The organism is Leuconostoc carnosum (genome assembly GCF_014207505.1).
GTDB lineage: Bacteria > Bacillota > Bacilli > Lactobacillales > Lactobacillaceae > Leuconostoc > Leuconostoc carnosum.
Genome location: NZ_JACHGL010000003.1, coordinates 115,343 through 173,013, shown reverse-complemented (window position 1 = coordinate 173,013; position 57,671 = coordinate 115,343). Strand labels below are relative to the sequence as shown.

Below are 57,671 nucleotides of genomic sequence, written 5' to 3'. Positions count from 1 at the left end.
GCAGATATCATTGTTAAGCACATGTTTGGTGCTACAATAGCACTACCAAAATATCGCGAAAGTTGGATTGTCTCATTAGTAGATGATTTTGCGGCGGTAAATGAGTATATGATACCAAAGGCTTATTTAACTTATTTTGCATGGCATACTAAATGGGTGAAAAAGGTCGCTGAAGTATTTGCGTAAATGCCAAAAATTAGATATAATAGTAAAGCAGGCAAGCGTCGGCTCCCGAACTGGGTCAGGACAGGAATGTAGCAGCCCTAAGGTTGTTCGAAGTTGTGCTTGTGTACATATTTGACCGCTTTGCGGTCTTTTTTTGTAAAGATTAGTGGTTAAAACAAGTTAGGATAAACTACAAAATCTGTATATGACATATTAATATTTTTTTGTTAGTTGGAGGTGATAACATTGGCATATCAAGCATTATACCGGGTTTATCGACCACGCACATTTGATGATATGGTTGGTCAAGAGGTTATTACACAAACACTTAAAAATGCCATTGAAACACATCAAACAGGGCATGCATATTTATTTTCTGGACCACGCGGGACGGGTAAAACATCTGCTGCTAAAATTTTTGCGCGTGAAGTTAATGGTATTGATGCGGCTACTGATGATTCACAAATTCCTGATATCATTGAATTTGATGCGGCATCCAATAGTCGAGTAGAAGATATACGCGATATTTTAACAAATGTCGATTACGCACCACTTGAAGCAGCATTTAAAATTTATATTATTGATGAAGTGCATATGTTATCTAACAGTGCATTTAATGCTTTGTTGAAAACACTAGAAGAACCACCAGTTAATGTGAAATTTATTTTAGCCACGACGGAGCCACAAAAAGTACCAGTGACAATTTTGTCGCGTACACAACGGTTTGAATTTAAGCGTATTGGTAGTTCAACTATTCAAAAACGTTTAGCAGAAATATTGACAAAGCAGAATGTTAAGTATGAAGAAGGCGCATTGCGTATTATTGCAAATGTTGCTGAAGGTGGCATGCGTGATGCATTATCAATTTTAGATCAAGTCATTGCTTTTGGTGCAGATATTGTGACGATTGATAATGCTTTGCAGGTAACTGGTTCAACAACTACGAAACGCTTGTTAACTTATTTGCAGCAAGTTAGTGGCTTTGATACACAAGCCAGTCTGAAAACATTACATGATATCTTACTAGAAGGCAAAGATGCACAACGGTTTGTTGCTGATGTGCTTGGTTTATTGCGTGATGTCATGTTAGCTGACGTGGCACCAGAATTAATTAAATCAACGATTGCGTTAACAGAACTTCAAGCTTTAACACAGCAATTAGGTACATCACGGATTCAAAAAATGATGATGACGTTAGATGATATTCAAAAGCAGTTAATGCAAACAATGCAGAGTGACATTTATTTGGAATTATTAACTGTAAAATTAAGTATGAATCCAACACAAAGTAGTACAATAGATAATGAACCTATACCATCAAGCCATCAAGCTGTCAAAGAAGTACAACAGGTAGATCGCAAACCTGAACAACAAGTTGAGAAAGTATCTACAACAAGTTCGGCAGATAAGCGTACTGTAAGCGAAGAAAAAATATCTGAACCGGTACCTATTAACGATAATAGTAACGGCAACGTACAAACACAAACATCTTCTCAAAAATTAATTGCTAGAACAGGTCAACAAGCTGTATTTGCCGTTTTAAAGTCAGCTAAGCGAGAATCATTAACGCGTATTAAAGAGAATTGGGCAACGTTAATTGGCCAATTTGATGTCACACAGCAAGCAATGTTGACCATTGCGGAACCGGTAGCTGCGAGTGATGAAGCTGTTGTATTGGCTTTTGATTATCCAGCGCTATTGGTCCAAGCTTTGCAAGATACAACTTTGCAGAGTCAGTTAAATAGCGCTTTACGTGATCAATCATTACCCGCTGAAATGGTACTGATTTCGCAGGATGATTGGCATCAAGAACGTGCTGCGTATGTTAAACAGCTGAAAGCTGGCACAGTTCCGGATGTTAAATTGGCAGATGTCGCGCGAGTTAGCGGTCCTTTGCAAAAAGAAGCGACATTGTCAGATGTAAAATTATCAGATAAAATTACGAGTGAACCAACAATTGTAGCAGAAGCAAAAAAATTATTTGGTGATGATATCGTGACTGTAGTAGATTAATGAAAGGATTGGCCATCATAGCCGTTTTAAATTTATGGATTATCCAGAACCTATTGCAAAATTAATCGATAATTATACCAAATTACCAGGCATTGGTGTGAAAACAGCTACACGCTTAGCCTTTTATACCTTAGGTATGGATGAAACCGATGTTTTTGATTTTTCAAAGGCCCTCACGAGTGCTAAACAAGATCTGACATTTTGTGAAATCTGTGGCAATATTACAGAAAAAAATGTTAACCCATGTGTGATTTGCCAGGATGATTCGCGTGACCAATCCACGATTTTTGTGGTTGAAAACTCACGCGATGTCATGGCCATGGAAAATACTCGTGACTATCATGGTTTGTACCATGTCTTGAATGGTATTATTTCACCAAGTGCAGGAACAGGCCCAGAAGACATTAATTTACCTAGTCTTATCCGACGTTTATCAGAGCATCAAGAAATTAATGAAGTGATTGTTGGGACCAATGTCAATGCTGAAGGTGAGGCGACTGCCATGTATTTAGCACGCCTGCTGAAGCCTGCTGGGTTAAAAGTGACAAGGTTAGCACATGGACTAGCTGTTGGTTCTGATATTGACTACGCTGATCAATTAACGTTAATTAAGGCTGTGCAAGGACGAACAGAATTATGATATTTGGTAAAAAGAAATATAATTTACGTCGAGAATATGACCAATCCCTAGTCTTTCAAATCGATAAAGCAAAAATTGACTGGGATACAGCACAAAATTCAGAAGAAGCTTTGCTAGATGGACAAGTCAATGTGCGTTTGATTCAGGCACAAACAGCACTAGCAAAAGCTAAATTCAATTATTTATATCGGGAGGCACGGCGCCGAAAAACAGTTGGGCATATGCAGACGCATGTGTTGAAAAGTGACCGTCTTTAATATAGTTATAACAACAAATAGGACAGAACATGAAAAAACCACTATTTATTACATTTGAAGGGCCTGAGGGTGCTGGTAAAACAAGTGTTTTACAAGCATTGATTGAAGAGTTGAAACCGATATTAGGTGATGATTTGGTAACGACGCGGGAACCAGGTGGTAATCCGATATCGGAAGCCATTCGCGATATTTTGCAGCCGACTGAAGATAATGGTATGGATGGCCGTACAGAGGCACTATTATATACTGCTGCGCGGCGCCAACATCTTGTTGAAGTTATATTACCAGCCTTGGAAAAAAATAAAGTTGTTATTTCAGACCGCTATGTTGATAGTTCATTGGCTTATCAAGGTGGTGGCCGTGGGTTAGGTGTAGAAAATATTTGGCAGATTAACCAATTTGCCATTGATGGGTTATTACCAGATTTGACTATTTATCTTGATGTACCTTCTGAACTTGGTTTAGCACGTGTGAAAGCAAATAGGCAGTCTAAAATAGACCGTTTGGATAAAGAAGCGTTGTCTTTTCATCAAACGGTTCGCCAAACATATTTAAAACTACAACGAGAATTTTCTGATAGAATTAAAATAATTGATGCGACACAATCTTTAGAAAAGGTAATTGATGATACGCATGCGTTGATATTCAATGCATTAGATATACCTAAGGAGTAAATGATGAAACTTATTACAGCTATTGTTCAAGATAAAGATACATCAAAATTAAGCAATGCTTTCGTGAAAGCAAACGTTCGTGCGACACGCTTATCAACTTCCGGTGGCTTTCTGCGTTCGGGAAATACGACATTTTTAATTGCGATTGAAGATGACCGTATGCAAGATGTATTAGATATAATTCAAAAAGTATCACAAAAACGTAAACAGTTTATGGTACCACCAGTCAGTCTGGATGCTGGTGCTGATCATGTCGGGGCTTACCCAATAGAAGTTGAAGTCGGTGGTGCTACTGTATTCACACAAAATATTGAATCATTTCATCAATTCTAATGGCACCAGATTTTTTTAAAACATCACAAACCACTTATCCAACTCAAGTGGCACATTTTGATGAGCTTATAGCTAACAATCAATTAAGCCATTTATATTTATTTGTGGGACCGAGCCAGCCGAAAAAACTGGCTTTTTCACGTTATTTAGCTTGGCAAATTGTTGGGGATAGCGGCCTTAATGCTATCAGAATTGAAAAAAATGAGCATCCTGATGTTAAAATAACACAACCTAGTTTACCGAAAAGTGGACATGGGACAAGACGTGTTTGGAAAGTTGAACAAATTCGTAATTTAACGCCAGACTTTGTGACAACAACACAGGAAAGTCAACGTAAAGTCTTCGTGTTTGATGCTGTTGAAACACTTAGTGGCGCATCGGGCAATGCTTTGTTGAAGTTTATTGAAGAACCAGCTGGTCCACAATTGATCGTGATGCTTGCAGAAAACGTTAACGATGTTTTGAAAACAATTCAATCACGAGCACAAATTGTTCATCTACTACCGGAAATACCAATTGATGATAGTGATGATATAGTCGATAATGATTGGCGAAAAAAAACACAGTTACTATTGTTTAAGTGGTTTGAGTTAATGATGCAGCGACGTATTGAGTCTTTTGCATATGTTCAGTTACAATTGATTGATCAGTTGAAAGAAGAAAAACAACAAGAATTATTTTTGGAATGGTTACATCAACTGTCCCGTGATACTGTTGTTTTTGGACAAGTACCAGATGAGCAGCTCATGTTTCCAAAACTAGTGGGTCTATATAAAACATTGCTTCAACATTATACCAATCAACAGCTCGTTCAAGCCAGTGATGCGATTTTTTCAGATGATCATTTACGGAAAATTAATGTGTCGTTACAGACACGATTAGAGAAGATAGTATTGGATACAACACTTGCGTTAGGAGAATGATGTGCAACAACAAAAAAGTTTTCAACAACGTGAAACAGGGACGTTGTTTTTAGTACCAACACCTATTGGTAATTTACAAGATATGTCGCCACGAGCAGTGGAAACGTTGCGTACTGTTGATTTGATTGCAGCTGAAGATACACGTCATACACAACAGTTACTCAATTATTTTGGTATTAATACGAAACAGACTAGTTTTCATGAACATAATTGGCAGGCTAAAATTCCTGGATTAATTGCTGACCTGCAAAATGGTAAAAGTCTTGCGCAAGTCAGTGATGCTGGCATGCCCTCTATTTCTGACCCAGGCAAAGAATTGGTAGCAGCAGCGGTTGAAAATGAGTTAACAGTTGTGCCGATTCCTGGAGCAACTGCTGGTGTCACAGCTCTAATTGCTAGTGGGCTGGTACCACAACCATTTTATTTCTACGGCTTTTTACAACGTAAAAACAGTGAACAACTCGTAGAATTACAACAGTTATCCACAATGCGTGATACCGTTATTTTTTATGAAGCACCACATCGATTAAAGAAAACCTTGGAAAATATTCAAAAAGTCATGGGGAATGATCGTCAGGTTGTGTTAGCTCGTGAATTAACAAAGCGATATGAAGAGTTTTTGCGTGGTAGTGTTGAAGAACTTGCTGTATGGGCCAAAAATAATGAAATTCGTGGTGAATTCGTTGTTATGATTGCAGGTACTACTGAAGAAATATTACCTGAAGCGCCAGAGGATGAAATATTTTTGTCTGTACAAGAAGCAGTAGAGGAATTGATCGCTAAGGGATTAAAACCAAATGCTGCAATTAAGCAAATCGCTAAAACACGTGGCTTAGCGCGACAAGCCGTTTATGCTGATTATCATGGTTTAAGTTAAGCTGTTACAAAGCTTATTTGGGGATGCTTGGAAAGGGATAACATGCAGACATACGAAATTCAACGACAAGTAGAGTATTATGAAGCGGATACAACTGGCAAACTATCATTACCTATGATTCTAAATTGGGCAGTTTTAGCTTCAAAGAATCAGAGTGACGATCTTGGCGTTGGACAAGACTTCCATTTGGAACGCGGGTTAGGTTGGGTTATCTTACAATACGAAGTCAATATTTTACGTCGTCCAAAAATTAATGAGAACATTAAAATACAAACTTGTGCTGCTAAATACAATCCGTTTTTTGTACGACGACCATTTTTGTTTTTGGATAAAAATGATCAAGAAATTATACGTGTCGATTCTATTTGGGCAATGATAGATATTGAGAATCGTAAGATGGCTCGTTTACCGCAAGATATTATCGAGAAATATCAAGCTGAAAAAGTAAAAAAAATTCCACGTATTCCAAATCCAGCACAAATTGGGCATGATGAGCCTTTTGAAGAAAATGATTATCATGTGCGGTTTCTTGATATTGATGCCAATAAGCATGTTAATAATTCTAAGTATTTTGAGTGGATGCAAGATGTAATCGCACCTGACTATCTATTAACGCACGAAATGACCTATATCAATTTGAAATTTGAAAATGAGGTTCGTTTAGGACATAATATTAAATCTCAAGTAAATCTTGGTGATAATTATAGTAAACATCGTATCATGGTTGGCGATGTTGTTAGTGCTGAAGCTGAATTTGAGTGGCGTGATAATACAGCTACTTGAATAAGTTACGTTAAACATAGTTAATTTTTGATATAATAGTGGTTAGAGGAAAGAATGATGTCAGTATTAGTATTAGGTGGCGCCGGTTATATCGGGTCACACATGGTCAAAACGTTAGTTGAAGCTGGACGTGATGTGGTTGTGGTTGATGCACTTTTCACTGGACATCGTGCAGCGGTTAATCCTAAGGCAAAATTTTATCAAGTTGATATTCGTGATAAAGATGCTTTATCAGCGGTTTTTGATCAGGAAAATATCGAACAGGTTGTTCATTTTGCAGCATTTTCTATTGTGCCTGAATCAGTTGCTAATCCATTAAAATATTTTGATAATAATACGAGTGGTATGATAACATTGCTTGAAGTTATGAATGATCATAATGTCAAGCAAATTGTCTTCTCTTCTACTGCAGCAACTTATGGTAATCCAGTTAATATTCCGATTAAGGAAACAGACCCACAAAATCCCATTAACCCTTATGGTGAATCAAAGTTAATGATGGAAAAAATTATGGCTTGGTCTGATTTAGCTGATGGCATTAAATGGGTAGCTTTGCGTTACTTTAACGTTGCTGGTGCAGCTGAAGATGCATCAATTGGTGAGGATCACACACCAGAGACGCATTTGGTACCTATTATTTTGCAAGCAGCGTTGGGTCAACGTGACTATATTGAAATGTTTGGCGATGACTATAATACACCTGACGGCTTCAATGTGCGTGATTACGTTCATGTGCTTGACTTGGCTGATGCACATTTGCGGGCCTTAAAATACTTAGCTGATGGTAACGATTCTAATCAATTCAATTTAGGTTCTGCCACAGGATTTTCTGTTAAAGAAATGGTTGAATCAGCGCGTACTGCCACAGGTGTAGCCATTCCATCTAGGATTGGTCCACGTCGTGCTGGTGATCCAGATATATTGATTGCTAATTCAGATAAGGCACGTGATATTCTTGGGTGGGCACCGAAGTATGATAATGTTCAAGATATTATCAAAACAGCTTGGAATTGGCATCAAAGTCATCCTAAAGGATATGACGATAAGAACTAATCAACTTTATTGAGGGTTTGCGTATAAAGTATTGTATATCTTATTAATCTATGGTATGATATTTTTTGTTGTGAAAGCAGCAAAATGGACAGCTAGCTCAGTTGGTAGAGCAACGGACTCTTAATCCGTGGGTCCAGGGTTCGAGCCCCTGGCTGTCCATCACAAGCGATATAATATTATATCGCTTTTTTTATTGATTAAATTATAATATTGTTGATAGTAGTTACTGACGTTAACTGCTAGCATTTTTTATTTAGTGACTAATTCGTGATAGAATAAAGAAAATAGCAGGGGGAATAGAAATGATGCGTAAGGGTTGGGTTATTTTTTTGGGTTTATTAATAGTTGCTGTTGGGGTAATGTATGGTTTGAATCAATCATCAAAAAATCGTTCAGACCGTAGTGTAACACAAAATAATATACCAAAAAAACAAATAGCAGCGCAAAAACAATTACCAAAAGGTGCTAAAGTTAACGATTGGCAATTAAAATTAGTTAACAAGCAACACCCCATCACAACTGAAATGACTTTTAGTAAGGTTACGGTTGATGATAAACAAATGGATATTCGCATTGAGAAACCACTAGCAGCATTTCGTGAAGCTGCTAAGCAAGCAGGCTATGCAACGACACTCGTGTCAGCATACCGGTCAATTGATTACCAAACAAAAGTTTATCAAAATTCAATTACTCAAAATGAAGCTAACGGCATGGATAAATCAGCCGCAACCAAGTTAACGCAGTCTGTCATTCAGACACCAGGGTCTTCTGAACATCATACTGGTTTAGCAGTAGATTTAGCTGGTAACGATGCTATAGCTAAATACCCTGGGCTGATGGCACAGATGGATGAATTCAAATCACAGCAGTGGCTCATTAAGCATGCACCAGAGTTTGGTTTTGTACTTCGCTATCCTAAAGACATGCAATCAATTAAGCAAACCGGCATTGATTATGAGTCTTGGCATTTTCGATATGTAGGTAGAACAAATGCTAAATATATGACAGATCATCATTTGACATTGGAAGCTTATGTGAAGCAATTACAGACAGTTCGCAAGTAGTTTGTTTTCGATATGTGAGACGATTAATTTCTGAAAACCAGACTAATTTTTGATATACTAGGTAAGTACTTAATCCAAAGAAATCAGGAGAGATGAATGATTGTATTATCGGGCACGATTGGTGCCGGCAAAACAAGTTTAACTAAAATGTTAGCAGATCACCTCGGTTCAAAGGCGTTTTATGAGAGTGTAAGCGACAATCCTATCTTGCCATTATTCTACGAAAACCCCAAAAAATATGGTTTTTTATTACAAATTTATTTTTTGAATAAGCGCTTGTCACAAATTAAAACAGCACAAAAAACTGGTAAAAACAATATTTTAGATCGCTCAATTTATGAAGATGCGTTATTATTTCAATTAACAGCAGATCTTAATCGTGCGACGCAAACAGAAGTTGATATTTATAAGTCACTTGTGGATAATATGATGTCAGAAATGGATGGGGTAGCTGATATTAAAAACCCAGACCTGTTAATTCATGTGCGGGTTAGTTTTGAAACGATGTTATCACGTATTAAAATAAGAGGGCGTTCATTTGAACAAATCGATGAGAACCCTGAACTATTCGACTATTATCAAGAGTTGAATCGCCGTTATGATGCTTGGTTTGACGCTTATGATCGTTCACCAAAGATTCAAATTGATGGTGATCGCTTTGATTTTGTTGAAGATGAGCTGTCACGTGATAAAGTTTTGGATATGATTGATACGAAACTAGCAGGAATTTAATCCAAACCAACTAAGCAGGTATTATGATGACATCTTGCTTTCTGCTAACAAGGAGATTAGTTTATGACAAAATATGGTTTTATCGGAACAGGTAATATGGCAAAAGCTATGATTCAAGGCTTATTGAAAAGTGGGGTTCAAGCAACTGATATTTTAGTTTCTTCACCGCGTTCGGCAAGTAAGCTTGCTGATACATGGGGCGTGTTAGCGTTGTCACCACAAGCCCTTATTGACGAGAGTAACGTGGTTGTTTTAGCATTTTTACCTAACCAACTAACCCGCATTACCAACGAGTTGCATTTTGATCAACAATTAATTATTTCTGTCTTAGCAGGTATTTCTCTATCAGAATTGCAAGAAGCCACGCATTCAACTGAAATTGTCCGTACACTACCTAATGTCAATGTCGCAATTAATCAAGGACTGATAGCATTTGCATCTGGGCAATTAATGGCGCCCAATGCACAACTTTTTGGACAGTTTACTGAGAAGTTGGGAGAAAGTACAGATTTATCTGAAGATCAGTTTACTATTTTCTCTGCTATAGCGGGTTCTGGACCAGCTTTTGTATTTAAATATATTAAAGCATTGTCACAAGCCGGAATAAACAACGGGTTATCAGAAGAGGTAGCCACTAATATTGCAACGAAAACAGTGTTGGGTTCTGCTATGATGTTAGCATCATCGGATGCTACAGCACAAGAATTGGAAGATAAAGTGGCTTCACCAGGTGGCTCGACACGCGCTGGTTTAGATGATCTAGATGCTGAAAATTTTGATGATGCTGTTAAGCATGCTATTAAGGCAACGATGCAACACAAGCATTTATAATTTTCTGACTAATCGACAATTAAATCTGGCAGTGATTTGTTAATTAAAATGACCTGAATCTCATTATATGTTGAGATCCAGGTCATTTTAATTATATATTAAGCCCAATCGCCAGAACGGAATACAGGGATAATATCACCATCTTGAGTGATACCATCAATTGACATGTCAGCAGAGCCAATCATGAAATCAACGTGAACATCTGAAATATTCCAGCCGCGAGACGCGAGATCTTTGGGATTGGTTGTTTTACCATCAATAATATTTGAGGCATAGGCGGCACCAATAGCTAGGTGATCTGAAGCATTTTCATCAAATAATGTGTTATAAAATAAAACATGACCTTGTGAAATTGGGGAAGGATCTGGGACCAATGATACTTCGCCAAGTGATTTAGCACCGTCGTCGGTGTTAATAATTTGGTTTAACACATCTAATCCTTTAGTTGCAGATGCATTGACGATTTTACCATCTTTGAAATCTAATGTGATATTCTCAATGAGATTACCTTGATAAGAGAGCGGTAAAGTAGCTGCAACATGACCATTAATGTTGCGATTATCAGGTGCAGTAAAAACTTCTTCAGTTGGCATATTTGGTATAAAAGTGTTGCCTGCTTTATCGGACGAGATAGCAGCCTCCCAAATATGTCCAGTGGCTAAACCAATTGTGAAATCTGATTGACTATTTTTATAGTGTAATGCTTTAAAGTTTTGCGAAGTTAGCCAGTCTGCTTTTTCTTGCAAAGTTGTAATATGAGCTTGCCAATTTTCAAGTGCATCTGAATTATCATCAATACGCACATCTTTTAATATTTCTTCCCATAACCGTTGAACAGCAGCTTCGCCATGCAAATCTGGAAACACTTTTTCAGCCCAAGCGCGTCCAGCAGCAGCGACAACTAGCCATGAAATGTCGTCTTTCATAGTTGCCTCACGAACACGACTTAGCGCTTTTTGTTTCGTTTTTAAGTAAGTAGATAGTCGTTTGGAATCAACAGTGGCTAATCCATCTGGATCTTGTGAGAGTAAAGAAATGCGTGAGGCAAAATTATCCATGAGTGTATTAGCTTTGTCTATCTCATATTTAGGGACATATTCTAATCGTTCAATGGGCGCGTGAGATAAGAAGTCTTTGTCAATTTGCTGATCTGACCACTCAACAACGACCTCCCTTGCGCCGGCTGCATAAGCTGCGTTAACGACTTTACGTGCGAAATAAGCTTCATCAACAGCGGCATATAAAATAATTGTTTGCCCAGGTTGGACGTTAACGCCACGTTTAATAATGAGTTGGGCGTACTGATTTAATTTGGTTTCAAGTGACATGATTATAATGTATGGTAGTTACAAGGTCAAATAACTAACCAATTTAGCCTCCATAATATTTGTTGTGTTTCATTATTATCTCATTTAAAATTACTATCTTCAATAGAAACTTATTGTTTTTTCATTATTTGTGATATAAGTTTAATATAAATTCCAGGACATTATAGCGCTAATTTCCTATAATTTTTGTATAATAGAAGTATGACAAACAACGCACACACGCCATCAAAAAAAATTAAATCTAAAAAATCTTTAACATGGTTTAGTTCTTTTCTTATCATAGTAGGAATTATAAGTTCTTTTTCTGTCTGGATCTTTACTAAGCCAGCTGTTGTGAATTCTGACGCGACACCTGCTGGATTTTCAATGCAGGGAGTGGCTATTAATCAGCCATCAAGCTATGTTGATTATTCTAATTTAGCTAATAACGGGATTAATTTTGCTTATATAGCTGCCACGACTGGTGATTCATTTACCGAAGATAATTATCAAACTAGTTATAAACGTGCGGAAGCAGCTAGTTTAAAAGTGGGTACGCTGCAAACATATGATTCAACGACAGATGCGTCCACACAAGCGCAATATTTGATTAATCATGTGGGCAATCAAGTAGGACAGCTACCAATTGCTATTTCTGTGGCTTCAAGGCAAGTATCGACGCGATCAGACAAGGAGCGTTTAGCTGAATTGATTACAATTCTTAATGACCATTACAATAAATCAGCGATTATTTACACAACGCCGGACGTGCAAAAAAGATTGAGCACCGTTATTTCGAAGACGAAGTACTGGCTTGTTGAAGATAATCTCAAGAATACAGCAAAGGAGAATCAATTTATTCAATATAGTGAAGATCACACCATTGGTACAGGGTTGAAAGCCATTAAAATGCCAACAAGCGTGTTTAACGGCACGAGAAAGCAATTTGAGGACATAAAATGATTAAATTAGGTGTTATTGGTACAAGCTGGATTACAAAAATGTTCATTGAGGCGGCACAAAAAACAACAGCATATGAATTATCAAAAATTTATTCTCGTACAATTGAACGTGGGGAAAATTTTTTAAGTACGTTATCTACTAATGACGTCTCAATTGTGACCACGTTAAGTGACTTATACACTAACATTGACGCTGTCTATATTGCTTCTCCAAATGCTTTACATTTTGAACAGGCTAAGGCAGCTATTGAAGCAGGGATAAATGTTATTGTAGAAAAACCGGCTTTCAGTAATCCAACAGAGTTTGCAATTATTGAAGAGCTACTGGCGTCACATCCCGATGTCCGTTTCTTTGAAGCGGCGCGACATGTGCACCAATCTAACTTTAAAATTATTGAACAAACAATGGGTGAACTCACCCAATTGCAAGGAGCAACATTTGTTTACCAAAAGTATTCTTCGCGTTATGATGCTTATTTAGCCGGTGACGAGCCAAATGTTCTAACACGCGAATTTAGTGGTGGTGCGTTGTATGATTTGGGCGTTTATCCATTGTATGCGGCTATCTCTTTGTTTGGCACACCGCGAGCTGTACAATATTTACCAACTTTACTTAGAAACGGTGCTGATGGTAAGGGAACAGCTAACTTGTTTTTCGATGATTATAACGTGACACTTCTTTTTGGTAAAAGTGCTAATTCTTATTTACCCAGTGAAATTTATGGTTTGAAAGAAACCATTGTGATATCAAATATTGCAGAACTTGAAGAAGTTAAGTATTATGATGGTGAGGGGAATGCTGACACTATTAGTGAAAAAGTGGCTGATAATCCAATGATTAAAGAAGCACAGGATTTTGCTGATATAATTAATGATCCAGTAGCACAGCATGAACATTATAATCAATGGTTCCAGTTAGCAAAACAGGTCAATCAAACACTTTTTGACTTGCGTCAGTCAGCTGGTATCGTTTTCCCAGCTGATGAACTGCAAAATTAGCAACGACATATTTTAATGGCATCGCCATTTCAGAAAGAATTTTAATGACAATTAAACCAGAACTACTAGAAAAATTTAACGCACAATTCGATGAACCAACACCTATTCAAAATGCGGTTTGGAATCGTTTAGCCAAAGGTGACAGTATTTTTGGCTTGGCACCAACGGGAACCGGCAAGACGCTAGCTTTTATTTTACCAATTCTGTCGCGTATAGATGCGACAAGTAAGCGTACACAGGTTTTAATTTTAGCGCCCAGTCAAGAATTAGCCATGCAAACGACAGCAGTAGCTCGTGAGTGGGGTGCTTATGTTGGTGTCTCTGTTACTAGCTTAATCGGTGGTGCTAATGGGCGCCGTCAGGCTGATAAGTTAAAAAAAGATAAGCCACATATTGTTGTCGGTACATTAGGTCGCGTGTTAACAATGATTGATGGTCATGTCTTGAAACTAAATGACCTTAAAACAGTTATTTTCGACGAAGCTGATGCCATGATGAATGATGAACGCCATGAAAGTTTAGAACAATTGGCTGCTCAACTACCACAGCCGATACAATTAGGCTTGTTTTCAGCAACCTCGGGTGCTGATTTGAAATATGTAGCAGAAACATTTTCGCAAACTGTTCATCCAATTTCGGTTGGCACTGACGCACCGACTGCAATTACGCATGAATTTCAGTATGTTGATCAAAAAGCAAAAGCTGCTGTATTGGTACAGCTAGCACGTCAACATCAACAAGCACTTGTATTTTTCAATACGATTAGTGGGTTAGTTAACATGCAGGCTACATTACGCCATGCGCATGTGAGTGTGATGAGTATTGGTAGTAACGACAAGCGTCAAGTTCAGCGCGCGGATGCCCTACGTTTGTTCAAACAAGGAGAGGTTGACCTTTTGTTAGTGACCGACGTAGCTGCTCGTGGATTAGATATTGAAGATTTGCCATTGGTTGTCAATGCACAATTACCAGAACGTAAAAAAACATATGTCCATCGTACAGGTCGTACTGGTCGTATGGGTAAAGCTGGGCGGGTGTTGAACTTGGGAAATGATCATGATATTCGTGATTTAAAGCGTGAATTAGGTGATGATTTCCATTTGGTTAAAGCAGCCAATCAGTATTTGGATCAAAAGCAAACTAAAGTTAAAGATGAATCAATATCTCAAACGCCAAAAAAAGAACCTCGGCTAGCGCACAAAGTAGTTGAGGTAGCGCCATCAGCAAGCAAAATTCAAGCTACAAGTACACAGCATGTGACTAAAAATCAGAAACCATCACTTAAAGCAGCAATTGATGCTGTGCCTGAAAAGCCAAAGAAGAAAAAGCGTTTGAAAGATTCAAAAAATAAAGGTAAACCTAAATGGGCAAAAAAGCATGACGAAAAATGATGTGTAAGCATCATTTTTTTATTTGATGTAGAAAATAATTTAACACCGCGGCCAAAAAGTAATATACTGGAAATATATTAAATGACAGGGATGTATAATGAAAAAAGCTTATATTTATGTATTCATTTCAACTTTTTTGTTTAGTTCAATGGAGATTGCGCTAAAATTAGCGGGCAGTGAATTTAATGGTACGCAAATTAATTTTTTGCGTTTTGGCATAGGTGGCTTGGTCTTGTTACCCTTGGCCATACATCGGATGCAACAACGACATATTCGTATCATAGGACGTGATTTGCGAATGTTTTTACTGACCGGCTTAGTTGGTGTTGTTATTAGTATGAGTTTATACCAAATTGCTGTTGAAATTGATAAGGCATCAACGGTTGCGGTATTATTTAGTTCTAATCCTATTTTTGCGCTATTGTTCAGCTACGTCATTTTACATGAAACGCTGAGTCGAACAAACTTGTTAGCAGTTATTATTTCTATGATAGGTTTAGTGATTATTGTTAATCCAATACATTTGACTAATCCTCTAGGTATTGCATTATCGTTAGGTAGTGCTTTGACGTTTGGCTTGTATGCTATTATTACACGACGATATTCAATGCAACGTGGCTATGATGGATTGGCAATGACTTGCTTTTCATTTATTGCTGGTGCATTAGAATTACTTGTTATTATTGGTATATCACATATTCATGTAGTTGCTCAGGTCATGAGCGGTTCAGTGGCGTTACGTAATTTCTCTAATGTGCCCATTATTCAAGGCATAAACGCAGACGATATTTGGATGTTGCTTTATATTGCGGTCGGTATTACGGCAGCGGGTTATGTATTGTACGCATTAGCGATGGAAGCAGGGGATGTTTCTACGGCTTCGTTAATTTTCTTCATCAAGCCAGCTTTAGCACCAATACTAGCTTTAATTATTTTACAAGAACAGATACTGTTGAATACTATCATTGGTGTTGTAGTTATTGTTACCGGGTCAACAGTAATGTTTATTGGCAATCGATTTGCTGACAAACAAAACACAAGACCTTACCAAACTGCCAAAGAGTGAGTTTTGGCGTAATTATTATTTAAAAAAAGCAGACAATTTATAAATTGTCTGCTTTTTTAAATTAGTTTTCTGGGGAAATTGTATAAGCTGGTGATGTTTTGGGCTTTTTTTCTGAATGCTTTTTCCATAAAGAAGCTAATACAGATCCTGAGACATTGTGCCATACTGAGAATATGACCGCAGCAATAGCTGAAGCAGGTTCAAAAAATGAAATAGCTAATGTCGAAGCTAAGGCAGAATCTTGCATACCGACTTCAAAGGTAATGGCTTTTTGTTGTGGTATATCCATTTTCATCAATTTTGAGAACAAAAATCCTAATGAATAACCTAATAAATTGTGTAAAATAACAACGGGAATCAAAATTAATGTTGAAACTGCCAAAATAGTATGTGAATTAGCAGAAAGAACGGCTAAAATAATGACTAAAATAGCAATTTGAGAAATCAAAGGCATGACCTCAATAATCTTTTGAACATGCTGCTTAAAAATAGTATGAACAATGACACCTAATACAATTGGGATGATCACAATTTCAAATGCCGAAAAGAACATTGACGAAAATGGTACTTTAACCCATCTGCCAGCTAATAATTTTAACAGTGTTGGAATCATCACGGGTGCTAGTAGCGTTGATAATAGTCCAATAGAAACATCTAGGGCCACATCACCACCAGACAAAAACGACATCACATTGGAAGACGTACCAGATGGTGCTGATCCAACAAGAATGACACCAACAGCTGCAGCACCAGTTAAGCCAAACAAATGTACAAGCATAAATGCGATCAATGGCATGATCACGTAATGCGCAACCGTTCCTAGAATAACTTGCAGTGGATTTTTTGCAACACGTTTAAAATCAGTCGGTGCTAGTGTGATACCCATGCCGAATAAAACAATCATTAATAAAATAGAAACTGCTGACAAGTGACCAATTTTTGTGGTAGCTAATAATGTGCCTGGGTTTGGCATGAAAATAGCTAGTAAAGTAACTAAAATCACGAACAAAGTAAAGTAGTTTGTTAGAAAATTTGAAACGCGTTTCAATTTAATCATATTTTTCTCCTAATAATAGTATATTTAATGGTACTGAGTTGTTATGCATGTATGCCAAGCGCCATTTTTGCATAGCGACTCATGTTGTTGACAGACCAAGCTGGTTCCCATACTAATTCCACACACACTTGGTTAATTTCCTCCAAAGGCATTAGTGCATTAATAATCATTTTTTCCAGGACAGCAGTTAACGGACAGCCCATAGTGGTTAGGGTAAGTTTCACAGTGAGATTGCCATCGGAAGCCATGGTTAAGCCATATACTAAACCTAAATTAACAATATCACAGCGCAATTCGGGATCAATGACTTGTGATAGAGCTGATAATATACGATCTTCCAGATTTTCTGTTGTATTCTCCATAGTGTGATCCTCATCAGTTAATTGTTATAGTTTAGGAAACAGCTCATCGGCACCTTTCAGAACAGCGCCTGTATTAGCTGAAGTCACCAAAGCTTGGTAACGTGCTAGCCAGCCATTACGAATTTTTGGCATGAATGGTGTCAGGGATTGGCGACGTACATCTAATTCTTGTTCATCAACATGTAAATCGATTGTGCGATTGACTAAATCAATGGTAATTTTGTCACCATCGTGAACAAGTGCAATTGGCCCACCTTCAGCGGCTTCTGGGCTAATGTGGCCCACCGAAATACCACGTGAAGCACCAGAAAAACGGCCATCAGTTACTAGTGCAACTTCTTTACCAAGTCCCATACCAGTGATAGCAGATGTTGGTCCTAACATTTCAGGCATACCTGGTCCACCTTTTGGTCCTTCATAACGGATGACCAAAACCTGACCAGCATGAATTTTTCCAGAATCAATTGCTTCTACGGCTTCTTGTTCTGAATTAAAGACGATGGCTTCACCAGTGAAAGTTTTGATACTGGGGTCAACACCACCGGCTTTGATAACGGAACCTTTGGGCGCAATATTACCGTATAAAATTGATAAACCACCTTCTTTTGAGTAGGGGTTAACATCAAATTTACGAATAATTTCATCATTGAGTATTGGGTGATTGGCTACGTTTTCACGCAATGTTTTACCAGTAACAGTCATGCGATCCGGATGTAAAATGTTACCCATACGAATTAATTCGTTAACGATGGCGGGCACACCGCCAGCATTATGAACATCTTCCATTGCCCATTTTGAAGATGGGGCAATTTTTGATAAGTAAGGGACCTTTTCGGCTATTTTGTTGATATCTGACTGATCATATGGAATACCAGCTTCATGAGCGATTGATAAAATATGTAGTACAGTATTGGTTGATCCACCCATTGCCATATCCAGTGCCATCGCATCATCCAAAGATTCTTTTGAGATAAGATCGCGAGGTCGGACATTATCACGTACCATACGCATGAGGTTTTTAGCCCCTTCACGCACTAACTCGCGTCGTTCATCAGATATTGCCAAAGCTGTACCGTTAAAGGGTTGGGCAATACCCATGACTTCCATTAAGGTATTCATTGAATTCGCAGTAAACATGCCTGCACATGAACCGCAAGTGGGGCAAGCGTTTTGTTCTAGCTGTAAAAATTCTTCTTGAGACATCAGGCCAGATTTAAAAGTGCCCACTGCTTCAAACATAGAAGACAATGTTGTTGCTTTGCCATGAGCATCTAAACCAGCCTTCATTGGGCCACCAGAAACAAAAACTGAAGGGACATTACAACGTAATGAAGCCATAATCATACCTGGTGTTATTTTGTCACAGTTTGGCATGAAGAAAACACCATCAAACCAGTGAGCAGTAATAACAGTTTCAGCTGAATCAGCAATTAGTTCACGCGATGGTAAAGAGTAGCGCATACCTAGATGCCCCATGGCGATACCGTCGTCCACACCAATTGTGTTAAATTCAAACGGAATGCCACCAGCATCGCGAATGGCTTGTTTTGCTACCTCTGCTAATTCACGTAGGTGAACGTGACCCGGGACAATTTCTATATAAGAATTGCAAATTGCAATAAAGGGTTTCTTCATATCTTCGGGATCTTTAACCTGCCCAGTAGCATAAAGTAGTGAACGTGCCGGTGCTTGATGTATACCCATTTTGATATGATCTGATCTTTTTTTGATATCATCTGAGTTGACGTTAAAAGAAAAAGTGTCTGCCATGTGTATATTCTCCTTATTTTCTAATTTTTAATAGATGGTTTAATTATATAGACCTTCGTAAGACAGTCAATGAGATATTCCAATATTATATTGATTTAATTTTTGTTTGCTATTTAAGTCGGTTAATTTATGATAAAATTCTTGACAACTTTTAATATTAGAACTATAATTACTTCATGTTTATTTTTATTTGATTTTTAACGAGGCCATTATGAAAAATGTAAAAAACAACCAAATCATTCTCAGTCTACTTATTATTTGTTAATAGGTAGGCATATTTGGAGTGAATGTCTACTATATATTTAGTAGACAGTTGGGAAATAATCAAAAATCACCCTAGCTGTAGTGACAGCTAGGGTGATTTTTTTTTATAGATAGAAGGGGAAATAATGATTGATGTTGAAAAATTTATTGGGACAAGGAAAAAACTGAAAATTTCTCAAGTGGCCTTATCAAAGGGGGTTTGTACACAAGCAACATTATCGAAGTTTGAAAATCATCAACAGATTCCGGCAATTGACATCATGGTCACGCTATGTGAAAGACTTGGTTTAACATTAAATGATATTTTTCCAGTTCAAATTAAGCAACAGAAAAGTAAAGATGTCTTATCTAATGTTATCATAGCTATGGGCTATCAAAATATTGAACGGTTTAGGCAGGACACTCAGGAGATTGTACCGAGCAAATTAGGTAAGGCAGAAAGCAATAGTTATCAACTAACACAGTATTTTGCAGCTGTGATGTGGCAGCAGGATACTGATCAGGCACAAAAAATCATTACTAAAATAGATATTCCAGCGCTACCATCAACGCAAAAATATGCTTTTTATGCTATTACACTACATTATTACTTAATGATAAATGAACGTGGCGATGCACAAAAGATGTTTGAAGATTTGGCAAAACATCGTGAAGTGATTATATCGGGGCAGTATTCTATTTTTCAATTAATGACATTTTATTTATTAGCTCAGTATCAAATGGCTGTTAAAAAGCATACGGAAGCTATGGCTTGGGCTGCAATTGGTATTGATATAGCAAGTAAGAATGACCGTACTTACTTCCTAGAAAATCTATTCTGGTTACTAGTTGAAGCAGGAGATATCTGGCATAATCAAAGTTTTATCGTTAATGAAATGATTGAAAATGCGCGTGTGATTGCTAAAATGCATGGTAATCAAGAGATTTTAGACAAAGTTAGTCAACGTAAAAAGGGGAAAAAATGACAACGTTAAAAATAGTTAATTTACATGTTTCAGTAGAAGGTAAGGAAATTTTAAAGGGATTGAATTTAACAGTTAGGACAGGTGAATTTCATGCTATTATGGGTCCAAACGGTACTGGAAAATCAACCTTATCACAAACAATTATGGGACATCCGGCTTATGAAGTGACATCAGGACATATTTATATGGATGATCAAGACTTAGCTGAATTAAGTGTTGATGCACGTGCACGCGCTGGTTTGTTTCTGGCCATGCAATATCCTTCTGAAATTCAAGGCGTGACAAATGCTGAATTTATGCGAGCGGCTATCAATGCACGTCGTCCTGAAGATGATCCAATTAATGTGATGGATTTTATTAATAAGCTAGATGAAAAACGTGAGTTTCTTTCGATGTCTGAAGAAATGGCTGAACGTTATCTCAACGAGGGCTTTTCTGGTGGTGAAAAAAAGCGTAATGAAGTCTTACAAATGATGATGATTGAACCTAAAATTGCGATTTTAGATGAAATTGATTCAGGATTAGATATTGATGCATTGAAAGTTGTGTCTCGAGGGGTTAATGAGATGCGTTCAGATGATTTTGGTACATTGATGATTACACATTATCAACGATTATTGACTTATATTGTGCCGGATTTTGTTCATGTGATGATGGATGGTCGTATTGTGAAAACAGGTGGTGCAGAGTTAGCACAAAAATTAGAGTCAGAAGGATATGCTGGTCTCCGTAATGAATTAGGTATAGATGCGCATTTGACGGATGAAGATGCTAACTCATATTTTGTGGAGGGTTAATATGAATAAGACGGTAGAATTAGATATGCCGATTTTTCCTAAGGTACGTTATTCGGGTTGGCATTTAGATGAAATTGAACCATCTTTAGCTGAAGTAAAGGAACGCCACTATATTAATGATCAGGCATTTGGTATCGAAGTGAACGGTCAAGCAACAGCTTACCAACACGTACCAGATGCTTTAACAGCACAAGGTGTGCGTGTTATGAGTATGTTAAAAGCGCAAGCACTTTGCCCAGAATTATTATCGCAATATGTTGGTCAAGTGATTCCAGCGACAACTGATCGTTTAGTAGCACAAAATTTTCATTATTTTAATACCGGAATTTTTGTTTATATTCCAGATGATACACAAGTAGATGATGTTTTGCAGCTAGCTCTTAATCATGTGGCAACTCAAGGTCAAGACATGATGGCTCGTATTGTAATATATGTCGGTCGCCGTGTGAAATTATCAATTTTTCAACAAATGCATACGCTGGGTGAAGTAAAATCCAAAGCTTCGGTGGTTATTGAAATCATTGCAGCAACAAGTGCACAGGTAACCTATGCTAACGTTGATGCCTTTTCTGATGTGACAACAGCCTATATCAATCGGCAGGCGCTAGTTACTGAACATGCTACAGTTAACTGGGAAAATGCATCATTTAATGATGGCAATGTTATCACGCAATTGGAAAGTCATTTACGTGCCGAAGGTGCCACATCGCATGCAGAGGTGATTGCATTATCCTCTAAAAAACAGGTGCAAGGCATCATGACAACGGTTGAAAATAGTGGTCGCCATTCAGTGGGGCATATCTTTCAACGTGGTGTGATTTTGAATCGCTCGAAACTTGTTTTTAATGGTATAGGCAGAATTATTAAGGGTGCAAAAGGTGCTGATGCGCAGCAAGAATCACGTGTATTAATGTTATCACGACGCGCACGTGGCGACGCGAACCCCTTATTATTAATCGATGAAAATGATGTCACTGCTGGGCATGCGGCTTCTGTTGGACAAATTGATGAAAACCAAATGTATTATTTAATGAGTCGCGGTATTAGTAAAAAAATAGCCCGAAAACTTGTTATTCGTGGTTTTATGGGTGAAGTCTTGGCTAAGATGCCAACAAAATTTGCTCAACAGTTAATTATTGATGAAATTGAAAGAAAGTTACAAGATGAAAATGAAACAAGCTGATTTTCCGATATTAAATCAAACAATCAATGGTCAACGTATGATTTATTTAGACAATGCTGCGACATCGCAAAAGCCAAAACAAGTCATTGACGCAATGACACACTATTATCAAGTGGATAATGCTAATGTCCATCGCGGTATTTATGATTTATCGGAACGGGCGACAGCCGCTTATGAAGCTAGCCGTGACAAAGTACAAGCATTTATTCATGCCAAGTATCGTAAAGAAATTGTTTTTACACGTGGTACGACAGAGTCCATCAATTGGCTAGCTAGTACATATGGTGTCGCACATGTAACCGCAGATGATGACATCGTGATTTCTTATATGGAACACCATTCAAATATTGTCCCTTGGCAACAATTAGCTCAGAAAACGGGTGCTAAATTAAAATATGTTAATTTAAATTCTGATGGGACGCTTGACATGTCTGATTTGGCTCAAAAAATAACCGATCAGACTAAAATTGTGTCAATCGCGCATGCTTCAAATGTTTTAGGCGTGGTCAATCCCATTCAGGAAATTGCCAACATTGCGCATCAACATGGAGCAATCATGATTGCGGATGGTGCCCAATCTGCTCCGCATATGGTAGTTGACGTGCAAGCATTAGGTGTTGATTTTTTTGCTTTTTCAGGTCACAAAATGATGGGTCCAACCGGCATCGGTGTTTTATATGGTCGACTATCTTTACTGGAACAAATGACACCGGCACAATTTGGTGGTGAAATGATTGAACGCGTTAGTCTTACGGGAGCCACATTCAAGCCAGTACCTTGGCGATTTGAAGCTGGGACACCGAATATTGCCGGCGCTATTGGTTTAGGAGCAGCAATTGATTATTTAACGGCATATGGTATGACACAAATTGAAAATGATGAACGTCAACTTGTTGCCTATGCTTTGCCCAAATTATTGGCTATATCCGGGTTAACTGTTTATGGACCACAAGATTCTGCCTATCATACAGGTGTTATTGCCTTTAATTTAGCTGGTATTCATGCGCATGATTTGGCGACAGCATTGGATCAAGAAGGTATTGAAGTACGTGCAGGGCATCATTGTGCACAACCATTAATGACTAAGTTGAATCTTTCCGCGACAGCCCGGATAAGTGTATATAGCTACAATACAATGACTGAAATTGATCGATTAATCTCAGTGCTTGAGCAAATTAAGGAGTATTTTAGTCATGAGTTTGCATAATTTAGACAATTTATATCGTCAGTCTGTAATGGCCTACGCTAAACATCCACGCCACTATCGACCAGTAGCAACAACAGACTGCAATCAAGCCACAAAATACAATCCAACCTGTGGTGATACAATAACAATATCGGTTGAGTTATCAGGGGATTTGATAACAGATATTCATTTTTATGGTGATGGTTGTGCAATTTCGAAAGCATCTGCGTCGATGATGACTGATCTTGTCATCGGTAAAGATAAAGCCGAAATTCAACAACTAATGGATAATTTCTTAAAAATGACCATGGGCGAGCAAGTAGATACTGACACGTTAGGGGAGGCACAACTACTAGCTGGGGTGACTAAATTTCCAACGCGAATTAAATGTGCGACATTGCCTTGGCATACGTTGCAAGCGTTACTATTTTCAAAAGAGGAGGCAAAATAACTATGGCAAATAATCGTGAAGAAGCTATTGAAGAGACAAAGGCAGTTATTGGTGCTGGTAAAGCTTACGAGTTAGGTTTTCAAGATGATTACCAAGCTGTTTTTTCTACTGGTAAAGGTATAAACGAAGATATTGTTCGTCAGATTTCAGCACATAAAAATGAACCAGAATGGATGTTGGATTATCGTTTGAAAGCATATCAAACTTATTTAGATATGCCAATGCACACTTGGGGGCCTGATTTAAGTGAGATTGATTTCGATGGTATCTATTACTATAATAAACCAACTAACGAAAAGTACCGAGATTGGGATGATGTACCAACTGAATTAAAAGAAACGTTTGAGCGTTTAGGCGTACCAGAAGCTGAACGTAAGTGGTTGGCAGGGTCTTCAGCACAATATGAATCTGAAGTAGTCTATCATCGCATGAAAGAAGAATTTGCTAAAACTGGTATTATCTTTACAGATACAGATACAGCTATTCAAGAATACCCAGAGTTAATCAAGGCGTATTTTGGTTCATTAGTTAAGCCCACTAATAACAAACTAGCTGCTTTAAATGCCGCAGTATGGTCTGGTGGCACATTTATTTATGTACCCAAAGGCGTCCACGTAACAACACCCATTCAATCGTATTTTAGAATTAATACTGAGAATGAGGGGCAATTTGAGCGGACATTAATCATTGTTGATGAGGGCGCGCATGTGGATTATGTCGAGGGTTGTTCGGCGCCTATGTACTCAGGGGATGCGTTACATGCTGCTGTCGTTGAAGTTATCGTGAAAAAAGATGCCTATTGTCGTTATACGACGATTCAAAACTGGTCTAATAATGTGTATTCATTAGAAACTAAGCGAGCTGCTGCACATGAAAATGCGACAATGGAATGGGTTGATGGTAATTTTGGTTCTAAGACCACTATGAAATACCCTTCAGTTTATTTAGAAGGCGAAGGGGCACGTGGCACAATGCTGTCCATTGCTGTAGCTGGAGAAGGGGTACAATTAGACTCTGGTGCACAAATGATTCACAATGCGCCAAATACATCTTCTTCCATTGTGTCAAAATCGATTGCTCATGATGGTGGTCGGACAGATTATCGTGGGACAGTTAAATTTGGGCGTGAGTCGGACGGTTCATTTGCTCATGTGGAATGTGACACTATTTTAGTAGATGATAAATCATCGGCAGACACGATTCCTTATAACACGATTTTAAATGGTAATGTTTCAATGGAGCATGAAGCTAAAGTTTCTCGTGTGTCAGAAGAACAATTGTATTATTTAATGACTCGTGGTATTTCGGCTAACACAGCTACAGAAATGATTATCATGGGCTTTATTGAACCGTTTACAAAAGAGCTACCGATGGAATATGCTGTTGAACTTAACCGATTGATGAAATTTGAAATGGTGGGTTCAGTTGGATGAATGAAAAAAGTAAAATTGAAGCAGATATATTAGAAGTCTTATCAACAGTTATAGATCCAGAATTACAGATTGATATTGTTAATTTGGGACTGGTCAACCACGTGGCAATTAGCGAATCTGGACGTGTTGAGGTGAATATGACGCTGACGACAATGGGTTGTCCGTTGTTAAGTGTATTGGAGTCGCTAATTGATGATGCACTAAAAATTTTACCTGAAGTGACTGAAACACATGTATCCTTAACATGGCAACCGGCTTGGACATTTGATCGGATGTCTCGCTACGCCAAAGTATCACTTGGTTTGATCTGAAAATATATACATTTGGAATATTTTTAAGTTAGGCTTGCAGTTTTTGATTATCCGAAGTACTATATTGTTATTAAATAAAAGGAAGAAAATCACATGAAGAGCATGAATAACAATAATATGAATATTAATAACACAGCCCTTCTCCTCAACTTGCTTAGACAGCATCTAACAAGTTGAGCTTTTTAGCTGGTTGTTAGATGAGTAATTATCTAATGGCTAGCGCATAAAGGATGTGAGTGAATCCCGGACTAGTCATTAGTGACTGGTTCGGGATTTTTATTTTAAGGAGAAATTATGACTAATCAAGTAACTTTTTATGATACAACAATGCGTGACGGTGAACAAACAATTGGTGTGAACTTCTCAATTGATGAAAAAATTGCAATCGCACGCGCATTGGATGAATACGGCGTTGCAGCCATCGAAGCAGGTTTTCCAGCTGCTTCGGATAAAGACTTTCAAGAAGTACAAAAAATCGCTGAAGTAGTCGAACATGCACAAGTTGTTGGTTTGGCACGTATGATACGATCAGATATTGATGCTGTTATTGCTGCTACGCGATCAGCTCGTCATCCTATGGCGCATGTCTTTATTGCAACCTCACCAATACATCGTGAGTTTAAGTTGAAAATGTCAAAAGACGATATTATTAAGAAAATTACAGAAGATATTACTTATACAAAATCAAAGATTAATGACATTGTTTTTTCACCTGAAGATGCAACGCGCACTGAACCTGACTTCTTAGTTCGTTCAGTACAAGCAGCTATTGATGCTGGCGCAACAATTATTAATATTCCAGATACAGTTGGTTATGCAACACCTGATGAATATGGTGCAATTTTTGAAAATTTGAAAAATAATATTATTGGATTTGATGATATTATTTGGTCAACACATGCACACAATGATTTGGGCATGGCAACGGCTAATACTTTAGCAGGTATTTCTCACGGTGCTATGCAGGTTCAAAGTACTGTCAATGGTATTGGTGAACGCGCTGGAAATGTTGACATGATTGAAGTCGCGGCAGCAATGCGCGTGCGTCATGAAAAGTTCGATAAAGATACAGACGTTATATTAGAAAAATCAAAGGAATTGTCAACGCTTGTTGCTACAGCAACTGATATACCTGTCGCTGTGAATAAGCCAATTATGGGCGGTAATGCTTTTGCTCACGAATCAGGTATTCACCAAGATGGTTTCTTGAAAAACCGTGCAACTTATGAAATTTTGCGTCCAGAGATGGTTGGTGCGTCATCGTCATTGCCTTTGGGAAAATTATCTGGTTCTCATGCAGTTATGACTAAGTTGAATCATATGGGTTATAACGTGACTCGTGATGACATGAAACAAATTTTCCCCATATTCAAATCTATGGCTGAAAATACGAATATGATGACCGAAGCTGATATGAAAGCCACAATGGTGCAAGCTGGAAAGAAAATGGTGGTGACACAATGAACGATATCAAAAAAATAGCTGTTCTAAAAGGAGACTATATTGGGCCAGAAATTATGGCAGCTGGACTGGCTGTTCTAAAAGCAGCTACAGATTCTCAACAATTTAAATATGAATTGATTGATCTACCTTTTGGTGGTGATGGTATTGACCGTGCTGGTGATCCATTACCACAGTCAACTATTGATCAAGCAAAACAAGCAGATGCTATATTGCTGAGTGCTATTGGCGGTCCTAAGTGGGATCAAGCACCTAGAAGACCAGAACAAGGGTTGTTAGAAATTCGTGCTGCGTTGAATCTTTTTGCAAATATTCGACCAACCAAAATAACAGATAGACAAGTCGACCGTTCACCTCTAAAAAAGGCATATGTCACAGGGACTGATTTTGTGATTGTACGTGAGTTGACATCGGGTGCTTATTTTGGAAAACCACGTGAACTACAAGCGCATCAAGCTATTGACACGATGTACTATAACGAATCTGAAGTTGTACGCATCATGCATGAAGGTTTTAAAATGGCTCAAAAGCGTCGTCATCATGTAACGATTGTTGATAAATCAAACGTATTAGCAACTTCAAAATTTTGGCGTAATATTGCAAAAGAGATTGCACCACAATATCCAGATGTGATGGTCGATTATTATTATGTTGATGCAATGACAATGGCAATTATGTCTAAACCAACGGCTTTTGATGTCATTATTACACCGAACCTATTTGGCGATATTTTAAGTGATGAAGCGGCACAAATCACTGGTTCAATTGGACAAATTCCATCAATGTCGGTTGGTAGCGAGGGACCTAACTTATATGAGCCAATTCATGGTTCAGCACCAGATATTGCTGGTAAAGGGATTGCCAACCCGATTTCGATGGTGAATACAGTAGCGATGATGTTGTCTGAGAGTTTTGGTGAAAAAGCCATTGCCGAAAAGATTTATCGGGCGGTAGATGCGGTTATTGATCAGGGCGATGTCACACCAGATATGGGTGGCGACTTATCAACAGAAGCAGTTACTCAGAAGATGATTATGCACATACAAAGTGACGAAACGGTGACTATATCATGAGTAAAACATTATTTGATAAAATTTGGAATACACATGTCATTGCCGGTCAAATAGGAGAGCCTCAGTTATTGTATGTTGATTTACATCTGATTCATGAAGTGACATCGCCACAACCATTTGATGGGTTACGTAGCACGAATCGTCGTGTACGGCGACCAGATTTAACATTTGCAACGATGGATCACAATGTGCCAACTAAAGATATTTTTAATATTCAAGACCAAATGTCACGGTTACAAATGGATACCTTGGCAAAGAACACAAAAGAATTCGATATTCCATTAGCAGCAATTGGGGATGATAAGCAAGGTATTGTGCATGTTGTTGGTCCAGAGCGTGGATTAACACAACCAGCTAAGATAATCGTATGTGGTGATTCTCATACGGCAACACACGGTGCTTTTGGTGCAATTGCCTTTGGTATTGGTACATCAGAAGTTGAACACGTTTTAGCAACACAAAGTATTTGGCAAATGAAACCTAAAACAATGGGGATTAAAATTACTGGTCAGCTACCAAAAAATATTTATGCTAAAGACATTATTATGGGTATTATCGCTAAGCATGGTGTGTCGTTTGGTGTTGGTTATGCGATTGAATTTTATGGTGAAGTCGTTGAAAAGTTGTCGATGGAAGCACGTATGACGATGTGCAACATGTCGATTGAAGCGGGTTCAAAAACTGGTATGGTAAGACCTGATCAAACGACATTTGATTATTTAAAAGGACGAGAACAAGCACCCAAGCGATTTGATGATGCGGTGGCTTATTGGTCACAATTTTATACAGACGATGAATCAGAGTTCGATGAGCGCATGACATTTGATGTCTCGGAGCTAAAGCCAATGGTGACATGGGGAACAAATCCGGGGATGGCATTAAGTATGGCACAACGCCTACCGGGCATTCAAGATGAAAATGATCAAAAAGCATATGATTATATTGGCTTACATCCTAGTATGAAACCAGAAGATATTCCGCTTGATTATATATTTATCGGATCATGTACAAATAGTCGTTATGAAGATTTAGAAATTGCTGCAAATATGATGGCGGGTAAACATTTGGCACCAAATATCACTGCTTGGATTGTACCAGGTAGTCGTGCTATTCGTAATCAGGCAATAAAAAATGGTTTAGCAAAAATATTTATTGATGCCGGTTGTGAATGGCGTGAACCTGGTTGTTCAGCATGTTTGGCTATGAATCCTGATAAAATCCCAGCTGGGAAGCATGTAGCTTCAACGTCGAATCGTAACTTTATTGGTCGACAAGGCGCTGGCTCAAGGACGCATCTAGCATCACCAGCCATGGTAGCAGCTGCAGGTATTGCTGGACATTTTGTTGATATTAGTTCAGAAGATTTTGTTTAAGGGGGCAATATGGAAGCGTTTATTAGAGAAACAGGCAAAGCAGTTGTTATTCCAAATGACAATATTAATACAGATATTATCCTACCCAAACAATTCTTGAAAAATATTCTCAAAACAGGATTTGGTAAAGATCTATTCTACGACTGGCGTTACAACGATGATGGCTCAATTAATGAATCCTTTGAGTTGAATAAACCAGAGCACAAGGGTGTCTCAATTTTAATTACAGGCAGTGATTTTGGTTCTGGATCTTCTCGTGAACACGCAGTCTGGGCACTAACAGATTATGGTTTTCGAGCCGTCATTGGGGGTGGCTTTTCAGATATTTTTTATATGAATGCCACAAAGAATGGTCTGCTACCTATCGTATTACCTGAATCAGAACGGTCAGTTTTACGACAGGTTAAGTCAAATGAACAAATCAGTATTGATTTGCCAGCCCAAACAGTGACTTACAACGATAATACATATCATTTTGAAATTAATTCACAGTGGAAAGAAAAGTTTATCAATGGTGAAGATGACATTGATAACACGATGAAATTTGAAAAACTTATTTCCAAATATGAACAGCAACGGGTGGATTTTGGTTAGGAGAAAATAAATGGATCGTTCATTAAACTTACAACGACGTATGGATGCAACACGTGAAACAAAAACCTTTTATGGTATTTTTGCTATGATTGCAGCTGGTATGATCTTAGATGGTGCAGATGTTTACCTTGCCAGTGCTGTTAACAGTGCTGTTGTATCACAACATTTTGCGACACTAGCACAAGGGTCTATATTTCTTTCAGCAGGTTTTTTGGGATTATTTATAGGATCAATCCTTTCAGGATTTGTAGGTGATTTTCTTGGTCGTAAACAAGCATATCAAATGAACTTACTACTATTTGGATCAATAACTTTAATAGCAGCTTTTTCACCTAACATTTGGTTCTTAATTGGCTTACGCTTTCTGGCAGCCATTGGGTTAGGTGCTGAAATTGTTACCGGTTTTTCATTAATTAATGAATTTGCACCGATACGTCATCGTGGTCGGTGGAGTGGTACGGTCTCAGTTATCGCTAATTTATCTGCACCCTTAACTTTGTTAGTTGCTGCGGTTATTATTCCGAATTTTTCTTGGCGAGCAATGTTTATTATTATCGGCGGATTAGCTTTAATTTTATGGTTTGTTCGTCGGCATTTTCCTGAATCACCAAGATGGTTAATTGCACGTGGTCATTACGACGAAGCAGAACAGATTATTAAAACTTTAGAGACTAGTGGCAGTCAGCAATACGTTGAACAACCAGTTGCACAGTCACAAGTAAAAGCACATATTGGTCGTGGTTTATTGGTAGCAACAGTAGCAGTTAGTGCAGTTAATTTGGTACAATATACATTTACCTCTTGGATGCCAACATTGCTCATGAAACAAGGTATTGCGGTAGCACACTCTTTAACTTTTTCATCAGTCATGTTAGCTGGGGCACCAATTGGCGCTTTAATAGGGGCATTGTTAGTTGACGTTGTTGGTCGTAAGAAAGTGATTATAACTGCTTTTCTAATGACAGCCATATTTGGATTATTATATTCAAAGCAAACAACGAGTGGCGCAATACTAATTATTGGGTTCTTATTGGTTATGATGATTTATACTTTGATGGCATCGGTTGTTGGCGTTTATATGTCAGAGCTATTTCCTACGTACTATCGGTTCCGAGGTACAGGTTATGCCAATGGTGTCGCTAAAATTTTAACCGTATTAACACCATATTTCGTCGCATGGGCCATGATGGCATTCAATGCTAGTTTAATTTTTTATTTCATCGCAACAATAGCCGTGATTGCCGCAATTGTAGTAGCAGCATACGGACCAGAAACAAAACAAAAAGCAATTTATTAAAAGGATGGTATTTTAAGATGACACAAGTAGACACAAAGACAGTACGTTGGCAAGGTAACGCACAGCCTGAGGCAATTGATATTCTAAAAGCAGATGGCGGCATGATTGTTAGCCCAACAAAAGTTGGTTATATTATCATGACTTCTGATGATAAAGGACTAGAACGTAAATTTGCTGCTAAAAATCGTAAGCGTAACAAGCCAGGTGTTGTTTTGTGTGGCTCACTAGATCAAGTTAAACAATTGGCACAAATGACACCAGAAATAGAAGCAATGTACCAGAAACATTGGGATGAAGACATCCTTTTAGGTTGCATCTTACCTTGGCAAGAAGAGGCCAAAAATGCAATTCCAAATGACGGGACAAAAGATTTAATGATGGATCAACGTGAAACAAGTTGTTTTGTTATTAAATTTGGTAAGCCAAGTGAACAAATTGCTAAAACCATGTGGGAAGAATATGGTAAGTTTTCTTTTGCTAGTTCAGCCAACCCATCTGGTAAGGGAAATCGTGGGCTAGTTACTGGTATTGGTGAGCAAATTGAAGATGCCGCTGATCTAATTATTGAAGCAGATGATTATGTTGCGTCAATTCAACCAGATAAGACAGCTGAAACACGCTACGAACAAGGTGTGATGGTGTCAATGGTGGATGAATCAGGTCAACTTGTACCACAACAAAACGGTGCAGTAGGTGTTCAACCAGCACCAGTTGTTATTCGTAAAGGGTTGGATGTTGATAAAATAATGAAGATTATGAGTGACATTTTCTCAACTTGGGATTACCGTCATGGCTATTATTATTAAGAATTTAATGCATTAATGATTAAAAAATGTTTTAAAAACGTCAAAATGGTGGTATTATATGAACAAACAGATGACAAAAATAGAAATAATTCGACTTATTCTACTTAACTAATGTTTAGTGGGCTATTTAAGGCGATCTCTACTAAACATCTATGATAAAAGGTGTAGTAGGTAGAGAGTATGTTGATAAAACACACGTTAACTACCAAAGGTTAACGTGTGTTTTATTTTACAAAAATTGTGATTTGAAACTATGATGAGATCATTCTATTAGCAGAAAGAGGAAAATATATGATGTTGAATACGGCAAAAAGAACAAAATTTAGTACAGATGTTATTCGCTATGGTAGTTTCATTATTTTAATTTTTGTGGGTGGCACATTACTATTGATGTCTGGTGCCTCAAAATATCCAGAGATGATTGGCATGGCCTATTTATCCTTTACTTTTGGTTTGAGACATGCCTTTGACGTCGATCATATTGCGGCTATTGATAATATGACACGTAAGATGTTAAATGATGGTAAAAATACACGTGGTGTCGGCTTTAGTTTTTCATTTGGACATTCAATGGTTGTTGTATTAATGGCTTTAGTGACAGTTTTGTTTGTTGAATGGGCTAAAGATTCAATGCCAATCTTTGAACAAATTGGTGGGATTTTTGGTACCATGATTGCGGCAGTGATGTTGTTGATGTTGACTATTGTTAATAGCTTCATCATGCGTAGCATTTGGTTGAATTTTAAACATATGCAAGGAAATGGACGACAAACACCAGATAATGATTTTGTTAATGAATCAAAAATATATAAATTGTTTTTAAAGTTATTGAAAATGATCAAACATAATTGGCAAGTTGCTATTGTTGGCTTTTTGTTTGGTTTAGGGTTTGATACGGCGACACAAATTGCGGTTTTGGCTACGTCAGCAACAGCAGCTAATGCTGGAATTCCTTGGTATACGACCTTATCTTTCCCATTGCTGTTTACTGCTGGTATGTGCTTAATGGATACCGTTGATGGCTTCTTTATGAGTACGACATATACTTGGATAGTATCATCTTCATACCGTAAGGTTTACTATAATATGATTTTGACAGGAATTTCTATTATGGCTGCCGGATTTATTAGTTTTGTTGATTTTATTCAATCATTCAGTGTGATGTTTAACTGGAATAATGGCTTGACAGCTTGGGCACAGGGCTTAGATTTCAATCAATTGGGATTGGTGTTGGTCGGTATATTTGCTGTAACTTGGGCAATCGCATTGTCATTGTGGCACATCTTTAATTTGTCAGAAAAAGAAGTAGCAGGCTAAACGATTAATACTTAATTGATATTGATATTAACGTCAATCTAAAAAAGCGGCAGTCCTCTGCTGTTTTTTTATTGTTATTTATTAACATTAGAATACAGCGTCTTTTGTTTAAGGAGATAGGTAGTAATTATTTTTTAAACTACTACTATCATTTGTTTAGTGTGTCATCTGATCTTATTTAATTTCCTGTTAATCATTTTTTATTACAATATAGTTAATAGCACGGTATAATGGAGATATGAAAATGGCAAAAGCAATTAAAATTTTATTAATCGAAGATGATGTGAACTTAGCTGATAATATTGTTGGGTTCTTACAGGATTTTGTAGATGTTAATGTGGTCACAAATGGCTTGGATGGTGAGTTTGAGGGACAAGAATCACCATATGATTTAATTATTTCTGATTTAATGTTGCCAGGTGAAAATGGTTTGGAAATTATTAAGCATTTGAGGGAAAAGGGTATCGAGACACCTATTTTGATTTTGACAGCCAAAAGCTCATTGGATGATAAAATTGAAGGCTTCAATGTGGGGGCCGATGACTACCTAACGAAGCCTTTTCACCGTGAAGAATTATTAGTCCGAGTTAAAGCTTTACTACGTCGTACAGGTGTTTATTCAGAAGATAATATGATTGTCGTTGGTGATGTGTTGATTAATTTAGAAAATCGTGGTGTTCAAGTTCATGGGCAGACGGTTAAGTTAGTCGGAAAAGAATTTGATATTTTAACTTATTTGGCACAAAACAAAAATATTATTGTCACACGTGATCAAATATTTGATCGTGTATGGGGGATTGATTCTGATACAACAATCAATGTGGTAAATATTTATTTGAACAATTTGCGACGTAAGTTAGAAGCGGTCGGACAAAATCATTTGATTAAAACGTTGCGTAATATTGGCTTTATTTTAGAGGTAGACAATGCCTAAAGTCATTAATAAACAACAACAAATTCGCGGTTTTCTGTTATTAATTGCGAGTTTTTTTATTATATTTTCTGTTTTGGGCAGTGTCATTTATTTATCTTATATTAGAACAGTGTTTCAAAATTCTGATAATGCCATTAAGCAACAAATTAAACAATTTGATCTTGCTGGTGCATTGGAACATTCATCTGCTACAAATAAAAATACACCTTTGATGTTACAAACAAATACACGTGCCGACGTTTGGACATATAATAGCCAGAAAAAACTGCTCATTGATACGCGGTTGCCTGAGTCGATGCAAGATATGTATCGTAGACAATTTAAATATCGTAAAGAACTCATGTCTCCTAAGATTAAGATGATATTGATGGATGGAAATTATTATCGTATCGTTGGGGTCAAATTCATTGATAATGCGACCAATAACAATGGTCAGCCAGTCAAATATGGCTTGATTACTGTCAATGTATCAGAAACAATTAATAATTTAAATCACTTTAAAAGGGTACTTTTGTGGTCGATTGGTATATTTGGTTTACTCGCTATCATGATTTCCTATTGGATTAGTATCATGAATATGAAACCGATTTTAAAAGCATGGCAGCAACAGCAAGACTTTGTGAATAATGCTGCTCATGAGTTACGAACGCCCATGGCAGTTATACAAGGTAAACTAGAGAATATGCTCATGAAACCAGATTCAACAGTGCGTGAGCAATCGAATGCTATTATTTTATCTTTGTCAGAAATACGGCGGTTGACATCATTAACCAATAATATGTTAACTTTAGCTAAATCTGGTTCCAACATGACGCGATTAGAAAAGGAAGGGACTAATATTTCTGATTTTTTGTCAGAAATTGTTTCACCTTATCAAGAAATGGCAGAATTTGAAGCAAAAAAAGTTTTATTATCAGTGGAAGTTGATCAACAAGTCTTTATTGATCGTAAACGTATACACCAACTGATGGTTTTGCTGATTGATAATGCGATGAAATATTCGGACGAAGACGCCGTGGTAGCCATTTCAGCTACTATCGAGAAAAAGAAACTTGTCCTTACTGTTGCAGATACAGGTCGCGGTATCAGTGAAGAAGCTAAAAAGCATGTGTTTGATCGCTTTTATCGAGAAGATAAGACTGGCAACCGTGAAACTGGTGGTACAGGATTGGGCCTTTCCATTGCAGAATGGGTTGTACATGCGCATAATGGTAAAATTATTGTGTTAGATAATAAGCCAAAGGGAACAATCTTTAAGGTAACGCTGCCACTTTAATATTCAGTAAATTTTGCTTAGATATACTACAATTAAGGACTAGGAGGCCAATGATATGAAACACTCTCTTATAACAGTAGCTGTTATTTCAGCACTGGTTGGTGGTGGCGTGGTTTATTCCGGAACGCAAGACAATTCGTGGTTTCAAAAACCAACTGCTATTACAAAAACATCGAATTTATCTGGTCAAGCTACAATTGCAAAAACGGCTTATACGAGTAATGACACGTCTACAACAGCGTATAATAAAGTTAAAAATGCTGTGCTGACTGTACAAAACTTACAAAAATCATCCGGCCAACAAAGAGATGCATGGTCAACTATGTTCGGTTCAGATTCTCAAAATAATAGTAACTCCTCGGAATTACAAACCGCATCTGAGGGTTCTGGTGTTGTTTATAAAATAAAAGATGGCTATGCTTACATTATTACAAACAATCACGTTGTTGCCGATTCTGACGCTTTGCAATTAATTACGGCGAGTGGCAAAAAGGTGAAAGCGACGATTGTGGGGACAGATCCGCAAAAAGATCTGGCTTTAATCAAAGCGCAAACAGATGTGATTAAGACGGCAGCGACATTTGGTTCAGTGAAACAGTTACAATCTGGGCAACAGGTTTTGGCTATCGGGTCACCTTTAGGCTCTGATTATGCGACATCGATGACAAGCGGCATCGTTTCAGCTGCACGCCGGACACTAACCGCTGAAGAGACAGGGGCAGCCACTGCAACCGCAATTCAGACTGATGCTGCCATTAATCCTGGTAACTCTGGTGGTCCGTTAGTTAATCTATCTGGTCAAGTAGTGGGAATCAATTCATCAAAAATAGCTGCATCAACGGATGGTACAAGCGTGGAAGGCATGGGATTTGCTATTCCAGCAGATATTGTTCAAGCATTTATTGATAAAACTGAAAAGTAATAATAAACGATAAAAAGCCAAGAATCTCAAAATGAGTGCTTGGCTTTTTATGTTATAGCAAATTTAACTATTGTTATTGTATTATTTTCGGTTGAATTTTTGAATGTGAAAGAAATCTAGTAAAAACGTTAAAATAGGTAGACCAACAATTAAGCCCCATACGCCAAATAATTTCTCCATGATGATTAAGTTTAATAAAATGACTAGAATTGGCATATGTGTTTTGTTGGACATAAAGTGTGGATGTAAAAAATATGATTCGAACAAGTGAACTAAGAGGACTGTGACTAAAATGGTAATAACAGTATGCCAATTACCAATCATAAATGCCGTGATGGTTAATGGTATCAGTGAGATTATTACTCCGAAAACAGGAATTAATCCTAAAATAAAAATTAAAATGGTGAAACCGAGTAAATACGGAAATTGGAGAAAAGTCAGTACAACAACCATGATTAGTGTATTGATCACACAAATCAGTAATTGTACTTGGAATAATTGACCTAATATTAAGATAAAACGGTGTATGATGATGTAAAATTCACCAAAAAACTTTTTAAAAGGACTATTTAAAAAGTTTTTAGCCCATATCCTTAATTGAGGATAGGTCATGCTAAATATAAAACTAAATAATAATGCTAAAATCAGTTCATATAGAACATGCCCAACTTGATTGAGTTGAGAAAAGCCTTGCGAGATTAATTGATGTGTATTAAGTGAGTCAGTGTATGGTTGGATATTTTTATAGACGTCTTGTAATAAGCCTGTGGATTGCCAATCCAAATGTGTGACTAATTTAATCATACTGTCTATTTGATTAATGACAGTCGTTGCCCCATGTTTAGCAGCTAAAATAACGACTACGATAAATAGCATATAAACGAGTGCAATCGATAATGAACGCGATAACTTTAGTAGGCGCTCAAGATGTTTGGCTGCTTGTAGAGCTAAGTATGAGAAAATAATCGTTAACAGTAAAAGCGGCATGAATTGTTTTAAACAAAAAATAAGTAAAACAATAACTATTAAGACAAAATAACGATATAACACTTTTTGCTTCAATGAAGATAATAAATTCATATAATTCCTCCCAATTATCTTGCTTTTATTATTGTATACTATAATTTGGTTAAACGCTAAGCACTGTTAGTTAAATAATCCAGTTGAATATATTTAATGCCAGTAATATTATAAAACCAGTGCAATAGAATCAAAAAATGACAACCATATTTGGTTGCCATTTTAATTTTTACAAAGTATTTTGATACCAGTCAAGTATTTGTTGTGGTGATATACGTTCACCGTGACCAATTCTCGATACTTCTTGACCATCTTGGAACAAAACAAATGATGGGATACCACGCATATTGTATTTAGTTGCTATGTCAATGTTTGCATCACGATCAGCGTCTACCCAACCAGCTGTTTGAGTGATGGTGTCTTTGATATTTTGGACAAAAGGTTTAATCGCACGGCAGTCACCGCACCAATCGGCTGACAAGAAGAGAACATGTCGGCCAGCCGATTGAATAACTTTTTCGATACTAGCATCAGTATTTTGTTTTGATTGATACATGGGTTTACCTCATTCAAATTAATGATTGAATTATAGCATATATTATAAAATCCAGTTTGAATTTTGTTTTGATTAATTACAAGGAGTAAGTAATTTTTACGATTATTAAAGGATATTATGAGAATAGTAAAAATAAAATTTGAAAATAATGTTGACATTGATGGAAATAATAGTTATAGTAATTACAACATAAACATTGAAAAGATAAGTACATGATAAAGTCTTAACAAGAGAGCCTGTGTTTGGTGTGAGCGGGTAAGATGGCATGATGGAAAATGGTCTTGGAGTTTTCAAGGATACGAGCAAGCGGGTACTCATATGTATCGCGCGGTAAGTTGAATTCGGTGGTGCTCGTTAACGCACAACGTATAACCTAGTAGTAGTTACAGATCTTCTCGACGATTACTATGAGGCGTACGTTTTGAGGTGTAGGACATTAGCCCTACACGAACACCGGGTGGTAACACGTTACTTAGCGTCCCGCAGTCTTTAGATAGACTGCGGGATTTTTTTGTTTAAAAAGTGGTGTGTGTGAGTTTATTTTATGAAGAAAGGGTGGAAACTATGAGTGTTATATTACAAAATGGTCTATTAAAACGTGATGCCTTTATGTTTGGAGAATATCAATTATTGCAACCAACATTAAATATTTTAATAGTTAATTTAATGCCAAATAGGTTACAAACTGAAAAGCAGTTTATAGGCTTATTAATGAAATTATCTGTTAATGTACGTCTTACCTTTGCTGTGCCAGCTACACATCAGATTAAACATGAAACTGAGCAAATTGTTCAAAATTACGTGACGTTGGCAGATATTTGGGATAGACATTTTGATGGCTTAATTGTCACTGGGGCACCGGTTGATCGAACCAAATTTGAAAAAATTGATTATTGGCAAGAATTTAAACGATTACTGGCTTGGCGAAAAACTCATGTTAAAGAGAGCCTATTTGCTTGTTGGGCAGTGTACGGTGCGGGTTATGCGGAAAGAAATTTTCCAGTACGCCATATCACTTCCAAAATTTCAGGTGTGTACCGTACAAATGATATTTTGAATAGGCGTAGTACTTTAACAACTGGCTTAAATCATATCACGATGCCACATTCGCGCTACTTTACTATTCCAAATCAAGGGTTACCACGTCGCTTAAAAGTGGCAGGGGATAACAAGTTAGGTGCATTTGTCTTGCGAGATGAACTGCTGCACTCAACCTATGTGACCGGTCATTTGGAATATGATACTGAAACATTAGCGGAAGAGTATCAACGTGATTTAGCAAAAGGTATCGTGACAAGAGAACCAGAGAATTACTTGATCGATGGTCAGCCGAGAAATAATTGGGCGGCTGATGCGGATAAATTTTTTGTGAATTGGGGCAAAATGTTACTAGCCAGCACGAAAAATTCATCAGTAATTAATCTCATACCCGCATTGAATTAAGTAAATAATTTGAAAGAAAATATCATGATAAAAAATATTAATACAATTTTAGCCCAAGGGGGTAATGCAACCGATGATGTTAAAACCGGTGCGATCTCAAATCCACTATATTTTTCTACAGCATATCGCCACCCGGGGTTAGGTCAGTCTTCAGGGTTTGATTATGCACGGTTAAACACGCCAACAAGACAGTTATTAGAAGAACAATTAGCTGTTTTAGAGCAAGGCGTTCAAGGGTTTGCCACAAGTTCAGGTATGGCAGCGATTGATTTAGTTTTCTCTGCTCTGATAAAAACTGGCGATCATTTCATCACTAGTAACGACCTGTATGGTGGTACATATCGCTATTTTGATGATATCGTGGTCACAAGTGCTGTGCAATATGATGTTTGGAATGGTCAAGATGATATTTTAAAACAAATTAAACCAGAAACTAAACTGATATGGCTAGAAACACCATCAAATCCTACCATGAAAATAATTGATATCAAACAATTAAGTCAGAAAGTCAAAGCACAGTATCCTGAAATTATAATTGCCGTTGATAATACATTTTTGACACCAATATTTCAACAGCCACTCTTATTGGGTGCAGATATCGTTGTACATTCTGCGACAAAATATTTAGGTGGTCATAATGATATTTTGGCTGGTGCGGTAATTGCTGGTAGTGATGAATTATCAAGTTTATTGGAAACAAAATTAGTCACACGTGGTCAAGTATTGGATCCATTTAGTTCATGGTTACTCATTCGCAGTTTAAAAACTTTGCACTTGCGTATGGCGTGCCATAATGAAAATGGTCATTATATCGCTGATAAGTTGCGAGATGTTACAGGTGTTGAAAAGGTCTTGTATGCCGGTATTGGTGGTATGATAAGCTTTTACTTAGATAAAGATTATGATGTTGATGCTTTCCTAAAAGGCCTTAAAATTGCTTCGTTTGCTGAGAGCCTGGGTGGCCCAGAAACTTTGATTACAATCCCAGCCGTACAAACGCATCATGATATGGCACTTGACCAGCGTGAAGCACTGGGTATAACTGATCAATTGGTACGTATCAGTGTTGGCCTTGAAGATAAAGATGACATATTAGATGATCTTAAACAAGCTATTGGGGGTGCTAAATTATGAGCGATTGGACAGATCTTATTCAAGCAACAACGGTACATGATCCTTTATCTGGTGCCATTAATACGCCTATTCAGTTGAGCTCAACATTTAATCAAAAATCGTGGGATGAGTTTGGTCAGTTCGACTATGCAAGATCAGGAAATCCAACGCGTGAAGCGGGTGAACAAGCGATTGCCAAGCTCGAACATGGACAATATGGGTATTTGTACAGTACCGGTATGGCGGCTATTAGTGGTGTTTTGTTCACTTTATCGGTTGGAGATCACATTGTAGTCAGCAAGAAAGTCTATGGTGGTACTTTCCGTGTTGTAGAAGATATTTTACCACGTTGGGGTATCACCCATGATTTTGTTGATTTTAGTGATTTAGAAGCGGTTGAACATGCCATTCAACCGAATACAAAAGCGCTATATATTGAAACACCATCAAATCCAGTATTGAGCATTACCGATATCAAGGGTGTTGTTGCCATCGCAAAACGTCATCAGTTGATAACTATTGCTGATAATACATTTTTATCACCATTTTTACAAAAACCGTTAGATTTGGGTGTTGATGTTGTCGTTCATTCAGCCACCAAGTTTTTGGCGGGACATTCAGATATTTTAGCGGGCGCAGTTGTGACGAATAATCAGACTTTGGCAGATAAAATTTATTTTATTCAAAATGCCGTTGGTGCAACGCTTGGTGTGTTAGATACATGGTTATTGCTCCGTGGCATCAAAACATTGGGTGTACGTATGACGCATTCTAGTCAGTCAGCACAAAAAATAGCGGATTATCTATTGCAACATGATAAAGTGACACGAGTCTTATATCCTGGGTTGGCAAGACATCCAGGTCACAATATTCATGCGATACAAGCTAAAAGTGGTGGCGCAGTGTTGAGTTTCGATGTCGGTTCTGAAGATAACGCAAGAAAAGTCGTATCAGCATTAACTATTCCAGCATTTTCAGTGAGTCTCGGTGCGGTAGAATCAATTATTAGTTATCCACCAAAAATGAGTCACGCTGAATTAAATCCAGAAGAATTAGCTAATACAGGTATTACGCCAGGATTGTTAAGGTTTTCGGTTGGATTAGAAGATGTTGCTGATTTGATTGCTGATTTAGAGCATGCTTTAACATTAATTTAAAAAAAGAGGAGTTTATTAAATGACAATTGCAGGTAAGTTAAACTATTGTTTTGATCAAGTGGGTTCATATTTACGACCTGAAAATTTGAAACAGGCACGTGCAGCCTATGATGAGGGTAAAATTACCCATGAGGAGCTATTAGCAGTTCAACACACTGAAATTAAAAAGCTGGTTGATAAACAAGTGGCAGTGGGATTGCAAGCTGTAACAGACGGCGAATTTAATCGTTCATGGTGGCACTTAGATTTCTTGGGTCAACTTGGTGGGTTTGAGTTTTATGATCAAGAAGACTCGTACAAATTTCATGGCGAAAAAACACGTTCAACTAATATTCGATTAAATGGTAAAGTACATGCAAATTTAGAACATCCGTTTTTTAAAGACTTCCAGTACTTGCAATCGATTGTGCCAGAAGGTGTGGAACCTAAGCAAACGATACCATCACCTAGCTTAATTATTAATCGTGACCATCGGTCTGACTTGTGGTCTGAATACTATGCGACATGGGAAGACTTTTTGGACGATTTAGCATTAGCTTATCATGATACGTTACAACATTTTTATGATCTTGGTGCGCGTTACATACAGCTTGATGACACAACTTGGGGCTATTTGATTGCACAACTTAACGCTAATGCAGATAATGCGGCAGCACGTGCACAATTTGAAAAAACAGCTCAAGATGATGTATATGTTATTAACAAAGCCTTAGCTGGATTACCATCTGACTTAAAATTATCGACTCATGTTTGTCGTGGAAATTTTAAATCAACTTATTTGTTTGAAGGTGGATATGAAGCAGTGGCTAAGTATTTAGGTCAATTGAATTATGATGCGTTCTTTTTAGAGTATGATAATGACCGTTCGGGTGGCTTTGAACCGTTAAAAGATATCTATAACGGTCGAAATAATGTGGCAATTGTACTGGGCTTATTAACCTCTAAATCGGCTGACTTGGCAAAAGTTGATGATGTGGTGGCACGTATTAACGAAGCAGCAAAGTTTGTGCCTAAAAGTCAATTAGCACTTTCGACACAGTGTGGCTTTTCTTCTACTGAAGAAGGCAATATTTTGACAATTCCAGACCAATGGAAAAAGTTGGCGTTGATCAAACGTATTGCAGATGAACAGTTTGTATAGGGATTAATTTATGTCAAAAAAAATATGGGTCAGTGTTATTGCTATCATTGTAATAATTATTGGTATCGTTGGTTATACTGTTAAGGGTTATAGTCAAAAATCAAATGTTATTACATTAGGATCGGTAACGAGTGATGCGGATATTTGGCGTCATCTGGCAAAAAGTGATGAAGCTAAGAAATTAAATTTAAATATTCAAGTTAAAGAATTTACTGATGGGTTAACTCTAAATAAAGCAACTGCAGAAGGTCAAGTTGATGTTAATGCTTTTCAATCTTATAGCTATTTTCAAGCATTTAACAAAGATTCAAAAGATGGTAAACTAGCGGCTTTGGGCACGACATATTTGGAACCACTGGGTATTTATTCGACTAAATATAAAAGTGTTAGAGATATTCCTGATGGTGCCACTATTGCTATTGCCAGAGACTTAGCAGACGAGGCGCGTGGATTGAAATTATTAGAAGATGCAGGATTAATTGCGCTAGATAAAGATGTTGGTGCTCTAGATGGATTAGAAAAAATAAAGTCAAATTCACATCATTTTAAATTTAAAGAAATTGATGACACAACTGGTGGCCGTTTATTACATGATAATGGTGTTGATGCAGTGTTGATTTCAAATTCTGTTTCCCAAGCGGCAGGTTTAAATGTTTTAAAAGATGCAATTTATTATGAACATATTAACAATCACACCAGTTCTAATGTTAATATAATAGTAACCGCGGCTAAGAATAAAAATAACAAAACATATAAAAAACTGGTGACGCTGTACCGCGCAAAAGCATCCCAGCAGTATATTGACAAAAAGTATCATGGTACGAAGACAGAAGTCATCAAACCAATATCTTATCTTAAAGGAGAATAATTATGTCAGAAACAGTTGTTGAAAGTTTTACATTGGACCATACAAAAGTAAAGGCACCTTACGTGCGAGTAATTGAAACACAAGAAGGTCCAAATGGTGGTAGCATCACTAACTACGATTTGCGTTTAACACAACCTAATGAAACATCTATTGAGACGGGTGGTCTACATACATTAGAGCATTTATTTGCAGGGCTTGTTCGCGATGAAATTGACGGTATTATTGACATGTCACCATTTGGTTGCCGTACAGGTTTTCACGTTATTTCATGGATTAATTATGATTCTGAAACATTAGCAAAAGTATTCAAGAAAGTTCTTGAGAAAATTGTTAGCGATGAAGTGACAGAAATACCAGCAGCTGAAATTGAGAGTTGCGGTAATTTCAAGGATCATAGTTTACATTCAGCTAAAGAATGGGCAAAAATTATTTTGGCACAAGGCATTTCTAGTGATGCATTTGAACGTAAAATTGTCTAAAAATGATAGTTAATTGACAATTTGATGAGTTTATAATATGATGTTTATAACTAAGAAGAGATAAGTATTGATATAGCGTTAAACAGAGAGCTTATGGTTGGTGAAAATGAGCAACGCGACATCAAGAAAATGGTCTTGGAGTTATCGTTGTTGTGAGTTAATTATCAAGATACAAGCAATAACCGGGAGCGCCCGTTACAGCGACATCAATTCTCAATATTGTGTTAGTATAGCAATTTGATGATTGATAATGAGGTGTATCTACTCAAGTAGTGCATGAACCCCGGGTGGTAACACGAGATGTCGTCCCGCAGTCTAAATTTAGACTGCGGTTTTTTATTGTTTCTAAATAGTGGTATCAGTAAATAAAAAGGAGGCAATAATGCGCATTCAATACCGTCAAGTATATTACTTACATATGAATAAGGTGATGACTGCTGTGTTTTTACATGGTAGTAGTGCTCAAGTTGGCAATTGATCCAATTTTAAATTATATTGCTTACAACACAAAATAATAATAAATTTAAGGACAGTAATTATGACGACAAATACATTACAAAAAATTGGTTTTCAACATGTTGGCTCATTTTTGAGGCCAGTTGAATTAAAGCAAGCACGAGAAAGATTTGCGGCCGGAAGTTTAACACAGCAGGAATTGACCGCTGTTGAAGATATTGCAATTATTGATTTAGTTAAAAAGCAAGCGGCTGCAGGTTTGGACGTTGTTACTGACGGTGAGTTCCGTCGGTCATATTGGCATTTGGATAATTTCTGGGGTTTTGGAGGCATCGAGCATTTTAATTATGGGGAAGGCTATTTCTTTGCTCATGAAGAAACACGAGATGATTCAGCGCGTTTGTCAGGGAAATTAAGTTTCAATGCTGAAACACATCCGTTTATTCAACACTTCAAGTTTTTGAAAACTATTGCTGATGAAGCTGGAGTAGAAGCTAAAATTACAATTCCCGCGCCTTCACAATTCTACGCTGAGTTAGTGCGTGGCGTGAATGCTGAAACAATCTCAAAGTTTTATGAATCGAATGAGGCACTTTATGAAGATATCAAACGTGTTTATCATGAAGAAATTCTAGCTTTATATGAAGCTGGTGCTCGTACAGTACAATTAGATGACTGTACTTGGGGTATGCTTGTTGATTCACAATTTTGGACAACAATGGCCGGTGCTGGATTTGATATTGATGAAATGAAACAAGTATATTTGGAGTTGAATAATGGCGCTATTGAAAATTTACCAACAGATTTAACGATTAATACACATATTTGCCGTGGTAATTATCATTCTGATTGGGCTGCAACTGGTGGTTATGATAAAGTGGCCGATGAACTATTTGGTCACGAGAATGTATCAAATTATTTCTTGGAATATGATTCAGAACGCGCAGGTAGTTTTGAACCGTTAGCGAAAGTATCAGGTAACAAGCGTGTCGTATTGGGATTAATCACAACCAAAAATGGTGAATTAGAAGATAAGCAAACTATTATTGATCGTATCCATGAAGCGACACAATACTTACCATTAGATCGTCTCTGGCTATCAACACAATGTGGCTTTGCATCGACTGAAGAAGGAAATGTATTAACAGAACAACAGCAATGGGAAAAAATAAGGTTAGTAAAAGAAATCCTAGATGAGATCTGGGGTTAACAAATGACGGGAGACCGTCGTACATAATTTTAAAAAGGAGCAAATGCAATATGCAGAAAATAACACCACGACGATTTTTTGAAATTACGCGAGCGCTCAGTACATTGCTCGGAACAGGATTGGTTTATTGTCGAATGTCTACTTGTCACCCGATACTTTGAAGTCACCAATTTGAGAATAGGAAATGGATAAAACATGACAAAATTAGATAAGCAATATGCATTCGAAACACGCCAACTTCATGCAGGGCAAGAAAATCCCGATTCTGCAACGGGCGCCCGAGCAGTACCAATTTACCAAACAGCATCGTATGTTTTTAAAGATACTAAAGAGGCCGCTGGCCGTTTTGCACTGACAGATGCTGGAAATATTTATGGCCGGTTGACCAATCCAACCAATGCAATTTTTGAAACGCGTGTGGCATCACTAGAAAATGGTGCAGCAGCCATCTCGTTAGCTTCTGGAGCTGCTGCAGTAACAGCTGCAATTTTAAATATTGCCGGTAGTGGGGATCATATTGTTGCAGCATCAACTTTATATGGTGGTACAGTTGAACTATTTTCAGAAACCTTGAAAAAACTAGGTATTGAAACAACATTTGTTGATCCTGATGAGCCTCAAAACTTTGAAGACGCTATTCAAGATAATACCAAAGTTATTTTCTTTGAAAGTTTAGGGAACCCTAAACTTAATATTATAGATTTTGAAGCTGTGGCAGCTATAGCTAAGAAACACGGTATTATTTCAATTGTTGATTCGACTTTTGCAACACCATTTTTAACACGACCACTTGATTATGGGATTGATGTTGTCGTCCACTCTGCAACCAAATTTATTGGTGGTCATGGTACTACCTTAGGCGGGGTGGTTGTTGAAAAGGGTGATTTTGACTATGCTGCTTCTGGTCGCTATCCTGATTTCACACAGCCAACGCCATCTTACAATGGGTTAGTATGGGCAGATTTAGGTGCAGGCGCATTTGTTACAAAAATTCGAGCAGAATATTTACGTGATACAGGTGCTACGTTATCACCTCAGTCAGCCTTTTACTTAATTCAAGGTCTAGAAACACTATCTTTGCGTGTTGAAAGTCATGTTGAAAATACACGAAAAATTGTCGCCTTTTTAAATCAGCATGACAAAGTAGCCTGGGTGAGCTACCCTGAGCTACCAACGTCACCCTACAAGCCGCTGGCTGATAAGTATTTTGAAAAAGGTGTGGGTTCTATTTTCACCTTTGGATTGAAACAAGGCGAAGAGGGTGCCAAAACATTGATTAATCATTTAGATATTTTCTCGTTGCTCGCCAATGTTGGTGATGCTAAATCCTTGATTATTCATCCAAAATCAACAACGCACGCCCAGTTAAGTGACGAACAATTGGCGTTGGCTGGTATCACACCAGATTTGATTCGCTTGTCAATTGGTATTGAAAATGTTGATGATTTAATTACAGCATTGCAAGAGGGGTTAGCAACGGTTTAAAAGTTTGAGATAATTTACTAGATTGACTACAAGCGCTAAAAACGGCAGTCACGTTTGTAATATGGTATTATAAAGCATTAAGCAATTAACAGTGCAAGCATGGAGAGACGAAGATGGGTAAAAAGACAATTATTGGTGCTGTAGTGGCGGTGTTAGTCATTGGTGGAATTGTGATGGCTGTGCAAAATAGGCAGTCACCTGATAAGGCAATTTTGCGGATCGCAACGCAGAATAATATTTCAACATTAGATCCTAATTATGCTGACGATATAGGGGCTAATTGGGCTGAAGTTCAAACGTTAGAAGGCCTTTACACAACTGATGAAAACGGTAAAATTATTGCTGGTGCTGCTAAAGAAATCGTTAAACCAACACAAAATGACACAACTTATACAATTCATTTAAAGAACGGTCAAAAATGGTCAGATGGTAGTGATTTAACAGCACAGGACTTCGTAGCATCTGTTAAGCGACAAGTTGATCCAAAAACAAAATCAACACGTGCAAATCATTTTAAGGATATTGCAGGCTATGACGAGGTATATAATCACAAGGGAAGTCTGGATAAATTAGGTATTGAAGCTGTGGATAAACAGACAGTTAAGATCAAGTTATCACATCCAGTACCTTACTTTAATTTTATTTTAGCTAATCAACTATATCCCATTAATCCTGACAAAGTGAAGGAATATGGCAAAAAGTACGGACAAACTGCAGCTACTACTGTATCAAATGGTGCCTACACGATCAAAAAATGGAACCAGTCATCAACAACTTGGGAATTTGCTAAAAATAAGCATTACCGTGATGCCAAAAATGTACATTATAATACAATTAAAGCCACACAAATTAGTGATGCAACACTAGCTGCTAAACAATTCCAAACGAAAAATGTTGATGAAGCAGCAATTTCAGGTAGTGTATTATCTGATATTAAAAAGACAAATGCTGACGAAATTAAGCAAACAGCTGCAGGTCGTGTTGCGTTTATTGTATGGAATGCCAAGGATAAAATAGCAAGTAATACAAACCTAAAAAAGGCGATTAGTTTGTCGATTAATCGTCAGGAATTAGCTAAAGAAGCATTAGGGGATGGCTCGACAGCCGCTAAGTCAATTGTGCCAAGTGGTGAAGTTGAAATTGCTGGTAAAGATTTGAATGATGGGCTATCGTTACCGTATAATCAATCTGAGGCACGGGTATATTTCAAAAAAGCGCAAGCAGAATTAGGTCAGCAAAAAATTGAAATCACATTGAATACAGCTGATACTGATTCTTATAAGGCAGTAGGTACCTTTTTGAAGCAGAGCATTGAATCCACATTACCAAATGTGGTCATTAATTTACATCGTTTACCTTTAAATGCTGAAATTGCTGCTTTCAATAATCACAATTTTCAGGCAGGTACGTTATCTTGGTCAACGGATTATGATGATCCTATTGACTTCTTAGATATTCCTTATTCGAAGGGAGCCATCAACTTTACAAATTGGGAAAATAAGGCGTATGATAAAGTTTACGAACAAATTAACCGCCATAATGAGGCAAATGACGCACGATACAAGTTACAACGAGAAGCAGCTAGAATTAATAATGAAGAAAATGGTGTGACACCATTGTACCAAGCATCAAACGTCCATTTGCAAAGCAAAACGGTTAAAAATCTTCATTACCCATTGGTTGGTTATCAAAATTATAAATATGCCAAATAATGATGACATATAATTATTTTAGTTACGACTAGGATTAATTAGTTTAAAATAAGGATATAAAAATGGTTAAAAAAATTGGTATTCCATCTAATAATGTATTGCATGCTAACCCACGGTTCGGCACAAACTACGTTGATTATATGCAGAAAAATTACATTGACGGTGTAGCAAATGCTGGTGCATTACCCATCATATTGCCCATTGGTGACACTAAGTTAGCAGAAGATTATATCAACACAGTTGATGCCTTATTGCTTGCTGGTGGACAAGATGTTTCACCTGAGTATTTTGGTGAAGAGCCACATTTGAAATTAGCTGAGATTGATCATGGACGAGATGATTTTGAGTTGGCGTTAGTTAGAGAAGCTATTCGTCAAGAAAAGCCCATTTTTGGTATTTGCCGTGGTTTGCAGGTAATTAATGTCGCATTGGGTGGTACATTGTATCAGGATTTACCAAGCCAGTATGCGGGTATGACAGTAAAACATAATCAATATCCAACGAAATGGTACATGCCAACGCATCACTTAGTGTGGCAAGGGCATAGTTGGTTAGATGGTGTAGTGGATGAAACGGCTTTGGTTAACTCATTTCATCATCAAGCTGTCAAGGATTTAGCAGAAGGGTTAACGTTAGATGCCACAAGTACAGATGGCGTGATTGAAGCTTTTTCGGATGAATTACGTCACCTTTATGCCGTACAATGGCATCCTGAAATGTTGCTGATGGCGCACCCAGAAACCCAGAAACTATTTAATGCTTTTGTGGCTAAGATTTAAATATGTCATGTTATTCATAATGGTTCGTATTGTTACAGAGTCGTCATATAGACGTCTTTTTTATTATGATAAAGTAGCGTACAATATGTTGAGTAATAAATAATTGTATTGAGAGAAATGATATGTTTGAAAATATCAAACGCATCTTAATTGGAAAGCCACTAAAAACACTTGATGAGGGTGGTCAATCTTTGTCTAAAACTAAAGCATTGGCATTATTATCGTCAGATGCTTTGTCATCAGTGGCTTATGGTACTGAATCTATCACAACTGCTTTGTTTATAGCAGGAGCGGCAGCATTATGGCTACAAATTCCCATTGCTTTATTGGTGTTAGTATTACTGGCGGCTATTGTAATGAGTTATCGGCAAATTATCCACGCTTATCCTTCTGGTGGCGGGGCGTATGCTGTTGCAAGTGAAAATTGGGGGCCAAAAGCGGGGTTAGTTGCTGGTGGATCATTATTAGTTGATTATATGTTAACGGTGGCTGTTTCAGCTTCAGCAGCTGCAGATGCTGTCACAGCAGCATTTCCTGCGATTTTACCATTTACGGTGCCACTATCTATTGTGGTTGTTATTCTGTTAACAGGGATGAATTTGCGTGGCTTACGTGAAAGTGCTAATTTTTTGATGTTTCCTGTTTATTTTTTCATCTGCGTATTGATCGTGATGATTTTATGGGGATTATTTCAAGCAGTGACGGGCCAATTACCTTATCAAGCAACGACTAGAATTGGCACAAGCTTTTCTGGTTTATCGTTTGTCTTATTCATGCGGGCATTCTCTAGTGGTTCATCATCCCTGACAGGTGTCGAAGCGATTTCAAATGCTGTACCAAACTTCAAAGCACCAAAAGAGAAGCATGCAGCGGCAACGCTTGCAGCAATGGCTTTAATATTAGCAGTGTTTTTTGGTGGTATTACATTTTTGAGTTATTGGTATGGTATTAAACCAAATGTACATTCAACTGTGTTATCGCAAATTGCTGCGAAAACATTTGGTGGCTATGGTGTTGGCTTTTATATTGTCCAATTGGCAACAGCATTGATTTTGGCCGTTGCTGCTAATACTGGCTTTTCAGCATTTCCCATGTTGGCTTTGAATTTAGCCCGTGATAAATATTTACCACATTTGTACATGGATCGTGGTGATCGTCTCGGCTATTCGAACGGTATTTTATCTTTGGCGCTGGGTGCTGCTATTTTAATAGTTATTTTCCATGGGTCAACGGATGCTTTAATTCCACTATATGCCGTTGGTGTGTTTGTGCCATTTACTTTGTCTCAATCGGGAATGATTATTCATTGGTGGCGTAAAAAGCCCCAAAACTGGCTGTTTAAAGCCTTTATTAATTTTGTTGGGGCATTTATTTCAGCTGTGTTGGTTATCACGCTATTTGCCACACGTATTGAACATGTCTGGCCGTACCTATTGATTATGCCAACAGTTTTATATGTATTCTTGAGAATCAGGCATCATTACATTAGCATTGCACGTCAGTTGAAACTCTCTTATGCTAATAATGATAATGCTGTGCGCCACCACTATGATGGGGCAACGGTTATTGTGTTAGTTTCTAATATTACAAAAGTGACTACGGAAGCGATTGATTACGCACAATCCATTGGTGATTATGTTGTCGCCATGCACGTTAGCTTTGATGTTAATCCCAAAAAAGAATTGAAAACGGCAACACAATTTAAGAATGATTTTCCGGATGTTCGCTATGTTGATATTCATTCATCTTATCGTTCAATTGTGAAACCAGCATTGAGTTTCGTTGACGCTGTCGTCAAACAATCACAAAAGCGGAATCATTCAGTGACTGTCTTAGTGCCACAATTTGTTCCTAAGAAACCTTGGCAAAATATTTTGCACAACCAAAATTCATTACGTTTACGTGCAGCTTTTGCTGCAAGAGAAGATATATCAGTTTCAACATACTATTACCATTTGTCAGAGTGAACTTTGCTGTGTCGGTTGAACAACCCTTTGGGTTGTGTATATAAATGAATTAATTTGAAAGGAATCACACATAGATTTTGTGAAAACATCTGTGTGAACTATGATAATGTCACAAGATATGAAATTAATTTTATTTTTTGTTTGGGTGGTCATTGCAATGCTAATCTCTACAATTGGGTTAGTGATGATTATGCGTTGGTACCATCGCGAGGTTAATAAAGTTAAAGCCAGTAAACGAAATGAAAAATTAACACAGGATAAAGAGTAACAGTCATGTTGATGTCAAGTGTTTAATGTGAAATCAATTCAAAAACCAGCAGATGTTTTCCAAAAGACATCTGCTGGTTTTTAATTATTATCATTGTTAAAATGTTTCTGTATCAATTTGACTTAATTTTTCAGACCAATTAACATTAGGGTATTTTTTTGATAAAGCGGTAGCTAGAACTCGTTTGGCTAGATTACCATTTCTGGTAAAGATTGGGCCATGAAAGTACGAACCATAGACATTTCGATAAATGACACCTTCAGTTTTATCTAAGCCGTTGTTACCATTACCGGAAATGACAGTGCCTAACGCACGTTCACTTTTACCTAAGAAAGTGCGACCTTGATGATTTTCAAAGCCATGATAGGTTTCTCCAGTATCATTGTTTTTAATAACAATATTACCTGTGAGTCGTTTACCATTTAAAATAGTGATTTTGTCATCGTGCATGTTAGTTGTATAGTGATCCATGACCCCGATACCATCAACTTTGGTGCCATCTGCCATAATCATGTAATGCCCTAACAGCTGGAAACCACCACATACTGCCAATAGTGGGCCATCGTTTTCAATGTATGTCTTGATTTGTTCAGCTTTTGTTTTTAAATCATGAGCGACAATTGTTTCTTCGTAATCTTGTCCGCCACCAAATAAAACAAAATTATATGTCTCAGGGTCAAAATGATCATTAAGGGAGACTAAGTGGTAATCGACTGTAACCCCAATTTGTTTAGCATAGTAGGTCAGGGCGATGATGTTACCGTAGTCGCCATAAGTGTTCATCAAATTACCATACAAGTGAGCGACAGAAATATCATAATTAGCCATCAGAAACCTCCCTTGATATAACCAGCAGCTTTTAATTGCTCACGCAATTGGAGCATAGCTGTGTAAGTTGCAGCGATGTAAACTTTTTTTGTTGGGAGCGCTTTAATTGCAGCAACAATTTTAGTTAAATCTTCATAAACGGCTTGTTCAGCAAAACCAGCCATCTTCAAACGTACGCGTAGATCTTGGTAGCGTTCACCACCAGTAGCAACGGCTTTAATGTTAGTATGGTGCAGCTTTTCAAATTCAGCATCCCATATCCAACTGGTATCAATACCGTCAGCATAGTTGGCATTTAACAGTGCTAATAGTGAAAATTCATCTGTTTCGGTTAGCATCATATCGATGACTGAATTTGCCCCAACAGGATTTTTGATTAACACAATGGTGACATCTTTGCCATCAACGTTGATAGCTTCTTGACGGCCAAATATCTGAGCGTTAGATTCAAATGCTTTTTTGATTTGTGCGGGCGTAACACCAAACTCCCGTCCCACAGAAAAAGCCGTTAAAGCGTTATATATATTATACAATCCACCAATTTCAATCCGTAAAGGGGTATTATCAATGCTGAATTGTGAATATTTCGGCGTTAATTGATCAACACTTGTCACTTGGTATTTCAGTTCTGGACGTGCAAACTGGTCTGTAGTACTAAAATATTTACCCAGGTTAGCGTAGGTAATAAAATCATAGTGTAGAACAGAATGATCCGTCGGTGATAGAATACCGTCGGTATTAATAGGGGCAACTGCAGGCTTAAAGTCTGTCGGGTTGATATGATTAAAGCCAAAGTAGCGACGGGTATTGGTAAAGTCACCACGTGTAAAAATCGGCGAGTCACCATTAGCTAAAACGAGCGCATCAGGTGCGTTTTTAATACCAGCAATGATTTTATCATAAGTCGTGTAGATTTCACCATAGCGATCAAGTTGATCCCGAAAAATATTTGTTAAGACAAACATTTTTGGGTGGATAGCATTTGTAATTTTTTCGACATTGGCTTCATCAACTTCAAGCACAGCAAGTGGCTTTTTGCCATTAGGTGATGATTTGACTTTGGTAGTTACTAAAGTACCGGTAATACCTTGGATCATATTGGATCCAGAAGGATTAGTAATTACCTCATAACCACCAGCTTGTAAAACACGTGTAATTAATGCTGTCGTTAACGTCTTACCATTTGTGCCAGTGACGATAATTAAGTCAAAGTCTTGTTGTATTGTTTTTAAAATATCTGGGTCAATAGCCACAGCTAGTTTACCAGGTAAACTTGTCCCACCGCGATGCAAAATGTGTCGCAAAACCCAATAAGAACTTTTGGCTGTGGCGCGTGCCAGTGAACTTTTAAGTGTCATAATATCCCCACTTTCATGTCTATCATTTTACCATGAACTAGGGTAGGGTTGGTGTTTTTGGTTAAAAATTAACTCGACCAATGGGTACAAACTTAAAACGGTTTGATGATTTGTCAAGAATTTTGAGTCAATAAAATAAAGGCAGGATATATATGGCGTTATTTTGGAATACAAAAAAGCAGGATTCGCTTTTTTGTTGCCTTAAAAATTGCTATAATAAATGATAGTAGCGTCTAAGTTAACATCAGACACAATTGATGTGGTACGAAAATAAAAGCTCGGTGCATGAGTGCTGAGGATAAATCTAAATTGATAAAAAGGGAGATATTGCGTTTTCGGTTATTTGTAGTTAGAATATTGCCGTTTTGATCAAGTATCATAGCTTAAAATCTGCATGTTTCTAGTTTTTATAAATGATTGTTGACACACTAAAAATATGGCACAATTATTCTTTGAATACGGCGCAATGAGTTCAGGAAAATCGATTGAGATTTTAAAAGTTGCACATAATTATGAATCGCAAGGGCGCAAAGTATTATTGATGACGCCAATTGTTGATACGCGTGCTGGGGTGGGGATTGTTGCTAGTCGTATGGGACTGTCACGGCAGGCGGTTGCGGTTAAACCTGAGGCCGATTTATATCAGCTGATCAAAAGCATGAAAGATGATAATTTAGCCGTTGTCTTAATTGACGAGGCACAATTTCTTGCTGCTGAACAGGTTGATCAATTGGCTCATGTTGTTGACAATTTACACATTCCAGTTATGACTTTTGGTTTAAAACAAGATGCCTTCAACCATCTGTTTGAAGGCTCTAAACGATTGATTGAGCTAGCTGATAAATTAGAAGAAATGAAAACAATTTGTTCCTTTTGTGGTAAAAAGGCAACCACACAGCTACGCATTGTTGATGGTAAACCGCAGCGTGAAGGGGCGCAAGTGTTTATTGGTGGCGATGAAGCCTATATTCCAACCTGTCGTCGGCATTGGTTCAATCCAGATTTAGCTAAAATAGCTGATATGTTTCCTGTTAAATAAATATACCTAAGAGACTGTTAGTCTCGTACATAAAATAATCATATGTTTTAAGCTTAAGCGCATTAAGTTTAAAACATACACTGGAGAGTAAAAAATGGATCCAATATTTCAATCCTTACAAACTGTTATCGACCGCTATGATGAACTAAATGAACAGCTGGCTGACCCAGAAGTAATGAATGATAGTCAGCATTATACGCAGTTATCTAAAGAAGCTGGGGAAATGCGTGAGACTGTTGAGGTTTATACACATTATAAGCAAGTGGTGCAAGACATTGCAGATGCTGAAGACCTTTTAGATGACGATGAAATGGCACCTTTGGCCAAAGAAGATCTTAATACGTTGAGACCAGAAAAAGAACAACTTGAAAGTCAATTAAAAATTTTGATGATACCAAAAGACCCCAATGATGATAAAAACATTATTATGGAAATTCGCGGCGCAGCCGGTGGTGATGAATCGTCACTGTTCGCCGCTGACCTATTAGATATGTATCGGCGATACGCTGAACGACAAAATTGGGTGTTGAGCATTATCGATGAAAGTACGACTGAAGTAGGTGGCTATAAAGAAGTTGCTGTCATGATTACTGGTGACAATGTGTACTCTAAATTGAAGTTTGAGTCTGGTGCGCATCGTGTGCAACGTGTACCGTCGACGGAAACGCAAGGACGTGTGCATACTTCAACAGCAACAGTTGGTGTGATGCCCGAATTTCAAGATATTGACTTTGAATTAAATGAGTCCGATTTAGATGAAGAATTTTTCCGTTCAGGTGGCGCCGGCGGACAAAATGTTAACAAAGTGTCGACAGCTGTACGTTTAATTCATAAACCTACAGGTATCATGGTTAAAATGCAAGAAGAGCGTACGCAAATAAAAAACCGTGATAAGGCACGCAAATTATTGGCTAGCCGTGTTTACGATTATTATGCGCAACAAAATGAAGCTGAATATGCCGAAAAACGTAAGTCAGCCGTTGGTACGGGTGACCGTTCTGAACGTATTAGAACGTATAATTATCCACAAAATCGTGTAACTGATCATCGGATAGGCTTAACTTTGAATAAACTTGATCGTATTATGAATGGTGAGTTAGGTGAAGTCGTTGATGCATTGGTTATTGCTGACCAAACAGCGAAGTTATCTGAACTGAATAAAGCCTAAATATGACTGAAAAACATTTTGATACACCAAAACAATTTAAATCAGTTGGTCGTGGTGAACCAATTAAGAAAATCACGCTTGATAAATTAACTGCCCCTAAATGGTACGACTGGGATGATATTAGGGTACCCAAAAGTCCTGCTAATGTTAAAATTTCATTACTTGAAGGTCGTAAATGGGCGATTAGTGAATTAGTTGGTGTTGGCGTGCCAGAAGATGATGCTAAAGACAATGTTGACTTTTTGTTAAGTGGTGCATTAAATATTAATTATGCTTACTTACGTGCTAATATAACACGCACGATGCCCACTGGATTAGCTGCAGTTTGGCCGAGTTGGGTTGCAAAATTAATTGATAATCAACCACCACAATATATTTTAGGACATGCACCTTTTTATGGTCGTGAATTTATGGTTGATGATCGTGTCTTAATACCGCGACCGGAGACAGAACAATTAGTTGAATGGATTTTAAAAGATGCTTCGTCTACCGTTGGTAATCCAGTGTCAGTATTAGATATTGGTACTGGTTCTGGGGCTATTATAGAGACTTTGATGCTAGAAAACCCACGTGTCAGAGGCTTTGCTGCCGATATTTCATCAAATGCACTGTCAGTTGCTGAAATGAATGCTCAGCGCTTTGGCTTAAATAATGTGCATATGGTTGAAAGCGATGTATTCAGTGCGATTGCTAATTTAGAATTTGATATTATTGTTAGTAAT

Annotated in this window: 56 protein-coding genes, 1 tRNA gene, 1 other RNA gene and 1 other annotated feature (2 of these 59 running past the window's edge); of the genes, 50 read left to right on the top strand and 8 right to left on the bottom strand. The window is 37.5% G+C overall.

All coding sequences use genetic code 11. The annotated features are described in order from the left end of the window. The 15 genes from HNQ98_RS04505 to proC all read left to right on the top strand — a co-directional run. Positions 1-186: the end of an HD domain-containing protein gene (locus HNQ98_RS04505; RefSeq protein WP_014973761.1), read on the top strand. It extends 333 nt beyond the left edge of the window; 186 of the gene's 519 nt are visible here — the last part of the coding sequence; its start codon lies off the left edge, out of view; the stop codon is at positions 184-186. Positions 187-205: 19 nt separating this feature from the next. Then, positions 206-299, top strand: an RNA gene (gene ffs, locus HNQ98_RS04500) — signal recognition particle sRNA small type. Between the two features lie 112 nt (positions 300-411). Beyond that, positions 412-2,178 (top strand): DNA polymerase III subunit gamma/tau, encoded by a 1,767-nt coding sequence (gene dnaX, locus HNQ98_RS04495; protein ID WP_014973762.1) that lies wholly within the window; start codon positions 412-414, stop codon positions 2,176-2,178. 34 nt (positions 2,179-2,212) lie between these two features. Then, positions 2,213-2,818 (top strand): recombination mediator RecR, encoded by a 606-nt coding sequence (recR, locus tag HNQ98_RS04490; RefSeq protein ID WP_014973763.1) that lies wholly within the window; start codon positions 2,213-2,215, stop codon positions 2,816-2,818. Then, positions 2,815-3,075, top strand: a complete 261-nt coding sequence (locus HNQ98_RS04485) for a YaaL family protein (RefSeq protein ID WP_014973764.1) — start codon at positions 2,815-2,817, stop codon at positions 3,073-3,075. Before recR ends, HNQ98_RS04485 begins: the two co-directional genes overlap by 4 nt. A 29-nt stretch (positions 3,076-3,104) precedes the next feature. Continuing rightward, positions 3,105-3,749 (top strand): dTMP kinase, encoded by a 645-nt coding sequence (gene tmk, locus HNQ98_RS04480; RefSeq protein WP_014973765.1) that lies wholly within the window; start codon positions 3,105-3,107, stop codon positions 3,747-3,749. A gap of 3 nt (positions 3,750-3,752) precedes the next feature. Further along, positions 3,753-4,082, top strand: a complete 330-nt coding sequence (darA, locus tag HNQ98_RS04475; protein WP_014973766.1) for a cyclic di-AMP receptor DarA — start codon at positions 3,753-3,755, stop codon at positions 4,080-4,082. Next, on the top strand, positions 4,082-5,005 hold the full coding sequence (locus HNQ98_RS04470) for a DNA polymerase III delta subunit-related protein (RefSeq protein ID WP_014973767.1): 924 nt from the start codon (positions 4,082-4,084) through the stop codon (positions 5,003-5,005). Before darA ends, HNQ98_RS04470 begins: the two co-directional genes overlap by 1 nt. Position 5,006: 1 nt before the next feature. Then, positions 5,007-5,882 carry a 16S rRNA (cytidine(1402)-2'-O)-methyltransferase gene (gene rsmI / locus HNQ98_RS04465; protein WP_014973768.1) on the top strand — a complete coding sequence of 292 codons (876 nt, stop codon included), beginning with the start codon at positions 5,007-5,009 and terminating at the stop codon, positions 5,880-5,882. Between the two features lie 42 nt (positions 5,883-5,924). Next, positions 5,925-6,665 carry an acyl-[acyl-carrier-protein] thioesterase gene (locus HNQ98_RS04460; protein WP_014973769.1) on the top strand — a complete coding sequence of 247 codons (741 nt, stop codon included), beginning with the start codon at positions 5,925-5,927 and terminating at the stop codon, positions 6,663-6,665. A gap of 57 nt (positions 6,666-6,722) precedes the next feature. Next, positions 6,723-7,718, top strand: a complete 996-nt coding sequence (gene galE / locus HNQ98_RS04455; RefSeq protein WP_014973770.1) for a UDP-glucose 4-epimerase GalE — start codon at positions 6,723-6,725, stop codon at positions 7,716-7,718. A gap of 86 nt (positions 7,719-7,804) precedes the next feature. After that, a tRNA-Lys gene (locus tag HNQ98_RS04450) sits at positions 7,805-7,877 on the top strand. 143 nt (positions 7,878-8,020) lie between these two features. After that, positions 8,021-8,782 (top strand): M15 family metallopeptidase, encoded by a 762-nt coding sequence (locus tag HNQ98_RS04445; RefSeq protein ID WP_014973771.1) that lies wholly within the window; start codon positions 8,021-8,023, stop codon positions 8,780-8,782. 96 nt (positions 8,783-8,878) lie between these two features. After that, positions 8,879-9,514, top strand: coding sequence for a deoxynucleoside kinase (locus HNQ98_RS04440; RefSeq protein ID WP_014973772.1), 636 nt, complete (start codon positions 8,879-8,881; stop codon positions 9,512-9,514). 63 nt (positions 9,515-9,577) lie between these two features. Next, positions 9,578-10,345, top strand: coding sequence for a pyrroline-5-carboxylate reductase (gene proC, locus HNQ98_RS04435; RefSeq protein ID WP_014973773.1), 768 nt, complete (start codon positions 9,578-9,580; stop codon positions 10,343-10,345). Positions 10,346-10,443: 98 nt separating this feature from the next. Here proC and HNQ98_RS04430 read toward each other — a convergent pair whose 3' ends face one another. After that, positions 10,444-11,673: an aminopeptidase gene (locus HNQ98_RS04430; protein WP_014973774.1), complete on the bottom strand. Its 1,230-nt coding sequence runs from the start codon at positions 11,671-11,673 to the stop codon at positions 10,444-10,446. Positions 11,674-11,874: 201 nt separating this feature from the next. Here HNQ98_RS04430 and HNQ98_RS04425 point away from each other — a divergent pair, with 201 nt between their 5' ends. The 4 genes from HNQ98_RS04425 to HNQ98_RS04410 all read left to right on the top strand — a co-directional run bounded on the left by HNQ98_RS04425 (position 11,875) and on the right by HNQ98_RS04410 (position 16,070). Then, on the top strand, positions 11,875-12,615 hold the full coding sequence (locus HNQ98_RS04425) for a GH25 family lysozyme (RefSeq protein ID WP_135198020.1): 741 nt from the start codon (positions 11,875-11,877) through the stop codon (positions 12,613-12,615). Continuing rightward, positions 12,612-13,613 carry a Gfo/Idh/MocA family protein gene (locus tag HNQ98_RS04420; RefSeq protein WP_014973776.1) on the top strand — a complete coding sequence of 334 codons (1,002 nt, stop codon included), beginning with the start codon at positions 12,612-12,614 and terminating at the stop codon, positions 13,611-13,613. Before HNQ98_RS04425 ends, HNQ98_RS04420 begins: the two co-directional genes overlap by 4 nt. 44 nt (positions 13,614-13,657) lie before the next feature. Then, positions 13,658-15,004 carry a DEAD/DEAH box helicase gene (locus HNQ98_RS04415; protein WP_014973777.1) on the top strand — a complete coding sequence of 449 codons (1,347 nt, stop codon included), beginning with the start codon at positions 13,658-13,660 and terminating at the stop codon, positions 15,002-15,004. 97 nt (positions 15,005-15,101) lie between these two features. Beyond that, positions 15,102-16,070, top strand: a complete 969-nt coding sequence (locus tag HNQ98_RS04410) for a DMT family transporter (RefSeq protein WP_014973778.1) — start codon at positions 15,102-15,104, stop codon at positions 16,068-16,070. Positions 16,071-16,131: 61 nt separating this feature from the next. Here HNQ98_RS04410 and HNQ98_RS04405 read toward each other — a convergent pair whose 3' ends face one another. Genes HNQ98_RS04405 through ilvD form a run of 3 tightly spaced genes read right to left on the bottom strand, consistent with a single transcriptional unit; the run spans position 16,132 to position 19,259 of the window. Beyond that, entirely contained in the window at positions 16,132-17,127 is a 996-nt protein-coding gene (locus tag HNQ98_RS04405; protein ID WP_014973779.1) for a bile acid:sodium symporter family protein, read from the bottom strand. Positions 17,128-17,168: 41 nt separating this feature from the next. Next, complete coding sequence (locus HNQ98_RS04400; protein ID WP_014973780.1) at positions 17,169-17,489, bottom strand: metal-sulfur cluster assembly factor; 321 nt, start codon at positions 17,487-17,489, stop codon at positions 17,169-17,171. A 24-nt stretch (positions 17,490-17,513) separates the two neighbouring features. Continuing rightward, a complete protein-coding gene (gene ilvD / locus HNQ98_RS04395; RefSeq protein WP_014973781.1) occupies positions 17,514-19,259 on the bottom strand; it encodes a dihydroxy-acid dehydratase in 1,746 nt (581 codons plus the stop codon). Positions 19,260-19,648: 389 nt separating this feature from the next. Between ilvD and HNQ98_RS04390 the strand changes: the two genes are divergently transcribed. From HNQ98_RS04390 to HNQ98_RS04310, 17 genes are all read left to right on the top strand, one after another. Beyond that, positions 19,649-20,488, top strand: a complete 840-nt coding sequence (locus tag HNQ98_RS04390) for a helix-turn-helix domain-containing protein (protein WP_014973782.1) — start codon at positions 19,649-19,651, stop codon at positions 20,486-20,488. Next, on the top strand, positions 20,485-21,285 hold the full coding sequence (gene sufC, locus HNQ98_RS04385; protein ID WP_014973783.1) for a Fe-S cluster assembly ATPase SufC: 801 nt from the start codon (positions 20,485-20,487) through the stop codon (positions 21,283-21,285). The genes HNQ98_RS04390 and sufC overlap by 4 nt, the downstream gene beginning before the upstream one ends. A gap of 1 nt (position 21,286) precedes the next feature. Next, entirely contained in the window at positions 21,287-22,468 is a 1,182-nt protein-coding gene (gene sufD, locus HNQ98_RS04380) for a Fe-S cluster assembly protein SufD (protein WP_014973784.1), read from the top strand. After that, a complete protein-coding gene (locus HNQ98_RS04375) occupies positions 22,449-23,675 on the top strand; it encodes a cysteine desulfurase (RefSeq protein ID WP_014973785.1) in 1,227 nt (408 codons plus the stop codon). Before sufD ends, HNQ98_RS04375 begins: the two co-directional genes overlap by 20 nt. Continuing rightward, positions 23,662-24,105 (top strand): Fe-S cluster assembly sulfur transfer protein SufU, encoded by a 444-nt coding sequence (sufU, locus tag HNQ98_RS04370; protein ID WP_014973786.1) that lies wholly within the window; start codon positions 23,662-23,664, stop codon positions 24,103-24,105. Before HNQ98_RS04375 ends, sufU begins: the two co-directional genes overlap by 14 nt. A 2-nt stretch (positions 24,106-24,107) precedes the next feature. Further along, positions 24,108-25,538: a Fe-S cluster assembly protein SufB gene (gene sufB / locus HNQ98_RS04365; RefSeq protein WP_014973787.1), complete on the top strand. Its 1,431-nt coding sequence runs from the start codon at positions 24,108-24,110 to the stop codon at positions 25,536-25,538. Next, positions 25,535-25,849: a metal-sulfur cluster assembly factor gene (locus HNQ98_RS04360; protein ID WP_014973788.1), complete on the top strand. Its 315-nt coding sequence runs from the start codon at positions 25,535-25,537 to the stop codon at positions 25,847-25,849. The genes sufB and HNQ98_RS04360 overlap by 4 nt, the downstream gene beginning before the upstream one ends. 294 nt (positions 25,850-26,143) lie before the next feature. After that, positions 26,144-27,313 (top strand): 2-isopropylmalate synthase, encoded by a 1,170-nt coding sequence (locus tag HNQ98_RS04355; RefSeq protein ID WP_014973789.1) that lies wholly within the window; start codon positions 26,144-26,146, stop codon positions 27,311-27,313. Beyond that, a complete protein-coding gene (gene leuB, locus HNQ98_RS04350) occupies positions 27,310-28,383 on the top strand; it encodes a 3-isopropylmalate dehydrogenase (protein ID WP_014973790.1) in 1,074 nt (357 codons plus the stop codon). The genes HNQ98_RS04355 and leuB overlap by 4 nt, the downstream gene beginning before the upstream one ends. Then, entirely contained in the window at positions 28,380-29,756 is a 1,377-nt protein-coding gene (gene leuC, locus HNQ98_RS04345; RefSeq protein ID WP_014973791.1) for a 3-isopropylmalate dehydratase large subunit, read from the top strand. Before leuB ends, leuC begins: the two co-directional genes overlap by 4 nt. 9 nt (positions 29,757-29,765) lie before the next feature. After that, the gene (gene leuD / locus HNQ98_RS04340; RefSeq protein ID WP_014973792.1) at positions 29,766-30,350 is read left to right on the top strand and encodes a 3-isopropylmalate dehydratase small subunit; all 585 of its coding nucleotides are present in this window, start codon (positions 29,766-29,768) and stop codon (positions 30,348-30,350) included. Positions 30,351-30,360: 10 nt separating this feature from the next. Next, the gene (locus HNQ98_RS04335) at positions 30,361-31,647 is read left to right on the top strand and encodes an MFS transporter (protein ID WP_014973793.1); all 1,287 of its coding nucleotides are present in this window, start codon (positions 30,361-30,363) and stop codon (positions 31,645-31,647) included. A 17-nt stretch (positions 31,648-31,664) separates the two neighbouring features. Continuing rightward, complete coding sequence (locus HNQ98_RS04330; RefSeq protein WP_041773140.1) at positions 31,665-32,453, top strand: L-threonylcarbamoyladenylate synthase; 789 nt, start codon at positions 31,665-31,667, stop codon at positions 32,451-32,453. A gap of 291 nt (positions 32,454-32,744) precedes the next feature. Next, the gene (locus tag HNQ98_RS04325) at positions 32,745-33,770 is read left to right on the top strand and encodes a HoxN/HupN/NixA family nickel/cobalt transporter (protein ID WP_014973795.1); all 1,026 of its coding nucleotides are present in this window, start codon (positions 32,745-32,747) and stop codon (positions 33,768-33,770) included. Between the two features lie 244 nt (positions 33,771-34,014). Then, positions 34,015-34,704 (top strand): response regulator transcription factor, encoded by a 690-nt coding sequence (locus HNQ98_RS04320; protein ID WP_014973796.1) that lies wholly within the window; start codon positions 34,015-34,017, stop codon positions 34,702-34,704. After that, the gene (locus tag HNQ98_RS04315; protein ID WP_014973797.1) at positions 34,697-35,980 is read left to right on the top strand and encodes a sensor histidine kinase; all 1,284 of its coding nucleotides are present in this window, start codon (positions 34,697-34,699) and stop codon (positions 35,978-35,980) included. Before HNQ98_RS04320 ends, HNQ98_RS04315 begins: the two co-directional genes overlap by 8 nt. Before the next feature lie 55 nt (positions 35,981-36,035). After that, complete coding sequence (locus HNQ98_RS04310) at positions 36,036-36,902, top strand: S1C family serine protease (RefSeq protein ID WP_014973798.1); 867 nt, start codon at positions 36,036-36,038, stop codon at positions 36,900-36,902. An 81-nt stretch (positions 36,903-36,983) separates the two neighbouring features. On the opposite strand, the gene HNQ98_RS04305 is transcribed toward HNQ98_RS04310, so the two are convergent. Both HNQ98_RS04305 and HNQ98_RS04300 read right to left on the bottom strand, forming a co-directional pair. Next, positions 36,984-37,982 (bottom strand): AI-2E family transporter, encoded by a 999-nt coding sequence (locus HNQ98_RS04305; RefSeq protein WP_014973799.1) that lies wholly within the window; start codon positions 37,980-37,982, stop codon positions 36,984-36,986. Positions 37,983-38,151: 169 nt separating this feature from the next. Beyond that, on the bottom strand, positions 38,152-38,478 hold the full coding sequence (locus tag HNQ98_RS04300) for a thioredoxin family protein (protein WP_014973800.1): 327 nt from the start codon (positions 38,476-38,478) through the stop codon (positions 38,152-38,154). Positions 38,479-38,665: 187 nt separating this feature from the next. Next, positions 38,666-38,964: a binding site (T-box leader), on the top strand. A 78-nt stretch (positions 38,965-39,042) separates the two neighbouring features. Between HNQ98_RS04300 and HNQ98_RS04295 the strand changes: the two genes are divergently transcribed. The 11 genes from HNQ98_RS04295 to kimA all read left to right on the top strand — a co-directional run bounded on the left by HNQ98_RS04295 (position 39,043) and on the right by kimA (position 52,288). Continuing rightward, positions 39,043-39,921, top strand: a complete 879-nt coding sequence (locus HNQ98_RS04295; protein ID WP_014973801.1) for a homoserine O-acetyltransferase/O-succinyltransferase family protein — start codon at positions 39,043-39,045, stop codon at positions 39,919-39,921. Between the two features lie 24 nt (positions 39,922-39,945). Beyond that, positions 39,946-41,055, top strand: a complete 1,110-nt coding sequence (locus HNQ98_RS04290) for a trans-sulfuration enzyme family protein (RefSeq protein WP_014973802.1) — start codon at positions 39,946-39,948, stop codon at positions 41,053-41,055. Further along, on the top strand, positions 41,052-42,191 hold the full coding sequence (locus tag HNQ98_RS04285; RefSeq protein WP_014973803.1) for a trans-sulfuration enzyme family protein: 1,140 nt from the start codon (positions 41,052-41,054) through the stop codon (positions 42,189-42,191). Before HNQ98_RS04290 ends, HNQ98_RS04285 begins: the two co-directional genes overlap by 4 nt. 19 nt (positions 42,192-42,210) lie before the next feature. Continuing rightward, positions 42,211-43,332 carry a vitamin B12 independent methionine synthase gene (locus HNQ98_RS04280; RefSeq protein WP_014973804.1) on the top strand — a complete coding sequence of 374 codons (1,122 nt, stop codon included), beginning with the start codon at positions 42,211-42,213 and terminating at the stop codon, positions 43,330-43,332. A 10-nt stretch (positions 43,333-43,342) separates the two neighbouring features. Next, positions 43,343-44,200, top strand: coding sequence for a MetQ/NlpA family ABC transporter substrate-binding protein (locus HNQ98_RS04275; protein WP_014973805.1), 858 nt, complete (start codon positions 43,343-43,345; stop codon positions 44,198-44,200). A gap of 2 nt (positions 44,201-44,202) precedes the next feature. Beyond that, positions 44,203-44,679 carry an S-ribosylhomocysteine lyase gene (locus HNQ98_RS04270; protein ID WP_014973806.1) on the top strand — a complete coding sequence of 159 codons (477 nt, stop codon included), beginning with the start codon at positions 44,203-44,205 and terminating at the stop codon, positions 44,677-44,679. A 538-nt stretch (positions 44,680-45,217) separates the two neighbouring features. Then, complete coding sequence (locus HNQ98_RS04265) at positions 45,218-46,345, top strand: 5-methyltetrahydropteroyltriglutamate--homocysteine S-methyltransferase (protein ID WP_014973807.1); 1,128 nt, start codon at positions 45,218-45,220, stop codon at positions 46,343-46,345. Positions 46,346-46,540: 195 nt separating this feature from the next. After that, on the top strand, positions 46,541-47,830 hold the full coding sequence (locus HNQ98_RS04260) for an O-acetylhomoserine aminocarboxypropyltransferase/cysteine synthase family protein (RefSeq protein WP_014973808.1): 1,290 nt from the start codon (positions 46,541-46,543) through the stop codon (positions 47,828-47,830). A gap of 113 nt (positions 47,831-47,943) precedes the next feature. Then, entirely contained in the window at positions 47,944-49,542 is a 1,599-nt protein-coding gene (locus HNQ98_RS04255) for a peptide ABC transporter substrate-binding protein (RefSeq protein ID WP_014973809.1), read from the top strand. Between the two features lie 62 nt (positions 49,543-49,604). After that, a complete protein-coding gene (locus tag HNQ98_RS04250; protein ID WP_014973810.1) occupies positions 49,605-50,321 on the top strand; it encodes a gamma-glutamyl-gamma-aminobutyrate hydrolase family protein in 717 nt (238 codons plus the stop codon). Positions 50,322-50,443: 122 nt separating this feature from the next. Beyond that, entirely contained in the window at positions 50,444-52,288 is a 1,845-nt protein-coding gene (gene kimA, locus HNQ98_RS04245) for a potassium transporter KimA (protein WP_014973811.1), read from the top strand. 364 nt (positions 52,289-52,652) lie between these two features. Here kimA and HNQ98_RS04235 read toward each other — a convergent pair whose 3' ends face one another. Beyond that, positions 52,653-53,384, bottom strand: a complete 732-nt coding sequence (locus HNQ98_RS04235; RefSeq protein WP_014973813.1) for a type 1 glutamine amidotransferase — start codon at positions 53,382-53,384, stop codon at positions 52,653-52,655. Then, positions 53,384-54,742 (bottom strand): Mur ligase family protein, encoded by a 1,359-nt coding sequence (locus HNQ98_RS04230; RefSeq protein WP_014973814.1) that lies wholly within the window; start codon positions 54,740-54,742, stop codon positions 53,384-53,386. The genes HNQ98_RS04235 and HNQ98_RS04230 overlap by 1 nt, the downstream gene beginning before the upstream one ends. Positions 54,743-55,178: 436 nt before the next feature. On the opposite strand from HNQ98_RS04230, the gene HNQ98_RS04225 reads away from it, so the two are divergent. The 3 genes from HNQ98_RS04225 to prmC form a co-directional block, all read left to right on the top strand. After that, on the top strand, positions 55,179-55,781 hold the full coding sequence (locus HNQ98_RS04225; protein WP_014973815.1) for a thymidine kinase: 603 nt from the start codon (positions 55,179-55,181) through the stop codon (positions 55,779-55,781). Between the two features lie 94 nt (positions 55,782-55,875). After that, positions 55,876-56,949, top strand: a complete 1,074-nt coding sequence (gene prfA, locus HNQ98_RS04220) for a peptide chain release factor 1 (protein ID WP_014973816.1) — start codon at positions 55,876-55,878, stop codon at positions 56,947-56,949. 2 nt (positions 56,950-56,951) lie between these two features. Continuing rightward, positions 56,952-57,671, top strand: the 5' portion of a protein-coding gene (gene prmC / locus HNQ98_RS04215; RefSeq protein WP_014973817.1) for a peptide chain release factor N(5)-glutamine methyltransferase. The gene runs 291 nt beyond the window's last position; the window shows 720 of its 1,011 coding nt (coding positions 1-720); the start codon lies at positions 56,952-56,954; its stop codon lies off the right edge, out of view.

Excerpts from the sequence above, each read along its gene's own strand:
- HNQ98_RS04430 (WP_014973774.1), bottom strand. The coding sequence starts at position 11,673 with ATGTCACTTGAAACCAAATTAAATCAGTACGCCCAACTCATTATTAAA.
- proC (WP_014973773.1), top strand. The coding sequence starts at position 9,578 with ATGACAAAATATGGTTTTATCGGAACAGGTAATATGGCAAAAGCTATG.
- HNQ98_RS04225 (WP_014973815.1), top strand. The coding sequence starts at position 55,179 with ATGGCACAATTATTCTTTGAATACGGCGCAATGAGTTCAGGAAAATCG.
- galE (WP_014973770.1), top strand. The coding sequence starts at position 6,723 with ATGTCAGTATTAGTATTAGGTGGCGCCGGTTATATCGGGTCACACATG.
- HNQ98_RS04470 (WP_014973767.1), top strand. The coding sequence starts at position 4,082 with ATGGCACCAGATTTTTTTAAAACATCACAAACCACTTATCCAACTCAA.
- HNQ98_RS04255 (WP_014973809.1), top strand. The coding sequence starts at position 47,944 with ATGGGTAAAAAGACAATTATTGGTGCTGTAGTGGCGGTGTTAGTCATT.
- HNQ98_RS04375 (WP_014973785.1), top strand. The coding sequence starts at position 22,449 with ATGAAAATGAAACAAGCTGATTTTCCGATATTAAATCAAACAATCAAT.
- HNQ98_RS04275 (WP_014973805.1), top strand. The coding sequence starts at position 43,343 with ATGTCAAAAAAAATATGGGTCAGTGTTATTGCTATCATTGTAATAATT.
- HNQ98_RS04250 (WP_014973810.1), top strand. The coding sequence starts at position 49,605 with ATGGTTAAAAAAATTGGTATTCCATCTAATAATGTATTGCATGCTAAC.
- HNQ98_RS04290 (WP_014973802.1), top strand. The coding sequence starts at position 39,946 with ATGATAAAAAATATTAATACAATTTTAGCCCAAGGGGGTAATGCAACC.
- HNQ98_RS04330 (WP_041773140.1), top strand. The coding sequence starts at position 31,665 with ATGACACAAGTAGACACAAAGACAGTACGTTGGCAAGGTAACGCACAG.
- HNQ98_RS04405 (WP_014973779.1), bottom strand. The coding sequence starts at position 17,127 with ATGATTAAATTGAAACGCGTTTCAAATTTTCTAACAAACTACTTTACT.
- HNQ98_RS04390 (WP_014973782.1), top strand. The coding sequence starts at position 19,649 with ATGATTGATGTTGAAAAATTTATTGGGACAAGGAAAAAACTGAAAATT.
- tmk (WP_014973765.1), top strand. The coding sequence starts at position 3,105 with ATGAAAAAACCACTATTTATTACATTTGAAGGGCCTGAGGGTGCTGGT.
- HNQ98_RS04285 (WP_014973803.1), top strand. The coding sequence starts at position 41,052 with ATGAGCGATTGGACAGATCTTATTCAAGCAACAACGGTACATGATCCT.
- HNQ98_RS04235 (WP_014973813.1), bottom strand. The coding sequence starts at position 53,384 with ATGGCTAATTATGATATTTCTGTCGCTCACTTGTATGGTAATTTGATG.
- HNQ98_RS04445 (WP_014973771.1), top strand. The coding sequence starts at position 8,021 with ATGATGCGTAAGGGTTGGGTTATTTTTTTGGGTTTATTAATAGTTGCT.
- leuB (WP_014973790.1), top strand. The coding sequence starts at position 27,310 with ATGAACGATATCAAAAAAATAGCTGTTCTAAAAGGAGACTATATTGGG.
- HNQ98_RS04415 (WP_014973777.1), top strand. The coding sequence starts at position 13,658 with ATGACAATTAAACCAGAACTACTAGAAAAATTTAACGCACAATTCGAT.
- prfA (WP_014973816.1), top strand. The coding sequence starts at position 55,876 with ATGGATCCAATATTTCAATCCTTACAAACTGTTATCGACCGCTATGAT.
- sufC (WP_014973783.1), top strand. The coding sequence starts at position 20,485 with ATGACAACGTTAAAAATAGTTAATTTACATGTTTCAGTAGAAGGTAAG.
- sufB (WP_014973787.1), top strand. The coding sequence starts at position 24,108 with ATGGCAAATAATCGTGAAGAAGCTATTGAAGAGACAAAGGCAGTTATT.
- HNQ98_RS04280 (WP_014973804.1), top strand. The coding sequence starts at position 42,211 with ATGACAATTGCAGGTAAGTTAAACTATTGTTTTGATCAAGTGGGTTCA.
- sufU (WP_014973786.1), top strand. The coding sequence starts at position 23,662 with ATGAGTTTGCATAATTTAGACAATTTATATCGTCAGTCTGTAATGGCC.
- HNQ98_RS04400 (WP_014973780.1), bottom strand. The coding sequence starts at position 17,489 with ATGGAGAATACAACAGAAAATCTGGAAGATCGTATATTATCAGCTCTA.
- HNQ98_RS04270 (WP_014973806.1), top strand. The coding sequence starts at position 44,203 with ATGTCAGAAACAGTTGTTGAAAGTTTTACATTGGACCATACAAAAGTA.
- HNQ98_RS04265 (WP_014973807.1), top strand. The coding sequence starts at position 45,218 with ATGACGACAAATACATTACAAAAAATTGGTTTTCAACATGTTGGCTCA.
- darA (WP_014973766.1), top strand. The coding sequence starts at position 3,753 with ATGAAACTTATTACAGCTATTGTTCAAGATAAAGATACATCAAAATTA.
- HNQ98_RS04295 (WP_014973801.1), top strand. The coding sequence starts at position 39,043 with ATGAGTGTTATATTACAAAATGGTCTATTAAAACGTGATGCCTTTATG.
- HNQ98_RS04335 (WP_014973793.1), top strand. The coding sequence starts at position 30,361 with ATGGATCGTTCATTAAACTTACAACGACGTATGGATGCAACACGTGAA.
- ilvD (WP_014973781.1), bottom strand. The coding sequence starts at position 19,259 with ATGGCAGACACTTTTTCTTTTAACGTCAACTCAGATGATATCAAAAAA.
- recR (WP_014973763.1), top strand. The coding sequence starts at position 2,213 with ATGGATTATCCAGAACCTATTGCAAAATTAATCGATAATTATACCAAA.
- HNQ98_RS04460 (WP_014973769.1), top strand. The coding sequence starts at position 5,925 with ATGCAGACATACGAAATTCAACGACAAGTAGAGTATTATGAAGCGGAT.
- HNQ98_RS04320 (WP_014973796.1), top strand. The coding sequence starts at position 34,015 with ATGGCAAAAGCAATTAAAATTTTATTAATCGAAGATGATGTGAACTTA.
- HNQ98_RS04485 (WP_014973764.1), top strand. The coding sequence starts at position 2,815 with ATGATATTTGGTAAAAAGAAATATAATTTACGTCGAGAATATGACCAA.
- HNQ98_RS04420 (WP_014973776.1), top strand. The coding sequence starts at position 12,612 with ATGATTAAATTAGGTGTTATTGGTACAAGCTGGATTACAAAAATGTTC.
- HNQ98_RS04260 (WP_014973808.1), top strand. The coding sequence starts at position 46,541 with ATGACAAAATTAGATAAGCAATATGCATTCGAAACACGCCAACTTCAT.
- HNQ98_RS04230 (WP_014973814.1), bottom strand. The coding sequence starts at position 54,742 with ATGACACTTAAAAGTTCACTGGCACGCGCCACAGCCAAAAGTTCTTAT.
- leuD (WP_014973792.1), top strand. The coding sequence starts at position 29,766 with ATGGAAGCGTTTATTAGAGAAACAGGCAAAGCAGTTGTTATTCCAAAT.
- HNQ98_RS04310 (WP_014973798.1), top strand. The coding sequence starts at position 36,036 with ATGAAACACTCTCTTATAACAGTAGCTGTTATTTCAGCACTGGTTGGT.
- HNQ98_RS04315 (WP_014973797.1), top strand. The coding sequence starts at position 34,697 with ATGCCTAAAGTCATTAATAAACAACAACAAATTCGCGGTTTTCTGTTA.
- HNQ98_RS04425 (WP_135198020.1), top strand. The coding sequence starts at position 11,875 with ATGACAAACAACGCACACACGCCATCAAAAAAAATTAAATCTAAAAAA.
- sufD (WP_014973784.1), top strand. The coding sequence starts at position 21,287 with ATGAATAAGACGGTAGAATTAGATATGCCGATTTTTCCTAAGGTACGT.
- HNQ98_RS04410 (WP_014973778.1), top strand. The coding sequence starts at position 15,102 with ATGAAAAAAGCTTATATTTATGTATTCATTTCAACTTTTTTGTTTAGT.
- HNQ98_RS04355 (WP_014973789.1), top strand. The coding sequence starts at position 26,144 with ATGACTAATCAAGTAACTTTTTATGATACAACAATGCGTGACGGTGAA.
- HNQ98_RS04325 (WP_014973795.1), top strand. The coding sequence starts at position 32,745 with ATGATGTTGAATACGGCAAAAAGAACAAAATTTAGTACAGATGTTATT.
- HNQ98_RS04440 (WP_014973772.1), top strand. The coding sequence starts at position 8,879 with ATGATTGTATTATCGGGCACGATTGGTGCCGGCAAAACAAGTTTAACT.
- kimA (WP_014973811.1), top strand. The coding sequence starts at position 50,444 with ATGTTTGAAAATATCAAACGCATCTTAATTGGAAAGCCACTAAAAACA.
- HNQ98_RS04360 (WP_014973788.1), top strand. The coding sequence starts at position 25,535 with ATGAATGAAAAAAGTAAAATTGAAGCAGATATATTAGAAGTCTTATCA.
- HNQ98_RS04305 (WP_014973799.1), bottom strand. The coding sequence starts at position 37,982 with ATGAATTTATTATCTTCATTGAAGCAAAAAGTGTTATATCGTTATTTT.
- leuC (WP_014973791.1), top strand. The coding sequence starts at position 28,380 with ATGAGTAAAACATTATTTGATAAAATTTGGAATACACATGTCATTGCC.
- HNQ98_RS04300 (WP_014973800.1), bottom strand. The coding sequence starts at position 38,478 with ATGTATCAATCAAAACAAAATACTGATGCTAGTATCGAAAAAGTTATT.